48 protein-coding genes (1 of these 48 running past the window's edge) are annotated in these 57,671 nt (G+C 72.4%); 28 read left to right on the top strand and 20 right to left on the bottom strand.

Annotated elements, in window-relative coordinates:
• Positions 1-42: the end of an ATP-binding protein gene (locus EV562_RS33090; protein WP_133890561.1), read on the top strand. 516 nt of this gene lie to the left of the window's left edge; 42 of the gene's 558 nt are visible here — the last part of the coding sequence; its start codon lies off the left edge, out of view; its stop codon occupies positions 40-42.
• A gap of 233 nt (positions 43-275) precedes the next feature.
• Here EV562_RS33090 and EV562_RS33085 read toward each other — a convergent pair whose 3' ends face one another.
• Positions 276-1,772: an MFS transporter gene (locus EV562_RS33085; RefSeq protein WP_133890560.1), complete on the bottom strand. Its 1,497-nt coding sequence runs from the start codon at positions 1,770-1,772 to the stop codon at positions 276-278.
• Between the two features lie 576 nt (positions 1,773-2,348).
• Here EV562_RS33085 and EV562_RS33080 point away from each other — a divergent pair.
• Complete coding sequence (locus EV562_RS33080) at positions 2,349-3,026, top strand: response regulator transcription factor (protein ID WP_019329973.1); 678 nt, start codon at positions 2,349-2,351, stop codon at positions 3,024-3,026.
• A 35-nt stretch (positions 3,027-3,061) separates the two neighbouring features.
• The gene (draK, locus tag EV562_RS33075) at positions 3,062-4,336 is read left to right on the top strand and encodes a two-component system sensor histidine kinase DraK (protein WP_133890559.1); all 1,275 of its coding nucleotides are present in this window, start codon (positions 3,062-3,064) and stop codon (positions 4,334-4,336) included.
• Positions 4,337-4,365: 29 nt separating this feature from the next.
• Here the strand turns inward: draK and EV562_RS33070 are convergent, their stop codons facing one another.
• Positions 4,366-4,941, bottom strand: coding sequence for a GtrA family protein (locus EV562_RS33070; protein ID WP_133890558.1), 576 nt, complete (start codon positions 4,939-4,941; stop codon positions 4,366-4,368).
• A gap of 187 nt (positions 4,942-5,128) precedes the next feature.
• Here EV562_RS33070 and EV562_RS33065 point away from each other — a divergent pair, with 187 nt between their 5' ends.
• Genes EV562_RS33065 through EV562_RS33055 form a run of 3 tightly spaced genes read left to right on the top strand, consistent with a single transcriptional unit; the run spans position 5,129 to position 7,991 of the window.
• Entirely contained in the window at positions 5,129-6,268 is a 1,140-nt protein-coding gene (locus EV562_RS33065) for a 5-(carboxyamino)imidazole ribonucleotide synthase (protein WP_133890557.1), read from the top strand.
• On the top strand, positions 6,265-6,807 hold the full coding sequence (purE, locus tag EV562_RS33060) for a 5-(carboxyamino)imidazole ribonucleotide mutase (RefSeq protein ID WP_133890556.1): 543 nt from the start codon (positions 6,265-6,267) through the stop codon (positions 6,805-6,807). Before EV562_RS33065 ends, purE begins: the two co-directional genes overlap by 4 nt.
• A gap of 5 nt (positions 6,808-6,812) precedes the next feature.
• Positions 6,813-7,991 carry a dipeptidase gene (locus EV562_RS33055; RefSeq protein WP_133890555.1) on the top strand — a complete coding sequence of 393 codons (1,179 nt, stop codon included), beginning with the start codon at positions 6,813-6,815 and terminating at the stop codon, positions 7,989-7,991.
• Here EV562_RS33055 and EV562_RS33050 read toward each other — a convergent pair.
• Positions 7,940-9,082, bottom strand: coding sequence for an alkene reductase (locus EV562_RS33050; protein ID WP_133890554.1), 1,143 nt, complete (start codon positions 9,080-9,082; stop codon positions 7,940-7,942). The two genes, EV562_RS33055 and EV562_RS33050, sit on opposite strands and share 52 nt — an antisense overlap.
• Before the next feature lie 53 nt (positions 9,083-9,135).
• Between EV562_RS33050 and EV562_RS33045 the strand changes: the two genes are divergently transcribed.
• Complete coding sequence (locus EV562_RS33045) at positions 9,136-9,492, top strand: MerR family transcriptional regulator (RefSeq protein ID WP_133890553.1); 357 nt, start codon at positions 9,136-9,138, stop codon at positions 9,490-9,492.
• Between the two features lie 93 nt (positions 9,493-9,585).
• Entirely contained in the window at positions 9,586-10,716 is a 1,131-nt protein-coding gene (locus EV562_RS33040; protein ID WP_133890552.1) for a dipeptidase, read from the top strand.
• A gap of 27 nt (positions 10,717-10,743) precedes the next feature.
• Here EV562_RS33040 and EV562_RS33035 read toward each other — a convergent pair whose 3' ends face one another.
• A complete protein-coding gene (locus EV562_RS33035) occupies positions 10,744-11,133 on the bottom strand; it encodes a VOC family protein (RefSeq protein ID WP_133890551.1) in 390 nt (129 codons plus the stop codon).
• Positions 11,134-11,197: 64 nt separating this feature from the next.
• Positions 11,198-11,557, bottom strand: coding sequence for a VOC family protein (locus EV562_RS33030; RefSeq protein WP_133890550.1), 360 nt, complete (start codon positions 11,555-11,557; stop codon positions 11,198-11,200).
• A gap of 112 nt (positions 11,558-11,669) precedes the next feature.
• On the opposite strand from EV562_RS33030, the gene EV562_RS33025 reads away from it, so the two are divergent.
• A complete protein-coding gene (locus tag EV562_RS33025) occupies positions 11,670-12,176 on the top strand; it encodes a CGNR zinc finger domain-containing protein (RefSeq protein ID WP_133890549.1) in 507 nt (168 codons plus the stop codon).
• 145 nt (positions 12,177-12,321) lie between these two features.
• Here EV562_RS33025 and EV562_RS33020 read toward each other — a convergent pair whose 3' ends face one another.
• Positions 12,322-13,665, bottom strand: a complete 1,344-nt coding sequence (locus EV562_RS33020; protein WP_133890548.1) for a UDP-glucose/GDP-mannose dehydrogenase family protein — start codon at positions 13,663-13,665, stop codon at positions 12,322-12,324.
• Between the two features lie 180 nt (positions 13,666-13,845).
• Here EV562_RS33020 and EV562_RS33015 point away from each other — a divergent pair, with 180 nt between their 5' ends.
• Both EV562_RS33015 and EV562_RS33010 read left to right on the top strand, forming a co-directional pair.
• Complete coding sequence (locus EV562_RS33015; RefSeq protein ID WP_133890547.1) at positions 13,846-15,003, top strand: acyl-CoA dehydrogenase; 1,158 nt, start codon at positions 13,846-13,848, stop codon at positions 15,001-15,003.
• Between the two features lie 137 nt (positions 15,004-15,140).
• Positions 15,141-16,181, top strand: a complete 1,041-nt coding sequence (locus EV562_RS33010) for a vWA domain-containing protein (protein ID WP_133890546.1) — start codon at positions 15,141-15,143, stop codon at positions 16,179-16,181.
• A 51-nt stretch (positions 16,182-16,232) separates the two neighbouring features.
• Here EV562_RS33010 and EV562_RS33005 read toward each other — a convergent pair whose 3' ends face one another.
• Positions 16,233-16,799 (bottom strand): acyl-CoA thioesterase, encoded by a 567-nt coding sequence (locus EV562_RS33005; RefSeq protein WP_133890545.1) that lies wholly within the window; start codon positions 16,797-16,799, stop codon positions 16,233-16,235.
• 119 nt (positions 16,800-16,918) lie between these two features.
• Between EV562_RS33005 and EV562_RS33000 the strand changes: the two genes are divergently transcribed.
• Positions 16,919-18,193 (top strand): LCP family protein, encoded by a 1,275-nt coding sequence (locus EV562_RS33000; protein WP_208298476.1) that lies wholly within the window; start codon positions 16,919-16,921, stop codon positions 18,191-18,193.
• Between the two features lie 18 nt (positions 18,194-18,211).
• Here the strand turns inward: EV562_RS33000 and EV562_RS32995 are convergent, their stop codons facing one another.
• A complete protein-coding gene (locus EV562_RS32995; protein ID WP_133890544.1) occupies positions 18,212-19,588 on the bottom strand; it encodes an LCP family protein in 1,377 nt (458 codons plus the stop codon).
• A gap of 273 nt (positions 19,589-19,861) precedes the next feature.
• Between EV562_RS32995 and EV562_RS32990 the strand changes: the two genes are divergently transcribed.
• Positions 19,862-20,917: a glycosyltransferase family 2 protein gene (locus EV562_RS32990; protein WP_133890543.1), complete on the top strand. Its 1,056-nt coding sequence runs from the start codon at positions 19,862-19,864 to the stop codon at positions 20,915-20,917.
• Between the two features lie 9 nt (positions 20,918-20,926).
• Here the strand turns inward: EV562_RS32990 and EV562_RS32985 are convergent, their stop codons facing one another.
• The 6 genes from EV562_RS32985 to EV562_RS32960 all read right to left on the bottom strand — a co-directional run bounded on the left by EV562_RS32985 (position 20,927) and on the right by EV562_RS32960 (position 30,747).
• Positions 20,927-22,600: an LCP family protein gene (locus EV562_RS32985; protein ID WP_133890542.1), complete on the bottom strand. Its 1,674-nt coding sequence runs from the start codon at positions 22,598-22,600 to the stop codon at positions 20,927-20,929.
• A gap of 77 nt (positions 22,601-22,677) precedes the next feature.
• Positions 22,678-24,372, bottom strand: coding sequence for an LCP family protein (locus tag EV562_RS32980; protein ID WP_208298474.1), 1,695 nt, complete (start codon positions 24,370-24,372; stop codon positions 22,678-22,680).
• 207 nt (positions 24,373-24,579) lie between these two features.
• Entirely contained in the window at positions 24,580-26,313 is a 1,734-nt protein-coding gene (locus EV562_RS32975; RefSeq protein WP_243860304.1) for an LCP family protein, read from the bottom strand.
• A 170-nt stretch (positions 26,314-26,483) separates the two neighbouring features.
• Positions 26,484-28,184: an LCP family protein gene (locus EV562_RS32970; RefSeq protein WP_133890541.1), complete on the bottom strand. Its 1,701-nt coding sequence runs from the start codon at positions 28,182-28,184 to the stop codon at positions 26,484-26,486.
• Between the two features lie 273 nt (positions 28,185-28,457).
• Complete coding sequence (locus EV562_RS32965) at positions 28,458-29,648, bottom strand: LCP family protein (RefSeq protein ID WP_133890540.1); 1,191 nt, start codon at positions 29,646-29,648, stop codon at positions 28,458-28,460.
• A gap of 334 nt (positions 29,649-29,982) precedes the next feature.
• On the bottom strand, positions 29,983-30,747 hold the full coding sequence (locus tag EV562_RS32960) for a TIGR03089 family protein (protein ID WP_133890539.1): 765 nt from the start codon (positions 30,745-30,747) through the stop codon (positions 29,983-29,985).
• 139 nt (positions 30,748-30,886) lie between these two features.
• Between EV562_RS32960 and EV562_RS32955 the strand changes: the two genes are divergently transcribed.
• The gene (locus EV562_RS32955) at positions 30,887-32,170 is read left to right on the top strand and encodes a peptidoglycan recognition protein (RefSeq protein ID WP_133890538.1); all 1,284 of its coding nucleotides are present in this window, start codon (positions 30,887-30,889) and stop codon (positions 32,168-32,170) included.
• A gap of 137 nt (positions 32,171-32,307) precedes the next feature.
• On the top strand, positions 32,308-33,393 hold the full coding sequence (locus EV562_RS32950; RefSeq protein ID WP_133890537.1) for an NDP-sugar synthase: 1,086 nt from the start codon (positions 32,308-32,310) through the stop codon (positions 33,391-33,393).
• 264 nt (positions 33,394-33,657) lie between these two features.
• On the opposite strand, the gene EV562_RS32945 is transcribed toward EV562_RS32950, so the two are convergent.
• The 4 genes from EV562_RS32945 to EV562_RS32930 all read right to left on the bottom strand — a co-directional run bounded on the left by EV562_RS32945 (position 33,658) and on the right by EV562_RS32930 (position 37,593).
• Entirely contained in the window at positions 33,658-34,662 is a 1,005-nt protein-coding gene (locus EV562_RS32945; RefSeq protein WP_133890536.1) for a DNA-3-methyladenine glycosylase 2 family protein, read from the bottom strand.
• An 80-nt stretch (positions 34,663-34,742) separates the two neighbouring features.
• Complete coding sequence (locus EV562_RS32940) at positions 34,743-36,074, bottom strand: coenzyme F420-0:L-glutamate ligase (RefSeq protein ID WP_133890535.1); 1,332 nt, start codon at positions 36,072-36,074, stop codon at positions 34,743-34,745.
• Positions 36,071-37,030, bottom strand: coding sequence for a 2-phospho-L-lactate transferase (gene cofD, locus EV562_RS32935; protein ID WP_133890534.1), 960 nt, complete (start codon positions 37,028-37,030; stop codon positions 36,071-36,073). The genes EV562_RS32940 and cofD overlap by 4 nt, the downstream gene beginning before the upstream one ends.
• 44 nt (positions 37,031-37,074) lie before the next feature.
• Positions 37,075-37,593 (bottom strand): cysteine dioxygenase family protein, encoded by a 519-nt coding sequence (locus tag EV562_RS32930; protein WP_133890533.1) that lies wholly within the window; start codon positions 37,591-37,593, stop codon positions 37,075-37,077.
• Positions 37,594-38,278: 685 nt separating this feature from the next.
• Between EV562_RS32930 and EV562_RS32920 the strand changes: the two genes are divergently transcribed.
• From EV562_RS32920 to EV562_RS32910, 3 genes are all read left to right on the top strand, one after another.
• Positions 38,279-38,542 (top strand): WhiB family transcriptional regulator, encoded by a 264-nt coding sequence (locus EV562_RS32920; RefSeq protein WP_003975777.1) that lies wholly within the window; start codon positions 38,279-38,281, stop codon positions 38,540-38,542.
• 284 nt (positions 38,543-38,826) lie between these two features.
• The gene (locus EV562_RS32915) at positions 38,827-42,630 is read left to right on the top strand and encodes a glycosyltransferase family 2 protein (protein ID WP_133890532.1); all 3,804 of its coding nucleotides are present in this window, start codon (positions 38,827-38,829) and stop codon (positions 42,628-42,630) included.
• Positions 42,627-44,147: a DUF5719 family protein gene (locus tag EV562_RS32910; protein ID WP_133890531.1), complete on the top strand. Its 1,521-nt coding sequence runs from the start codon at positions 42,627-42,629 to the stop codon at positions 44,145-44,147. Before EV562_RS32915 ends, EV562_RS32910 begins: the two co-directional genes overlap by 4 nt.
• Positions 44,148-44,175: 28 nt before the next feature.
• Here the strand turns inward: EV562_RS32910 and EV562_RS32905 are convergent, their stop codons facing one another.
• Positions 44,176-44,628: a metallopeptidase family protein gene (locus EV562_RS32905; protein ID WP_166662121.1), complete on the bottom strand. Its 453-nt coding sequence runs from the start codon at positions 44,626-44,628 to the stop codon at positions 44,176-44,178.
• Between the two features lie 294 nt (positions 44,629-44,922).
• On the opposite strand from EV562_RS32905, the gene EV562_RS32900 reads away from it, so the two are divergent.
• The 9 genes from EV562_RS32900 (at position 44,923) to EV562_RS32860 (ending at position 55,140) form a co-directional block, all read left to right on the top strand.
• On the top strand, positions 44,923-45,345 hold the full coding sequence (locus EV562_RS32900) for a DUF3499 domain-containing protein (protein ID WP_133890530.1): 423 nt from the start codon (positions 44,923-44,925) through the stop codon (positions 45,343-45,345).
• A 148-nt stretch (positions 45,346-45,493) separates the two neighbouring features.
• A complete protein-coding gene (locus EV562_RS32895) occupies positions 45,494-47,110 on the top strand; it encodes an L-lactate permease (protein ID WP_133890627.1) in 1,617 nt (538 codons plus the stop codon).
• 81 nt (positions 47,111-47,191) lie between these two features.
• Positions 47,192-48,556 carry a phosphomannomutase/phosphoglucomutase gene (locus EV562_RS32890; RefSeq protein WP_133890529.1) on the top strand — a complete coding sequence of 455 codons (1,365 nt, stop codon included), beginning with the start codon at positions 47,192-47,194 and terminating at the stop codon, positions 48,554-48,556.
• A 334-nt stretch (positions 48,557-48,890) separates the two neighbouring features.
• The gene (locus EV562_RS32885; RefSeq protein ID WP_133890528.1) at positions 48,891-49,061 is read left to right on the top strand and encodes a Trm112 family protein; all 171 of its coding nucleotides are present in this window, start codon (positions 48,891-48,893) and stop codon (positions 49,059-49,061) included.
• Between the two features lie 82 nt (positions 49,062-49,143).
• Positions 49,144-50,271 (top strand): SIS domain-containing protein, encoded by a 1,128-nt coding sequence (locus EV562_RS32880; RefSeq protein ID WP_133890527.1) that lies wholly within the window; start codon positions 49,144-49,146, stop codon positions 50,269-50,271.
• A gap of 94 nt (positions 50,272-50,365) precedes the next feature.
• Positions 50,366-51,517: a mannose-6-phosphate isomerase, class I gene (manA, locus tag EV562_RS32875; protein ID WP_133890526.1), complete on the top strand. Its 1,152-nt coding sequence runs from the start codon at positions 50,366-50,368 to the stop codon at positions 51,515-51,517.
• Positions 51,518-51,697: 180 nt separating this feature from the next.
• Positions 51,698-52,678 carry a cation diffusion facilitator family transporter gene (locus EV562_RS32870; RefSeq protein WP_133890525.1) on the top strand — a complete coding sequence of 327 codons (981 nt, stop codon included), beginning with the start codon at positions 51,698-51,700 and terminating at the stop codon, positions 52,676-52,678.
• Between the two features lie 279 nt (positions 52,679-52,957).
• Positions 52,958-54,415 (top strand): adenosylhomocysteinase, encoded by a 1,458-nt coding sequence (gene ahcY / locus EV562_RS32865; protein ID WP_133890524.1) that lies wholly within the window; start codon positions 52,958-52,960, stop codon positions 54,413-54,415.
• 110 nt (positions 54,416-54,525) lie between these two features.
• The gene (locus tag EV562_RS32860; RefSeq protein ID WP_133890523.1) at positions 54,526-55,140 is read left to right on the top strand and encodes a hypothetical protein; all 615 of its coding nucleotides are present in this window, start codon (positions 54,526-54,528) and stop codon (positions 55,138-55,140) included.
• A gap of 52 nt (positions 55,141-55,192) precedes the next feature.
• On the opposite strand, the gene EV562_RS32855 is transcribed toward EV562_RS32860, so the two are convergent.
• Entirely contained in the window at positions 55,193-56,146 is a 954-nt protein-coding gene (locus tag EV562_RS32855) for an RDD family protein (protein WP_133890522.1), read from the bottom strand.
• A gap of 126 nt (positions 56,147-56,272) precedes the next feature.
• On the opposite strand from EV562_RS32855, the gene EV562_RS32850 reads away from it, so the two are divergent.
• Entirely contained in the window at positions 56,273-57,280 is a 1,008-nt protein-coding gene (locus tag EV562_RS32850; RefSeq protein WP_133890521.1) for a stage II sporulation protein M, read from the top strand.
• Positions 57,281-57,671 lie beyond the last annotated feature (391 nt).

The raw sequence follows: 57,671 nt of genomic DNA, 5'->3' as shown, positions 1-57,671 counted from the left end.
GCGGGCAAGCGGGTCTGGGCGGAGCTGGGCGCGCCGGCGTAACCGGCGGCCTTCCGCCTGTTCCCGCCCGCCCGCCCGTCCCGGTAGGCCAGGAGATCCCCACCCGTTCCCGTGACCGTCTCCGTGGCCGGTGTTCCCGCGGCCGTCTCGGTGGTCGCGCTCGCGCAGGCGGCGCTCGCCGCGCCGGCCGCCGAGGTTCGCTCCACACGTGCGGAGGGGCGCCCCGTCCGCCCGGGACGAGGTGCCCCTCCGTCAGAGGAAGCCGCGCAGCGGACTCAGCGGACGTCGCCCATGAGTTCCTTGACGCGCTTGCGGTACATCCAGATCGCGATGCCCGCGACCACCGCGAGGGTCGCCTCCGCGGCGACGATGCCCGTCTTGTTGAGGTCGACGCCGGCGATGGAGAGCAGGCCGGTCGTGGCGTCACCGGCGGTGACGGCCAGGAACCAAACGCCCATCATCTGGGACGCGTACTTCACCGGCGCCATCTTCGTGGTGACCGAGAGACCGACCGGGGAGAGCATCAGCTCACCGCAGGTCTGGACGAAGTAGATCGCCACCAGCCACATGGCCGCGGCCTTGTGGCCACCCTCCGCGATGCCCAGCGGGGCCAGGAAGAGGAAGAAGGAGGCACCGACCAGGACCAGACCGCCGCAGAACTTGACGACCGTGCTCGGCTCCTTGCCGCGGCGGGCGAGGGCCAGCCACAGCGTGGCGAAGACCGGGGCGAGGGCCATGATGATGACCGGGTTCACCGACTGGTACCAGGAGACCGGGAAGCTCCAGCCGAAGACGCTGTTGTCGGCCGAGGAGTCGGCGAACAGCGACAGGGTCGAGCCGCCCTGGTCGTAGATCATCCAGAACACGGCCGCGGCGACGAAGAACCAGATGTACGCCGACATCTTCGACTGCTCCGCGCGGTCCAGGGACTTGTCGCGCTTGATGTTGGTCAGCACCAGTACCGGAATGATCACGCCGAGCAGGGTCAGCGGGACCAGGACCCAGTTCAGGGTGTAGTGGCCGGAGAAGCCGACGATGGCGTAGAAGACGACGGCCAGCGCGGCCCAGAAGGCGGCCTTGCGCAGCATCGAGGTCTTCTCCTCGACGGACAGCGGCTTCGGGACCACGCTGGAGTGCGGGTTCAGGTGGCGGCTGCCGATCAGGAACTGGAGGACGCCCAGACCCATGCCGACCGCGGCGAGCGCGAAGCCAAGGTGCCAGTTGACGCTCTCACCGATGGTGCCGATGGTCAGCGGCGCCGCGAAGGCACCGAGGTTGATGCCCATGTAGAAGACGGTGAAGCCACCGTCGCGGCGCGGGTCGTCGGGACCGTCGTAGAGCTGGCCGACCATCGTGGAGATGTTGGCCTTCAGCAGACCCGAGCCGATGGCGACCAGGCCGAGACCCGCGTAGAAGGTGCCGGAGGACGGCAGCGCCAGCGTGAGGTGACCGAGCATGATCACGCCGCCGGCGATGGCGACGGTCTTGCGGGGACCCCAGACGCGGTCGCCGAACCAGCCGCCCGGCATCGTGAGCAGGTACACCAGCGAGAGGTACACCGAGTAGATCGCGGTCGCCGTGCCGGCGCTGAGGCCGAGGCCACCCGGAGCGACGAGGTACAGCGGGAGCAGAGCCCTCATGCCGTAGTAGGAGAACCTCTCCCACATCTCGGTCATGAAGAGTGTGGCCAGTCCGCGGGGGTGGCCGAAGAAGGTCTTCTCGGAGCCGGGGGTGCCCGGGGTGACCGAGTCCTTCGTCAGGCTGGACGCCATGGTCGATCCTTGCTGGTCGGGACGCGCTCATCGAGGCGATGCGCGCCCGGTGGGGGGCGGCCGGCACCGGCGGCCTTCCCCGCCCGTCCCACGCCTGGGGGAGTCCGCTCCGGATTGCGAAGCGCTGGGCGGCGGCCACCGGGATCCACGCCTCTGCGCGCGTCACTGCACGCGGTGAGGCCCGGCCACAGGTCATTCCTTTCATGGCCGGCCGTGGGGGCCGGCCCGCACACGAAAGAGACCTTCAGCGTCGAAACGGCCGCCAAAGGTCCTCTGGGTGCTACAGGCGCTGATTCACCATACGGCAGGACACCGCCCGGTATGGAAGGACTTGAGACACGGATCACAGGCCATGGTGGAACCGCGAACGATCATTCGAAGGTCCATCACAGGATGGCACCCCACAGCCGCAGGCCGGGACGCGGGGTCGCGGGGGCGGGTCGGACGGCGGGCCGGGAGGCGGATGTCCGGCTTGCCCGACAGTGCTCCACAGGCGCCTCACAGGCGGTCCGCGGGCGGGCGGTGCGCGGTGCGATCTTGCCCCGGGCGTTGCTCCGAGCGGTCTACCATCACCTCATGACCCGTGTACTGCTCGCCGAGGACGACGCGTCCATCTCGGAGCCGCTGGCCCGCGCACTGCGCAGGGAAGGGTACGAGGTCGAGGTGCGTGAGGACGGACCCACCGCACTGGACGCGGGACTGCAGGGCGGCATAGACCTGGTCGTGCTGGACCTCGGCCTGCCGGACATGGACGGTCTCGAGGTCGCCCGCCGGCTGCGGTCCGAGGGGCACGCGGTGCCGATCCTGATCCTGACCGCGCGCGCCGACGAGGTGGACACCGTCGTGGGCCTGGACGCGGGCGCCGACGACTACGTCACCAAGCCCTTCCGCCTCGCCGAGCTGCTCGCCCGGGTCCGGGCCCTGCTGCGGCGCGGCGCCGTGGAGCCCCCGCAGCCGCCCGCCACCCACGGCGTGCGCATCGACGTCGAGTCGCACCGCGCCTGGATGGGCGAGGAGGAGCTCCAGCTCACCGCGAAGGAGTTCGACCTGCTGCGGGTGCTGGTGCGCGACGCCGGCCGGGTCGTCACCCGCGACCAGCTGATGCGCGAGGTCTGGGACACCACCTGGTGGTCGTCGACCAAGACCCTCGACATGCACATCTCCTGGCTGCGCAAGAAGCTGGGTGACGACGCGGCCAACCCCCGCTACATCGCCACCGTGCGCGGCGTGGGCTTCCGTTTCGAGAAGAACTGAGCGGGCCCCGAGGGGGGCCTCGCGGGTAAGAGGACATGCGCCGTCGACTGATCCAGTCCACCCTCGCCGTGGTGCTCGTCGTGATCGCCGTGTTCGGCGTCTCCCTCGTCATCGTCGAGACCCGGACCATCAGCAGCACCGCACAGGAACGGGTCGACCTGGAGGCGGTGCGGCTGGCCAGCATCGTGGACAGCCGGCTCATCGGCACCGGCTCGGTGGACGAGGCGTTCCTGCGGGAGCAGATCCGCGACGCCCGGTACGCGGTGATCCGCATCCCCGGCGAGCCGGTCGTCGAGGTCGGCAGCGAGCCCTCCGGCGACGTCCTCCAGGGCAGGGCCACCGGCGAGGAGGGCGAGACGGTCCTCGTCGAGGAGCCCAGGTCCTCGGTGACCCGGGAGATCGGCCGGACCCTGCTGATCATCGGCCTGGTGGCGCTGCTCGCGGTGGTCGCCGCCGTACTGCTGGCGATCCGGCAGGCCAACCGGCTGGCCTCGCCGCTCACCGACCTCGCCGAGACCGCCGAACGCCTCGGCTCCGGGGACCCGCGCCCGAGGCACAAGCGGTACGGCGTCCCCGAGCTGGACCGGGTCGCGGACGTCCTGGACTCCTCGGCCGAGCGCATCGCCCGGATGCTCACCGCCGAGCGCCGCCTGGCCGCCGACGCCTCCCACCAGCTGCGCACGCCGCTGACCGCGCTGTCGATGCGGCTGGAGGAGATCACCCTCACCGACGAACCGGAGACGGTGAAGGAGGAGGCGACGATCGCGCTGTCGCAGGTGGAGCGGCTGACGGACGTCGTCGACCGGCTGCTGACCAACTCCCGCGACCCGCGCAGCGGCTCCGCCGTCACCTTCGAGCTGGACGACGTCATCCAGCAGCAGATCGCGGAGTGGCGGCCGGCCTACCGCGGTGAGGGCCGGGCCATCGTCAGCTCGGGCAAGCGCCATCTGACGGCCGTGGGCACCCCGGGCGCCGTGGCACAGGTGCTGGCCGCGCTGATCGAGAACTCCCTGATGCACGGCGGCGGCACGGTGGCCCTGCGGACCCGGGTGACCGGCAACCAGGCCGTGGTCGAGGTCACCGACGAGGGACCGGGCGTCCCCGGCGACCTGGGGGCGCGGATCTTCGAGCGGGCGATCAGCGGACGCAACTCCACCGGCATCGGCCTCGCCGTCGCCCGTGACCTGGCCGAGGCCGACGGCGGCCGCCTGGAGCTCCTCCAGGGGCGCCCGCCGGTCTTCGGGCTGTTCCTGTCCCGTACGGCGCCGTCGAAGAAGGCCGCCGGGGACCAGGACCAGACGGTGCGCTGAGGGCGACGCGGAGGGTGGGACGGAGCCGGTCAGCGGTGGACGGCGGGAGCCTCGTCCGCGCGGGGGACCGCGGTCGGGCGCCCGGGCTCCAGGAGAGCCTGAGCCGGCGTCGCGGCCGGTTCACGGGCGGGCAGCGCGCGGAAGACCCAGCTGCGGTACGACCAGAAGCGGAACAGGGTGCCGATCCCGATGCCGAGGAACTTGAAGATGTTGCTCTGCAGCGGGCTGTCCCAGCCGAAACCGTACGTCGCCGTGTAGAGCACGCCGTTCTCGATCACCAGCCCGACGGCGCTGAACAGCAGGAACAGCGACATCTCGCGGGTCCGGCCGCTCTTGTCGCGGTCGCGGTAGGTGAAGTACCGGAAGCCCACGTAGTTGAAGGCGATGGCGACGACCGTGGCGATGATGCTGGCCCGCACGACCTGGAGGTCGCTCACCTGCCGCACGAAGTTGAAGACGAGGAGGTTGACCAGCACTCCCGCGCCGCCCACGGCGCCGAATTTCGCGACCTCGCGCACGAGCCGGTGGACCCGCCCCCGCACCCCGGCACGGGGCGCCCGGGGCGCCGAGGGAGCCGTCTGAGCACCCGAGGAACCATGTTCCATGGTCGTGCAGGCCCCCGTCCGTCGGTTGGCGTCAATCCGTTCATGCTAACCACCCGGACGCGCGATCTTCCTGCGGACGGACCCCCCGGAGCCCGAAAGGACAGCGGGAGGGCCCGGAAAGAGGGGGGAGCGGGGCCGGAAACGGCCGGTAAACAGGTGGGCTCCGCGCGGCCGATACGCTAGGGGTGTGACGTTCCCCGTAGTCGGTATGGTCGGCGGCGGCCAGCTCGCTCGTATGACACACGAGGCGGGCATCCCGCTCGGCATCAGGTTCAAGCTCCTCAGTGACACTCCCCAGGACTCCGCTGCGCAGGTCGTGAACGAAGTCGTCGTCGGCGACTATCGCGATCTGGACACGTTGCGCGAGTTCGCGCGCGGCTGTGACGTGATCACCTTCGATCACGAACACGTGCCGACCGAGCACCTCGAGGCCCTGGAGGCGGACGGCATCCCCGTGCGTCCCGGACCGGAGGCGCTCGTGCACGCCCAGGACAAGGGCGTGATGCGCGCGAAGCTCGTCGCGATCGGCGTGCCCTGCCCGCGGCACCGGATCGTGAGCGATCCGGCCGACGTGGCCGCCTTCGCCGCGGAGGGCGACGGATTCCCCGTCGTCCTCAAGACGGTGCGTGGCGGGTACGACGGCAAGGGCGTGTGGGTCGTGGACTCCGCGGAGGAGGCCGCCGAGCCCTTCCGCGCGGGTGTGCCCGTGCTGGCGGAGGAGAAGGTCGACTTCGTCCGCGAGCTGGCCGCCAACGTGGTCCGTTCCCCGCACGGCCAGGCGGTGGCCTACCCCGTCGTCGAGTCCCAGCAGGTCAAGGGCGTCTGCGACACGGTGATCGCCCCCGCCCCCGACCTCGACGAGGCGCTGGCCCTGCGCGCCGAGGAGATGGCGCTCGGCATCGCCAAGGAGCTGGGCGTCGTCGGCCACCTCGCCGTCGAGCTGTTCCAGACCCGCGACGGACGCGTCCTCGTCAACGAACTGGCGATGCGCCCGCACAACTCCGGCCACTGGACCATGGACGGCGCGATCACCTCGCAGTTCGCCAACCACGTCCGCGCGGTCCTCGACCTCCCCCTCGGCGACCCGCGCCCGCGCGCGAAGTGGACCGTGATGGTCAACGTCCTGGGCGGCGACTTCCCGGACATGTACTCCGCGTACCTGCACTGCATGGCCCGCGACCCCCAGCTGAAGATCCACATGTACGGCAAGGACGTGAAGCCCGGCCGCAAGGTCGGCCACGTCAACACCTACGGCGACGACCTGGACGACGTGCTGGAGCGCGCCCGTCACGCTGCCGGCTACCTGAGAGGGACGATCACCGAATGAGCCAGGCCAGCCCGGTCAGCCCGGTCGTAGGCATCGTCATGGGGTCGGACTCCGACTGGCCCGTCATGGAGGCCGCCGCCAAGGCACTCGACGAGTTCGAGATCCCCTACGAGGTCGACGTCGTCTCCGCGCACCGCATGCCGCACGAGATGATCGCGTACGGCGAGCAGGCCGCCGGCCGCGGGCTGAAGGCGATCGTCGCCGGGGCCGGGGGCGCCGCCCACCTGCCCGGCATGCTCGCCTCCGTCACCCCGCTGCCGGTCATCGGCGTCCCGGTGCCGCTGAAGTACCTGGACGGCATGGACAGCCTCCTGTCCATCGTGCAGATGCCGGCCGGCGTCCCCGTCGCCACCGTCTCCGTCGGCGGCGCCCGCAACGCCGGACTGCTGGCCGCCCGCATCCTCGCCGCGCACGACGAGGACCTGCTCGGCCGGATGCGCGAGTTCCAGCAGGAGCTGAACGACCAGGCGACCGAGAAGGGCAAGCGGCTGCGCAACAAGGTCGCGGGCTCGGCGGCCGGCTTCGGCTTCGGGAAGTGAGCCCGATGACGTCCCTGGACCGGGCCCGCGAGCTGCTGCGCGAGTTCCCCGTCGTCGACGGCCACAACGACCTGCCCTGGGCGCTGCGCGAGCAGGTCCGCTACGACCTCGACGCCCGTGACATCGCCGCCGACCAGTCGGCCCACCTGCACACCGACCTGGCCCGGCTGCGGTCCGGCGGCGTCGGCGCCCAGTACTGGTCGGTGTACGTCCGCTCCGACCTGCCGGGCGCGGTGACGGCGACGCTGGAGCAGATCGACTGCGTCCGGCGGCTGATCGACCGCCACCCCGGCGAGCTGCGGGCCGCGCTGACCGCCGCCGACATGGAGGCCGCCCGCGCCGAGGGCCGTATCGCCTCCCTCATGGGCGCCGAGGGCGGCCACTCCATCGACAACTCGCTGGCCACCCTCCGCGCGCTGTACGCGCTCGGCGTGCGCTACATGACGCTCACCCACAACGACAACGTCGCGTGGGCGGACTCGGCGACCGACGAGCCCGCCGTCGGCGGACTGTCGGCCTTCGGCCGCGAGGTCGTGCGGGAGATGAACCGCGAGGGCATGCTCGTCGACCTCTCGCACGTCGCCGCGACGACGATGCGCGCCGCGCTGGACACCTCCACCGCGCCGGTGATCTTCTCGCACTCCTCCTCCCGCGCGGTGTGCGACCACCCGCGCAACATCCCGGACGACGTCCTGGAGCGGCTGCCCGCCAACGGCGGCGTGGCGATGGTGACGTTCGTGCCCAAGTTCGTGCTCCAGGCCGCCGTGGACTGGACGGCCGAGGCCGACGAGAACATGCGCGCGCACGGCTTCCACCACCTCGACTCCGGCCCCGAGGCGATGAAGGTGCACGCCGCCTTCGAGGAGCGCGTCCCGCGTCCCGTCGCCACCGTGTCCACGGTCGCCGACCACCTCGACCACATGCGCGAGGTCGCCGGCGTCGACCACATCGGCATCGGCGGCGACTACGACGGCACGCCCTTCACCCCGGACGGTCTCAGCGACGTCTCCGGGTACCCCAACCTGATCGCCGAGCTGCTCGACCGCGGCTGGTCCCAGGCCGACCTGGCCAAGCTGACCTGGAAGAACGCGGTCCGCGTCCTCGACGCCGCCGAGGAGGTGGCCCGGAGCCTTCAGGCCACCCGGGGGCCGTCCAACGCCTCGCTGGAGGAGCTCGACGGCTGAGCCGCGGAGTCTTCCAGGGCGGGGTAGTCGGTGTATCCGGTCGCCCCGCCCACGTACATCAGGTACCGGCCGCGCACCGGATTCAGCGGTGCCCCGAGCCGCAGCCGCGCCACCAGATCGGGGTTGGCGAGGAAGGGCCGGCCGAGCGCGATCAGGTCGGCCCCGGCGGCCAGCAGCCGTTCGGCGGCGCGGTGCACGGCGTCCGTCGAGGGGGACTCGTCCAGCACCGGGTTGGCGATCAGCACGCCGGGCCACCCGGCGCGGAGCCTGCCGAAGAGCGGAGCGTCCGGGTCTGCGTGCACCAGGTGCAGGTAGGCGAGCCCCAGCCCGCCGAGGCGCTCCACCAGGGCCGGGTACAGCTGGTCGGTCTCGCCCTCCGCGATGCCGTTGACGGTGTTGCCCGGGGAGACGCGCAGCCCGACCCGCTCGGCGCCGATCTCCGCGGCGACGGCCTCCACCACCTCGGCCGTGAACCGGATCCGCGCGGTGACGGAGCCGCCGTAGCCGTCGGTGCGCAGGTTGGTGTTGGCGGACAGGAACTGGTGCAGCAGGTGTCCGTTGGCGGAGTGCACCTCCACCCCCTCGAAGCCGGCGTCGAGCGCGTTGCGGGCGGCCCGGGCGAAGTCGGCGACGGTGGTGCGGACGTCCTCGGTGCTCATCTCCCTGGGCACGACGGCCGGCCGGTGCCCGCCGGGGGTGAAGATCGTCTCGGGCAGCGGCACCGGTGAGGGCGCGACGGGCGTCAGCCCGCTGGTCGCCGGATGCCCCACCCGGCCGCCGTGCTGGAGCTGGAGGAACATCCGCCCGCCGGCCTCCCGCACGGCCTCGGTGACCCGCCGCCAGCCCGCCACGTGCCGGGCACGGTGCACGGCGGCGATGTTCGGGTACGTCTGCCCGACCGCGTTCGGCGTCGCGGCCTCGGCGATGATCAGCCCGGCGGTGGCGCGCTGGGCGTAGTAGGTGGCCATGAGCGGCGTCGGGGTGCCGTCGGCCTCGGCACGGTTGCGGGTGAGCGGAGCCATCACGAGACGGTTGGGAAGCGTGAGCGGACCGAGCGGGGCGGACGCGAAGAGCGCTGTGGTGTTCGACATGTCCGTACGCTAGAACCTGACACTGATGTCAGATTCAAGCCCGGAGGTGCTCCATGCGGATCGGTGAACTGGCCCGGCGTACGGGCGTCAGCGAACGCTCGCTGCGCTACTACGAGACGCAGGGACTGCTCGTGGCCGAGCGTACGTCCGGCGGGCACCGCGCGTACCCGGAGGCGGCCGTGGACCGGGTCGTTCGGATCCAGGAGCTGTACGCGGCCGGACTGCACAGCGGCAAGATCGCCGAGTTGCTGCCCTGCATGCGGGACGGGGACGGCGGCCCCTCGGCCGTCGCCACGCCGAAGCTGGTCGCGGACCTCGCCGCCGAGCGCGCCCGCATCGACCGCATGATCACCGACCTGCTCCGTTCCCGGGACACCCTCGACGAGGTGATCGACGCGGCCAGGGGCTGAGCCGGGTACCCCCGAACGCCCCACCCACCAGGAAGCCCGTGACGCTCCGTGCGACGGTGGCCGTATCTCACGACGACCGTACGGAGCACCGCCATGGCAGATCTCCAGGACGACCTGCACGCCGGTACCGAGGCCGGTGGGCTCGACGAGCTGCCCGTGCCGCTCGCCGCGGAGGCCTTTGGGCCGGAGCCCTACGCGCCCGTGTCCGATCCCGACGACGAGCCGCTCACCCGGGCCCGGGCCGTGCTGGCCGCCCACCCCGTCGCCGACGGCTGCAACGGGCTGGCCTCGGTGCTGGGACGCCTGCCCTGGTACGACCTGGAACTGGGCGAGAGCGCCGTCGACACCGACGTGCCGCGGCTGCGCGAGGGGCACGTGGGCGCGCTGCTGTGGTCCCTGCACCTGCCCGAGTCCGTCGCCGGGGACCGTGCGGTCGGCGCCACCCTGGAGCAGCTCGACCTGGTCAAGACGGTCGTGCGGGCCCACCCCGAGGGGCTGCGCCTGGCGTACGACGCCGGCCAGGCCATCGACGCCCGCAACTGCGGACGGATCGCCGTGCTGCCCGGCCCCGCGGGTGCCGCCGCTCTCGGTGACCGCCTCGGCATCCTGCGCTCCCTGCACGCCCTCGGCCTGCGCGCGCTGACGCTGTCCGGGGTGAGCTGGGCGGGCGAGGCGGGGCTGACCCGGTTCGGCGAGGAGGTGGTCCGTGAGATGAACCGCCTCGGTGTCGTCGCCGACCTCTCCGGCGCCTCCGCCGAGACCGTCCGCCGTACCTTCGCGGTGTCCAAGGCGCCGGCGCTGTGCACCCGTTCCGCCGCCCGCGCCCTGCGCCCGCACCCCGCCAACCTCCCCGACGACCTGCTGGTGGAGCTGGGGGCGGCCGGCGGCCTGTGCATGGTGCCGCTGACCGCCGAGCAGACCGGCCCCACCGTCCGGGACGTCGCCGACCACCTCGACCACGTCCGCACGGTGGCCGGCCCGCAGAGCGTCGGCCTGTCCGGCACCTTCGACACCGGCACCGCGCACCCGCTGGAGCTGGGCGACCCCTCCGGCTACCCCCGGCTCATCGCGGAACTGCTCCGCCGCGGCTGGGACGAGGCGGACGTGGCCCTGCTGACCTGGGGCAACGTCCAGCGCGTCCTGCGCGCCGCGGCCTTCACCGCGAAGGCGGCCCAGCTCCGCCGCGAGCCGTCCACGGCGACCATCACCGACCTGGACGGCTGAGCCCGCGCGCGGGCGCCGGCAGGGTGCTCAGTGCTCGATCCGGCACAGGCAGAACGGATGCCCCGCCGGATCGGCGTACACCATGAAGTCCTTCTTCTCCCGGTCCTCCAGGTCGAGCGGCCGAGCCCCCAGCGCCAGCACCCGCTCGTGCGCCGCGTCCATCTCCGCCCAGGTCGCCCCTCCGTCGAAATCGAGGTGGAACTGCTGGGCGTTGCGGTCGGAGCGGGGCCACTCGGGCGGGGTCAGGTCCGGTGCCCGCTGGAAGGACAGGCGCGGGCCATCGGGCACCTGCAGCACCACCCACTCCGGGTCCGTCTCCTCTGGCGTGCCGCCACCGACCGCCGCGTAGAAGCGGGCCAGCTCACGGGGCTCGGGGCAGTCGACGACGACGGAACGGAAACGCGCCACGGGTGCCATGCGGAGGTACCTCCCGGGAGACGGCGAACCGGCGCTCGGCGGGCGCGGGCGTGGAGACCGGCGCTCAGCAGGCGCAGAGGCAGAACGGGTGCCCGGCCGGGTCGGCGTAAACCCGGAAGGTTCGCGTGCGGGCCTCCGCGTCCAGCGGACGCGCGCCCAGCTGCAGCACCGCCTTCTCGGCCGCGTCCAGGTCCGCGACGGTGAGGTCGAGGTGGAACTGCTGCGAGTCGTCGGGCGCGGGCCACTTCGGCGGTACGAACCCCGGGGCGGCCTGGAACGCCAGCGCCCGCCCGTCCGGCAGTTGCAGGTCGACCCAGTCGCCCTCGCCCTCGACGGTGCCGCCGAGGACGCCGGCGTAGAAGCGGGCCAGTGCGCGGGGATCGGGACAGTCCAGGACGACGACGCCCAGTTCGGCGACAGCCATGACTTCCTCCTTGAAGCACGCGGTCGGTGTTACCGGCACGCTGTTACCGGCATTGTGCGGGTAACCGGTAACGGTTACTGCATGCTGCCGCATAGGCGGTAACGTCGCAAGCATGAGTGAGCGATCGCCCGCGCCCGGCGGCCTGGCGCTGGTCGAGACCCTGGTGAACACGGTCGATCTCGAGACGGGCGCCGACTCGCTGGACACGGAGGAGGGCCGGGCGCGTCTCGGCCTGACGGAGGGCGAGGTGCCCGCTGCCCGTGAGCTGCGCGAGTCCCTGCGGGCGACCCTGCTCGCCCACGCCGGTCACCGGCCGCACCGCGCGGTGACCCCGCTGGGCGAGCTGCTGGCCGCCGTCCCGCTGGTCGTCACCGTCGACCCGGCCGACGGCTCCGCCGCCCTCGCCCCCGCCCGCGGCGGTTCGCTCCCCGCGCGGGTCGCCGCGGCCGTCGCCGAGGCCCTGGTGGCCGGCACCTGGAGCCGTTTCAAGGCGTGCGAGGCTTCCGACTGCCACTGGGCGTACTACGACCGCAGCCCGGCCGGGCGCGGCCGCTGGTGCTCCATGCAGGTGTGCGGGGCCCGCGCCAAGATGCGCCGGTACCGGGCCAAGGAGTCGTAAACGACGCCCGCTTCACCGGCCGCGGGGCCGCGCCGTGCGGCAGAATGCGGACGGCGCCGGTTCGGCCGACTGAGCCTCGGCCGAACCGGCGTCCTCCGTGCCGGACGGCGTCCTCCCTGCCCTGCCCTGCCCTGCCGTGTCGTCGTCAGGCGGTGGGGCGGCCCATCGCCCGGTACGTCCAGCCGGCCTTGCGCCACAGCGTCGGGTCCAGGGCGTTGCGCCCGTCCAGGATCACCCGGGACGACGCCGCCTCGCCCAGCACCTCCGGGTCCAGCTCGCGGAACTCCCGCCACTCGGTGAGGTGCAGCACGACGTCCGCACCCCGCACCGCCTCCAGCGCCGAGTCGGCGTACCCGAGGGTCGGGAAGAGCCGCCGGGCGTTGTCCATGCCCTTGGGGTCGTACACGGTCACCTGGGCGCCCTGGAGGTGCACCTGTCCGGCGACGTTCAGCGCGGGGGAGTCCCGTACGTCGTCCGAGTCGGGCTTGAAGGTGGCGCCGAGCACCGCGATCCGCTTGCCGAGGAGGGGGCCGCCGCCCAGCGCCTGCCGGGTCAGCTCGACCATCTGGCCGCGCTGGCGCATGTTGATGGAGTCGATCTCGCGCAGGAAGGTCAGCGCCTGGTCGGCGCCCAGCTCACCGGCGCGGGCCATGAAGGCGCGGATGTCCTTGGGCAGGCAGCCGCCGCCGAAGCCGATCCCGGCCCGCAGGAACTTCCGCCCGATCCGGTCGTCGTACCCGATGGCCTCCGCCAGCTTGGCGACGTCGCCGTCGGCGGCCTCGCAGACCTCCGCCATCGCGTTGATGAAGGAGATCTTGGTGGCGAGGAAGGAGTTCGCCGACGTCTTCACCAGCTCGGCCGTCGGGAAGTCGGTGACGACGAACGGCGACCCCTCCGCGATCGGCGTGGCGTACACCTCGCGCAGCAGCTTCTCGGCCCGTTCGCTGCGCACACCGACCACGATCCGGTCAGGGCGCAGCGTGTCCTGCACGGCGAAGCCCTCGCGCAGGAACTCCGGGTTCCAGGCCAGCTCGGCCTCGTGGCCGGCCGGCGCGTGCTCGGCCAGGTAGGCGGCCAGCCGGTCGGCGGAGCCCACCGGCACGGTCGACTTGCCCACGACCAGCGCGGGTCCGGTCAGATGCGGGGCGAGCGAGGCCAGCGCGGAGTCGACGTACGACATGTCGCAGGCGTACTCGCCGTGCTTCTGCGGGGTGTTCACGCACAGGAAGTGCACGTCGCCGAAGGCCGCGGCCTCGGCGAAGTCGGTGGTGAAGCGCAGCCGTCCGCTGGAGCCCTCGATCCCCGCGACGTGCTTGCCCAGCAGCTCCTCCAGACCGGGCTCGTACATCGGGACCTGGCCGCGCTGGAGCATCTCGATCTTCTCGGGCACCACGTCCAGCCCCAGCACCTCGAAACCGAGCTCGGCCATGGCCGCCGCGTGGGTGGCGCCGAGATAGCCGGTACCGATCACGGTGATCTTCAGGGCCATGGGTGCTCCAGAGGTGTACGGCACGGTTGCGCGCCCGAGCATAACCGGGACGCGGGAAAAGCCTTTCCGTCGGCTGTCGTCAAGCTCACCTATCCACGGACGCGGGAGGCCTCTAAAATTTGGGTTACTTAACGGTAGTTAGCGTGTTCAGCATCACCGCGTTTTGGAGCGTGAGACACCTTGGCCGGATCGGCTGACTTCGACCTGTACCGCCCGTCGGAGGAGCACGACATGCTCCGCGACGCCGTCCGCTCGCTGGCCGAGGCGAAGATCGCGCCGCACGCCGCCGCGGTGGACGAGGAGGCCCGCTTCCCGCAGGAGGCCCTCGACGCGCTCACCGCGAACGACCTGCACGCCGTGCACGTCCCCGAGGAGTACGGCGGCGCGGGCGCCGACGCGCTCGCCACGGTCATCGTGATCGAGGAGGTGGCCCGCGCCTGCGCCTCCTCCTCCCTCATCCCGGCCGTGAACAAGCTCGGCTCGCTCCCGGTCATCCTGTCCGGCTCCGAGGAGCTGAAGAAGAAGTACATGACCCCGCTCGCCAAGGGCGACGGCATGTTCTCCTACTGCCTCTCCGAGCCCGACGCCGGCTCCGACGCGGCCGGCATGAAGACCAAGGCCGTCCGCGACGGCGACTTCTGGGTGCTCAACGGCGTCAAGCGCTGGATCACCAACGCCGGGGTCTCCGAGTACTACACGGTGATGGCGGTCACCGACCCCACCAAGCGCTCCAAGGGCATCTCCGCCTTCGTCGTCGAGAAGTCCGACGAGGGCGTCTCCTTCGGCGCGCCGGAGAAGAAGCTCGGCATCAAGGGCTCCCCGACCCGCGAGGTCTACCTCGACAACGTCCGCATCCCCGCCGACCGCATGATCGGCGCGGAGGGCACCGGCTTCGCCACCGCGATGAAGACGCTGGACCACACCCGCATCACCATCGCCGCCCAGGCCCTCGGCATCGCCCAGGGCGCCCTCGACTACGCCAAGGGCTACGTCCAGGAGCGCAAGCAGTTCGGCAAGCCGATCGCCGACTTCCAGGGCATCCAGTTCATGCTCGCCGACATGGCCATGAAGATCGAGGCCGCCCGCCAGCTGACCTACGCGGCCGCCGCCAAGTCCGAGCGCGGCGACGCCGACCTCACCTTCCAGGGCGCCGCCGCCAAGTGCTTCGCCTCCGACGTGGCCATGGAGGTCACCACGGACGCCGTCCAGCTGCTCGGCGGCTACGGCTACACCCGTGACTACCCGGTGGAGCGCATGATGCGCGACGCCAAGATCACCCAGATCTACGAGGGCACCAACCAGGTGCAGCGCATCGTCATGGCGCGCAACCTGCCGTAGCGGCCGGGGTTTCACGGCGAGGGCGTCCGGCGACGGGCGCCCCTCGTTCGTCGTGACCCGTTGTCAGTGGTGGGTGAGACGGTGGATCCATCGAGTCGGGAAGCCGGTGACGGCAATCGGTAAGAGGGGGAGCCGCCATGTCCGGAGGCCAGAACTACATCAACCACGTCGCTCTCGTGCTGGACGCCAGCTCGTCCATGCGCCGCCTCAGCCACAAGGTGGTCGAGGTCGCCGACCAGCAGATCGCCTACCTGGCGCGCCGGTCGCAGGAGCTGGACCAGGAGACCCGCGTCACGGTGTACGTCTTCGCCGACCAGGTGGAGTGCGTGATCTACGACAAGGACGTGCTGCGGATGCCGTCGCTGAAGCAGATGTACCGCGTCGGCGGCATGACGGCGCTGCTGGCGGCCACGCTGAAGTCGCAGCGGGAGCTGGCGCAGACCGCCCAGCTCTACGGCGACCACAGCTTCCTGACCTTCGTCCTCACGGACGGGCAGGAGAACGTGAGCCACCGCTGCCCGGACGCCCCCGTGAGGGACCCGCGCGCCCTGGTCGAGGCCGTGGCCACGATGATCGAGACCCAGGCGGACAACTGGACGCTGGCCGTCCTCGTACCGGACCAGATGGGCAAGCGCGAGGCCATGCAGTACGGCTTCCCCAAGGACAACATCGCCATCTGGGACGCCACGAGCACCCAGGGCCTGGAGGAGGCCGGACAGGTCATCCAGGAGGCCACCGAGAAGTTCATGGTGGGCCGCACCAAGGGCATCCGGGGGTCGCGGGCCGTGTTCTCCACGGGCGCGGACGCGGTCAACAAGGAGACGATCGAGGCGGCCGGCCTCACCCCGGTGGAGTCGTCGAAGTACCGGCTGATCGACGTGACCCGCGACGTGGCGATCCGGGACTGGGTCGTCGAGCGCGGGCACACCTACCGCACCGGCGGCGCGTTCTACCAGCTGAGCAAGTCGGAGAAGGTCCAGCCGAAGAAGCAGATATCGGTGCTGGAGAAGAAGACGGACCGGGTGTACACGGGGCCCGAGGCCCGCGCCCTGCTCGGCCTGCCGGACGTGGAGGTCCGCATCAGGCCCGACCACAACGACGACTTCACGATCTTCGTGCAGAGCACGAGCGTGAACCGGAAGCTCGTGGCGAACACCCGCCTCCTGCTCATGCTCTGACCCCTCGGCCGCCCCAGCCGCCCGAGCCGTCCGTGACGTCCCGGGCGGAGGTCAGTCCTCGTACCCCTCCGCCACCCGCCGCTGCCGCAGCTCCATGATCGCGCGGCGGCGGGCCAGGCGGTGGGTGCGGCGGATCTGGGCCTCCTGGTAGCGGCGCTTGTCCTTCTCCGTCTCGGGCAGGACCGGCGGGACCGTGCGGGGCTTGCCGTCCGCGTCCACGGCCGCGAAGACCAGGTACGCCGAGCCCACCTGGGTGGCCGGGGTGGACTCGTTCCAGCGCTCGGCCATCACCCGGACGCCCACCTCCATGGAACTGCGGCCGGTCCAGTTGACCTGCGCCTTCACATGGACGAGGTCGCCGACGCGGACCGGCTCGAGGAACGCCATCTCGTCCATGGACGCGGTGACGGCGGGTCCGCCGGAGTGCCGTCCGGCCACGGCACCGGCCGCGTCGTCGACGAGCTTCATGATCACACCGCCGTGCACCGTGCCCAGAAGGTTGGTGTCGCTGTGCGTCATGATGTGGCTGAGGGTGGTGCGGGAGGCCGAGGTCGGCTTGCCCGGGATCTCCGGAGGCGCCGACCGCGCGGCCGAGGCCTGTTCTGCCTGGTCTGTCATGGCCTCCACCTTATGCCGGGGCCACCCGCGCGTGGTTTTGTGTCGGATTGGCAACAGCGCTGCCCTGATTTTCCGACATACCTTGTAACGCCCACAGGGCAGCCCTGCACACTGGGCGCATGAATGATTGGCCCGAGGGATGGTCCGGTGACAACCGCGGCAGCGGATACGGACGCGGCAGCGCGAGCGCACGGCCCGAGAGCGCGCGCGTGATGCGTCAGGTCCGCCGCGGCGCGACGCCGCCCGGCCCGGGCCCGTCGGCACCGCCGTACGGCGCCGGGGTGCCCCAGCAGCCGTCGTACACCGACGGCCAGGGGTACGGCGACGACGGGTACGACAGCGGCTACAACACCGGCCAGGTCTACGGCGGCGGCGGTGGCGGTGGCCAGAGACCCGCCCGGCAGGGCCGGCCCGCGCCGAACTGGCGGCGCCGGATCAAGTGGACCGCGATCACGGTGGTGACCGTGCTGGTCGTCACCACCGTCGGCACCTACTTCTGGGCCGACTCCAAGCTCAACCGCGAGGTCGACCTGTCCAAGGTCATCGAGCGGCCCGGGGCCGGCGAGGGCACGAACTACCTGATCGTCGGGTCCGACAGCCGCGAGGGCATGACCGACGAGCAGAAGAAGGACCTCCACACCGGTTCCGCCGAGGGCAAGCGCACCGACTCGATGATGATCCTGCACACCGGGGACAACGGGTCGACGCTGATCTCCCTGCCGCGCGACTCGGACGTGGAGATCCCGAGCTTCGTCGGCTCCGAGTCCGGCAAGAAGTACCCGGGCACGGGCCGGCACACCAAGCTCAACGCCGCGTACGCCGAGGACGGCCCCGAGCTGCTGGTGCGCACCATCGAGCACAACACCGGGCTGCGCCTGGACCACTACGTGGAGATCGGCTTCGCCGGCTTCGCGAACATCGTGGACGCGGTCGGCGGCGTCGAGATGGACATCCCGCAGGACATCAAGGACAAGAAGTCGGGCGCCGACTTCAAGAAGGGCAAGCAGACGCTGGACGGCGAGCAGGCCCTCGCCTTCGTCCGCACCCGGTACGCGCTGGCGGGCTCCGACCTGGACCGCACCAAGAACCAGCAGAAGTTCCTTTCGGCACTGGCCGGCCAGGTGGCCACCCCGTCGACGGTCCTCAACCCGTTCAAGCTCTACCCGACCATGGGCGCCGGCCTGGACTCCCTGACCGTCGACAAGGACATGGGCCTGTTCGACCTGGCGAGCATGTTCTGGGCGATGAAGAACGTCAGCGGCGGCGAGGGCACCTCGATGAACATGCCGATCTCGGGCAGCGTCGGCGGCAACCTCAAGTGGGACGACGCCAAGGTGAAGAAGCTCGTCCAGGAACTGAAGAACGACGAGAAGGTCACCGTCTCCGGCAACTGAGCCGGCCCCCGGCGGGGGTCACCGGTCGCCGCAGACCACCTCGTCGCCGCGCACCACCGTGCCCGACTCCTGCGGCGGGTCGGCCGGCCGCACCCTCGCCACCCGCGTGAAGTCGGCGCCCGTGATCACCTTCAGGGTCGCCCCCTGCCCCTTCACCGGCTTCAGCGTGCTGCCGGGCACGGCGGCGGCCAGCGACTTAGCCGACTGGTCCCAGCGCGGGTCGAAGGCGACGACGGTCCGCTCCAGGGCCCGGTCGGCGGCGTTGCGCGGTGCCCTGGTGGTGCGGAACCCGGTCGCGGCCAGCGCGTCGTCCACCCGCTTGCCGAGCCCCGGGGTGCGGGTGCCGTTCTCCACCTGGACGCGGATCTGCTTCGGGTCCACCGGTACCCGTACCGGCGCCGGGCCCTTCGGCCTCGGTTTCGGCGCGGTCAGCGGCTTGTCCTCGCGCAGGGCGGCGAAGAGCCGCTCCGACTTCGCCGGGTCCCACTTCAGGGTCGATCCGACGCCCTTGACGGCGTAGCCCATCCGCCCGATCGGCACGGTGGTGAACTCGGAGGACGACGGCGAGAAGTCCCGCATCGCCCGCCCCAGGGTCAGCAGCTCGTCGGTGCCGAAGCCCTGGTCGGCGCGGACGGAGCCCAGCACCGCCCGCGTGACGTCACGGAACTTCAGCGGGTTCAGCAGGATGCCCGAGGAGGTCGCCCGCTCGATCAGGGCGGCCAGGAAGCGCTGCTGGCGCTTCATCCGGCTCAGGTCCGAGGCTCCGTCGAGGTGGCGGGAGCGCACGTACTGCAGCGCCTGCCCGCCCATCAGGGTGTGGGTGCCGGCCGGCAGGTCGAGTCCGGTGTAGCTGTCCTTGAGCGGCTGGACCGTGCAGATCTTCACGCCGCCGAGGACGTCCACGGTCTTCATGAAGCTGGTGAAGTCGACCTCCAGATAGTGGTCGATCTTCACCCGGGTCATGGCCTCCACGGTGCGGACGGTCAGCTGCGGGCCGCCCTCGGCGTAGGCGGCGTTCAGCTTGAGCGGGTGCCCGTTGTGGTGCTCGCCGGTGGTGCGGTCGGTGTGGCCGGGTGTCTCGGCGTACGAGTCCCGGGGCAGGCTGACCACGCTCGCGCGCTCCCGGTCCTCCGAGATGTGCACGATCATGATCGTGTCGGTGCAGTGGCAGGGGGCGCCGCCCAGTCTGTACTTGCGCCGCTCCTCCTTGGTGATCTCGTCCCGGCCGTCGGTGCCGACCATCAGGACGTTCATGCCGTCGCCCGCCCGCGGCCGGTTCTTCATGTCCTTGAACGCGTCGACCCGCGAGAGATCCGAGTCCAGACCGGTCAGCACCGCGTGCCCGATCCCGGCGGAGGCGAGCACCACCACCGACAGCGCGGTCACCGCCCGCATGGCCCAGCGCGGCTTCTTCCGCCGTACGGGGGGCCTCGGCGGGCGCCGGGAGGGCCGGGAGCCGCCGCGCTGCGGCGGCGGGCCGCCCCGGGGAGACGAGGCCGGGACCCGGGGGGAGCGGGGCGGCGTGGGCAAGGTGACACCTCCGCGGGGGCGGGACCTGGGGCCGGACGTGGGATTCGTGAGCACCGTAGGCCCATACGATCTGCTGCCCGGGGCTGCGACCCCCGCGGCGCGCACCCGTGTCCCCCGTTCGCGGTAACGTGAGCACCGATGAACGCCAAGTCCGACGCGCGGCTGCCCGCCGTTTCCGTGATCATGCCCGTCCTCAACGAGGAGCGGCACCTGCGCGGCGCCGTCCGCGCCATCCTCGCCCAGGAGTACGCCGGCGAGATGGAGGTCGTGATCGCCGTCGGTCCCTCCGCGGACCGTACGGAAGAGATCGCCGCCGAACTCGTCGCCGAGGATCCGCGCGTGCACACCGTGCCGAATCCCACCGGCCGCACGCCCGCCGCGCTGAACGCCGCGATCAAGGCCTCCCGCCATCCCGTCGTCGTCCGCGTCGACGGCCACGGCATGCTCTCGCCGAACTACATAGCCACGGCCGTCCGGCTCCTGGAGGAGACCGGCGCGCAGAACGTGGGCGGCATCATGCACGCCGAGGGCGAGAACGCCTGGGAGGACGCCGTCGCCGCCGCGATGACGTCGAAGATCGGTGTGGGCAACGCGGCCTTCCACACCGGCGGTCGGGCGGCGCCCGCCGAGACCGTCTACCTCGGCGTGTTCCGCCGCGAGGCGCTGGAGCGGCAGGGCGGCTACAACGAGGAGTTCATCCGCGCCCAGGACTGGGAGCTGAACTTCCGCATCCGCGAGGCCGGCGGCCTGATCTGGTTCTCGCCCGAGCTGAAGGTCTCCTACCGGCCCCGGCCGTCCGTGCGGGCGCTGGCCAAGCAGTACAAGGACTACGGCCGCTGGCGGCATGTCGTCGCCCGCTACCACTCGGGCTCCATCAACCTGCGCTACCTCGCCCCGCCGACCGCCGTGTGCGCCATCGCGGCCGGTGTCGTGGTGGGCGCGGCGCTGACCCCGTGGGGCTTCGTCGTACCCGGCGGCTACCTCGCGGCGATCGTGGCCGGCTCGCTGCCCGCGGGCAGGGGCCTCGGGCTGAAGGCGCGGGCGCAGATCCCGGTGGCGCTGGCGACCATGCACATGTCGTGGGGCTGGGGCTTCCTGACCAGCCCCAAGTCCCTGGCCAGGAGGGTCATCGCCTCGCGGCGCCCGGCGGTCCAGCCCGACGCCGACGCCACGGACGCCGCCGGTACGCGGTGACGGCGTCCGTCAGGACCAGGTGAACGCCGGGTTCACGTGCATGCAGGCGCTGTCGTCCGCGCCGTTGAGGGCCTCGGCCGACTCGGGGGTGCCGTCGTCGCTCCCGGGCGCCTCGTAGGCGGTGCCCTCGCGCCAGTCGGCGCCCACGACGAGCGTGACGCCCGAGACGTCCGTGGACCGCCGCACCGAACTCGCCGGGATGCCCAGGGCCTCGGCGACGCGCCGCGCGTCGCCCTCCAGGTCGGTGCTCGGGTAGCGGACCACCGTACGGTCCTCGCTCGGCAGCACCGAGGGGTCCGCGACGGCCTTCGTGAAGCCCTTGTCGGCCAGGAGCCCCGCGATCGCGTTCGCGCGTCCGGGGGCCGTGCCGAGGCCGTCGGTGCGGGTGCCGTTGAGGACCTGGACCGCCAGCTCGTCGTCGGGCGCGGCCGGGTCGGCCGGGGGCTCCGGCTCGGCGGGCTTCTTCTTCGCGTCCCTGCCGTCCAGGGCGATGTCCTCGCGCACCAGGCGGAACAGCTGCTCCGCGTCCTCGGTCGGCTCGACGCGGGCACCCACGTACCGGTTGGGCATCGTGGTCATGGTGATGCGCTCGGGCTTCACCTCGCGCAGCTCGGTGCTGAGGTCGTACAGCTTCTTGACGGTGTCAAGGCCCGGGTCGACGGTGAGGGCGGCGGTGGCCTCCTCGGCGAGCCTGCGCAGCCTGTTCGGGCTGCTCAGGGTCGCGTTCTCGCGCAGTACCCGGACCATCGAGTTCAGGTACATGTGCTGGGCCTTGGCCCGCGCCAGGTCGCTGCCGTCCTCGAAGCCGTACCGGGTGCGCAGCCACTGCAGGGCTTGCTCGCCCTTGACCGGGTGGGTGCCCCGCGCCAGCTTCAGACCGGAGCCGTGGCCCGTGCTGTCGCGCGAGTGGATGTTGGCGTCCACGCAGACCGGGACGCCGCCGACGGCGTCCGCCATCGACACGACGCCCGCGAAGTCCACCATCACGAAGTGGTCGATGTGGATGCCGGTCAGCTCCTGCCAGGTGGCCACCGTGCAGCCCGGACCGCCGTGCCCGAGGCTCTGGTTGGTCATCACCCGGCCCCGGCTCGCCGGGTGGACCTCACCGTCCTCGGGGTCGGTGCACTTGGGTATCTCCAGCAGCGTGTCGCGCGGCATGCTGACCACCGACATGTTGCTGCGGTCGGCCGACAGGTGCACCAGCATCTGCACGTCCGCCAGCGGTGTGGAGCCGAACGTCTCGCGGGCGCCGCCCAGTTGCTGGTTCTCCTCGCTGTCCCGGGCGTCCGAGCCGATGACGAGGATGTTCAGCGGGGTCTGCCCGGCCGCGTTCGGCGTCGGCGCGGCGACCTTGTTGTCGCCCAGGTTCAGGACGTCCTGCTTGATGTTGTCGTTGAGGTGCTCGTAGTAGAGGTAACCGGCCCCGGCCGTGCCGGCCAGGACGGCCGCGAGCACCACCGCGGTCCAGCGCAGGACCCGGCGGCGCCGGCGCGGTCCGGGACGGCCGGGCTCGCCGGCGTCCTGTCCGCCGTCCTTCCCGCCGCCGTCCGTGGCGCCGTTCGCGGTGCCGTCGTCGGTGACGTCGACACCGTTGTCGCCGTCCCCCGGGCCGGCCTCCGCACGCTCGGAGGCGTCTGCCGCGCCCTCCCGCGTGTCCTCCTCCTGCACACCGCTCCGCGTCACGTCCGCGTCCCTCCCCGCCCCCGGACCACCACGTGGGCCCGTCGCCGCCCTGTGAGACGTACGACAGGCCCCTCAGGTCAACTTGCGCACAGCTTCTGGTCGGCCGTGGACTCCGTGTCCAGGTCCGGCTTCTTGACGGAGGCGGGATCGAGCGAGACCCCGGCGCCCTTGAAGTCCTTGCCGAGGGTGAGGGTCATGGTGGGCAGGCCCTGGGAGTTGGTGACGCTCTCGCCGGGCTTCATGGCGGCGCCGGACAGGCCGAGGATCTCGGCGAGGGCGCGGGCCTGGTCGGCCTGGTCGGGGGCGTACTCCAGGGTGGTCTTCGCGAGGTCGGCGGGGGCGTTGCCCGCGTTCTCCGACTTCGAGACGCCGGCCTGGGTCTGCAGGTAGTTCAGCTCCTGCTGGGCGCTGCCTGCGGGGGCGCCGCCGTTCATCACGCGGACGCGGACCTCGCCCGGCTCGGACTTCGCGCCCTTGAGCCGGGCGGCGACGGCGGCCTTCTCCTTCTTCTGCTTCTGCTTGACCTCGGTGAAGGAGATGTCGTTCTTGATCATGTCGAAGACCTGAGGGCCCTTCGACGCGTTCACGACCACCGTCGCCTTGACCTTCTCGGCCGGGTTGTCGACCACCGGCACCGTGGTGAACGTGATGTTCTTCGGCGGCACCTTCTTCAGCTCCAGGGCCATGTCCTTGAGCGTGCCGACCTTGCCGATGGCGCTGTCCACGGTGAGGGCCTTGGTCGCGGCCTCGGCGAGCTTCACCAGCTTGGCGGGGCTGGTGAGGGTGTCACTGGAGGACATCTTCCGCATCAGTGAGCCCAGGAACTGCTGCTGCACCTTGATGCGGTCCAGGTCGCCCTCGTTGCCGAAGGCGTGCCGGGTGCGGACGAAGGCCAGGGCCTGCTCGCCCTTGACCGTGGACTCGCCCGCGGGGAGCTGGAGGTGCGACTTCGGGTCGTCCACGGCGTGCTCCACGCACACGTCGACGCCGCCGACCGCCGAGGTCAGCGTCTTGACCGCGTTGAAGTCGGCCATCATGAAGTGGTCGGGCTTGATGCCGGTCGTCTCCGCCACCGTGCGCATCGTGCAGCCCGCGTCCCGGCCGAGGTCGCCGAGGCTCTGGTTGAAGCGGACGCCGGAGGAGCCCGGGATGACCTTGGTGCTCCCGTCCTCCTGCTTGGTCTCGCAGTCCGGGATGTCGACGATCAGGTCGCGCGGGATGCTGAGCGCGGTCGCGTTGGAGCGGTCCTCGGCGACGTGCAGCAGGATGTTGGTGTCCGCGTGCCCGGCGCTGCCCTTGTCGCCGTAGCCCTCGTTGCCCTCACCGGTGCGCTTGTCCGTGCCGATGATGAGGATGTTGAAGGCCTCGTTCTTCTTGAAGCTGCTGCTTCCGGCGGTGCCGACGTCCGTCGTCGAGACGTTGCCCTCGAGGTGCTTGAGGTAGACGTAGCCGCCCACGCCGGCCACGAGGACGACGAAGGCCATACTGCCGCCGGTCCACAGCAGGACCTTCTTGCCCCGGGACTTCTTCTTCTCCGGCCGGCGTCCGCGCCGCCCGGGCGCCGGTGCCTCGGGCTCCGGACGACGCCGCCGCTGGGGCGGCACCTCGCGGCCCGGAGCGGACGTGCGGCGCCCCTCCGTGCGCGGGCCCGGCACGGACGGCCGCGGTGCGGATGGGGACAGGCGCAGCTCGTACTCACCGGTACGTGGATTCAGCACCCACTGGTCTGCGGGATCGACGTCGTCTGCCCGCCCACGTCCTTGCGCGTCCACGGTCTCCCAATCCTCCGTCGGGGGCCACGCGGCACCTTCCACTGAAGGCGCACGATAAAAGAGTCAACAAGTGCACGACGCCAGGGCGGACCTCACGGCACGGGGCACCGGAGCGCTCACACTATCCGTCCGGTTCGGCGTCGAACGACACTGGTGTCAGGATCGTCACCCCTACAACAGGGCAATCCTCCCTATTTTCGTGAACTCCTACCATCGGTAGGGCTTGTAGACGTCCATGCACGTTCCGGTGTCCGATCCGTTGATCGCGTCGCTGGACTCCGGCAGGTCTCCCGCCTCGGGCGTCTTCTGCTTCGGGTAGGACGTGCCCTGGCGCCAGTCAGCTCCCACGACGAGCGTGATCCCGGACACGTCCGCGGACTTGCGCACCGCCTCCGCGGGGATCCCCAGTGCCTCGGCGACGCGGCGTGCGTCGCCCGCCAGCTCGTCGCTCGGGTAACGGACGACGGTGCGCTCCTCGGAGAGCGCCGCGGAGGTGTCCTTCGTGGCCTTGCCGAAGCCCTTGCGCACCAGCGCTCCGGCGACGTCACCGGCCCGGCCCGTCACCGGGCCGAGGGTGGCCGAGCGGGTGGCGTTCTGGACGAGGACACCGATCTCGGAGTCGGCGGCGGGCTCGTCGGACGGCGCGGCGGCGTCGCCCCGGCCGGCGGCGTCCTCGCCGTCGCCCTTGCCGGAGTCCTTCTTGCCGGAGTCCTTCCCGTCCTTCGCGCCCTTGTCGTCGAAGGACACGTCGTCGCGGAGCATGGCCCACATCTTGTCGGCGTCGTCGGCCGGCAGCAGGTGGTTCGCGTCCTCGGGGTCCTCGACCGTGGGGATCGTCGTCATGGTGATGCGGTCCGTGGGGACCGTCTTGAGCTGCATGCCCAGGTCGTACAGCTTCTTGACGGTGCCGACCTCCTCGGACACCGTCAGCGACTTCGTGGCGGCCTCCGCCAGTCCCATCAGCCGGCCGGCGTCGGTGAAGACGTTCTGGCTCTTCAGCGTGCGGATCATCGAGTTCATGTACATGTGCTGGGCCCGGGCCCGCAGCGGGTCACTGCCCCAGGCGTGCCGGGTGCGCAGCCACTGCAGCGCCTCCTCGCCCTTGACCTTGTGCGGGCCTGCCGTCATCTTCAGGCCCGAGCCGCCGGGCACACCGGGCAGCGGGCGGTCCCACACGTTCTGGTTCACGCAGACCTCGACCCCGCCGACCGCGTCCGCCATCGACACGACGCCCGCGAAGTCGATCGTCATCCAGTGGTCGATGTAGACCCCGGTGAGGTTCTCCCAGGTGGCCAGGGTGCAGCCGGCGCCGCCGCGGGCCAGCGTCGTGTTGATGATGGCGTTGGTCGCCGGGAACTCCTCGCCGGAGTCGGGGTCCTTGCACGCGGGGATGTCGACGCGGGTGTCCCGGGGGATGCTCACCACGGCGGCGCTCTTGCGGTCCGCGGTCAGGTGGATCAGCATCTGCACGTCCGCCAGCGGCGGGTTGTCGCGGTGGTTCTTGCCGCCGCCCAGCGCCACGTTGGCATCGGAGGCGCGGCTGTCGGAACCGAGCAGGAGGATGTTCAGGGGCGTCTGCCCGGCCGCGTTCGGCTCGGTCCTGTGCGCCTTGGAGTCGCCGCTGCTGCGCTCGCCCTTGTCGATGTTGCCGTTCAGGTGCTGGTAGTAGAGGTATCCGGCGCCGGCCGTGCCGAGTACCAGTACGGCGAGGGTCGTCGCGGACCACTTCAGCACCCGGTGCCGCCGTCCGGCGCGCCGCCGCCCGGAGCGCCCGCCGTTGCCGCCCGACCGGCCCCCCGAATCCCCGCGGCCGCCCGCGCCCCGCCGCCCGGACGCTCCGGTGCCGCCGTCCTCCGCGCCGCCGCGTCCGGCCCGCCTGCCGCGGGCGTGGCGGACCGTGTCGGGTCGCGCTTCCTCCCCGCGCACACCGCTCTGCGTCATGTCCCTCTCCCACCCTCGGGCCGCGAACGTGCTCCCGTACGCGCCCTGCTCGCACAGTTGGACGTGTGAAGCCCCTCGTTGGCTGTACGGCGGCCGGTGGATTGTTCACCGGGTGACCCCGGCCGACCGACGGACTGTCGTACTGTCAGATGCGCGTGGGGCCCCTCAGGTCACTTCGCGCACTCGACCTTGTCCGCCGTGGACTTCTGAAGGTCCTCCGGCGCCTTCCCGGACGTGGCGTCGAGCTTGACCCCGGCGCCCTTGAAGTCCTTGCCGAGGGTGAGGGTCATGGTGGGCAGGCCCTGGGAGTTGGTGACGCTCTCGCCGGGCTTCATGGCGGCGCCGGACAGGCCGAGGATCTCGGCGAGGGCGCGGGCCTGGTCGGCCTGGTCGGGGGCGTACTCCAGGGTGGTCTTCGCGAGGTCGGCGGGGGCGTTGCCCGCGTTCTCCGACTTGGTGACGCCCTCCTCGTTCTGGAGGTAGGTCAGCTCCCGCCCCGCGCTGCCGGAGGAGGCGCCGCCGTTCAGGAGGCGGACGCGGATCTCGCCGGGCTCGGACTTCTCGCCCTCCAGGCGGGCGGCGACCGCGGCGTCCTCCTTCTTCTGCTTCTCCTTCTCCTTCTTCTTGACCTCGGTGAAGGAGACGTCGTTCTTGACCATGTCGAAGACCTGCTGGGCGGACCCCTCCTTGAGGACGACGGTCACCGGCTTGGGCTCGGCCGGGTTGTCGACCACCGGCACCGTGGCGAAGGTCAGGTTCTTGGTGTCGAGCTTGCCCAGCTCCAGGCCGAGGTCCTTGAGCTTGCCGATGCTGTCCAGCTTGGAGTCGACGGTGAGCGCCTCGGTGCCCGCCTCGGCGAGCTTCACCATCTTCGTGGGGCTGGTGAGCGTGTCGTTGGACTTCAGCTGGCGCATCAGCGAGCTGAGGAACTGCTGCTGGAGCTCGATACGGCTCAGGTCGCCGCCGAAACCGACGGAGTGGCGGGTGCGGACGAAGGCGAGCGCCTCCTCACCCTCGATGGTGTGCTCGCCCGCCGGCAGGTTCAGGTGCGAGTCGGGGTCGTTGATGTCCTTCGCGAGACAGACCTTGACGCCGCCGACCGCGGAGGACAGGGTCTTGACCGCGTTGAAGTCGGCCACCATGAAGTTGTCCGGCTTCACCCCGGTCAGCTCGGTGACGGTGCGCATGGTGCAGCTGGGCGTACGGTCGCTCTGGCCGAGGCTGGTGTTGAAGCGGGCACCGGTGGAGCCCGGGATGACCTTGGTGGTCCCGTCCTCCTGCGTGGTCGGGCAGTCCGGGACGTCGACGATCAGGTCGCGGGGGATGCTGAGGGCGGTCGCGTTGGAGCGGTCCTTGGCGACGTGCAGCAGGATCGTGGTGTCGGCGTGCCCCGCGCTGCCCTTGTCGCCGTAGCCGTCGTTGCCGGAGCCGGTGCGCTTGTCGGTGCCGATCAGCAGGATGTTGATCGCCTGGTCCTTGCTGAACCCACCGGTGCTCGCGCCGTCGTCGGGGAGGGAGTCGATGTTGTCGTTGAGGTGCTGGAGATACAGATAACCGGCCGTGCCGACGGCGAGGATGACGAACGCCATCGTGCCGCCGGTCCACAGCAGTATCTTCTTGCCCTTCGACTTCTTCTTCGCCGACCGCCGGCGGTCGCGCCGTTCCGGCGGCGGCTCCTCGGGTGCCGCGCGGCGCCTGCGCGGAGCGGGAACCTCACGACCGGGCGGAGGTGTGCCCCGGCGGGGGCCGGGTACCGGTGACTGCGGTGCGGAAGAGGGCAGTCGCAGTTCGTAGTCGCCGGTGTCCGGGTTGAGTACCCACTGGTCTGCGGGGTCGATGTCCTCCGCCTGCCCACGGCCTTGCGCGTCCACGGTCGTCCGAATCCTCCGTCGGGGCCACGCGGCGCCCTCCCCTCCGGGCACCAGGTCTCGCTCACGTCAGTTCAGTGCGTGGCCAGGGGCAGAACTCCAACTCCGCGGCCGGGCACACCGGATCGCTCACATTAACCGCCCCGTCGAGCGCGGGTCGACGGCAGTGACGCACGCCACGGCGCTTACAACCGGGCAATCCGCCGCATTCCTCGGACAACTGTCCGTACGCGGGTGTCCGCCTTGCCCCCGGGTTGCCCCTCCTTGGAACGCGCTTTACTCGCAGATGTCCTCGTCGGCGGTGTTCCCGCTGAACGTCGGCGCGGGGGAGGCGGCGTCGCCCGCTTCGCCGGAGCGCCCGGTGCCGTCGGCCGAGTCGCCGCGCCGCGCCGCGATCGTCACCGGTTCGTCCGTCCGCAGGCGGGTGAAGAGCTTCTCGGCGTCGGGCTGTACGAGCTGGTCCCGGTTCGCGTCGCCCGCGTACGACTCCCGGGGCACGGTCAGGAACTGCACGCGCTCGGTGGGGACCCCGCGCAGCCCGCGCACGAGGTCGTACAGACCGCGCAGACTCGCCAGGTCCGGGTCCGTGGTGAGCGACGAGGTCGCCGCGTCCAGAACGGGATACAGCTTCACCGGATTCAGCAGTACGCCGTTGCTCTGCACCTTGCTCACGAGCGCCCCGAGGAAGCGCTGCTGCCGGTCCATCCGGTCGGTGTCGCTGCCGTCGCCGAGCGACTTGCGGGCACGGACGTACCCGAGCGCCTGCTCCCCGTCGAGCGTCACCCGGCCCGCGGGCAGTCGCAGCTTGGCGTCCTTGTCGTCGACCGGCTTGCGCAGGCAGACCTCTACGCCGTCGAGCGCGTCGACCATCTCCTTGAAGCCCTCGAAGTCGACGACCACGTGGTGGTCGACCCGGACACCGGTCAGCTTCTCCACCGTACGGATCGAGCACGCCGAACCGCCCACCGCGAAGGCGTAGTTGAACTGCGTGAACGTCGGTGCGGTGAGCGACCCGTCGGGGCGGTGGCAGCCGGGGACCCGCACCATGAGGTCGCGGGGGAGGGAGACGGCGGTGACGCTGTCCCGGCCCGCGGCCAGGTGCAGCAGGATCGTGGTGTCCGACCGCTCGGTCCCGGAGTCCCGCCCGTAGCGCGCGTTGCCGTCGCCGGCGCGCGAGTCCGAGCCGATCAGCAGGATGTTCTGCGCGCCGCGCACCTGCGAGGCGGGCCGCTCCTTCTCGTACCGGGCGAGTTCGGCGGCCGCCGCCTCGTCCGCCGTGATGTTGCCGCTGAGCTTGGCGTACACCGCCCACCCGACGCCCGCGGCACCCCCGGCAAGCACGACGGTCACGATCCCGGCGATGCCCAGCCGCCGCCTGCGCCGCCGCCGCTTCAGCTCGTCGCCGCTCGCGGACGCCCCGTGCCCCCGGCCCCCACCGGAGGCCGCCGTACCCGCGTCATCGCCCACGCCTGCCTCCGTCCACACCAGCGCGCTGGTACGACCATGCCCCGGGCGACCACGGAAGACAGAACGCACGTAGGCCGAACGGGTCAGACCACCGAGCGCCGGGACCTCCCCGCCGGCCTGGGGGTCCGGCGGAGCTGCGGGCGCGCGTGCCGCTGCCAAGCTGCGGGCATGCGTGCCGCCCGGGGCGGCACGGGTGGGCGCAGGCGGCGCCCGGTCAGCGCCGGTCCGCGCACCCCGCCCGCGCCCGCACCGACGCCGGGCACCGGTTCAGCTCCGGTTCACCGACTCACCGGCGCCCACGCACCCCCCGGCCGACCAACACCCCCGAGACACCTCACCGCGCCGTAGCCGAAACCCGCTCCGCCTCGATCCGCTGGTCCACCACACCCGCCCCCGCCCGCTCCAGGTGCCGGCACAGCACCACCGACCCCCCGCCGGCCAGCGGCCCGTACAGCCCGGCGCTCAGCCCCTCCCACGTGTCGTACGGCAACCCCGACAGAATCCGCGCCCCCGGCCCCGTGAGCCCCAGCCCCGACGCCTCCGCCCGAGCCCGCTCCACGACCTCCGCGCCGCTGAACTCCCGCCCGGCCACGATCAGCGCCGGTGCCTCCGGGTCCACCGGCGCGTACGGCACGAACCGGTCCCCCTGCCCCGGCACCTCCACCGCGTAGTCGGCGAAGCCCTCCGGCGGCGCCGGCGCGAACCGTCCCCCGAGCGGCCGCAGCGCCAGCGCGATCCGCGGACCCGAGCACGCCCGCGCCGCCTCCAGCGACTCCGGCTCCGGCCCGCTCACGACCACGTCCGCCGCCCCGGGGTCGCCCGCCACGTCGGCGACGACACCCACCGACGCGCACGCCAGCAGCCACACCGCCGTCTGCCAGTGGGCGGGCAGCAGCAGCGCCACCCGGTCCCCGGGTTCGACGGACAGTTCGTCCTGGAGCAGGTTGGCGGTCTTGGCCACCCAATTGGCGAAGGTGGCCACGGACAGTTCGACGCGTTCGCCGGTGGCGTCGTCGTAAAAGGTCACCAGGGGGCGTCCCGGGTCCGCGGCGAGCGCGGAACTCAGCAGGTCGGCAGGGGTGCGGTCGGTCGCGTTCACCCGCGCAAGCGTACGCGGGCCGGAGGACGCGCACCGAGCGGACGGCGTACCCCGGCACCACCGGATCGGACGGACACAACCTACGGCCCGTCAGATCCCAAATGGACATAATTGTCTGACGATGTACAAAATCAGGGGCATGCGTGGATTCCTAGCTTCCTCGACCGGTGTCACGTGCGCGGCGGCCCTGGCCCTCCCGCTCACCTCGCCCGCGGCAGCCACCACCTCGGCCCCACCCGCGACGAGTCCGACGGCACGCGCCACGGCGTACGCCCCCGGCGGCACCCAGTCCCTCCCGCTCGCCCCCCGCGCCCGCGACCGGGCGCCCGGCACGCCCGAACAGGGCCTGCGCCGCGGCGACGTACGGCACTTCTCACTCGTCGGCGTCGTCTGGGACGACCCCGCCACCCCGCTCCACGGCCGCGTCGAGGTCCGTACCCGCGCCACCGCGACCGGCGCCTGGTCCGGCTGGCGGGAGCTGCAGACCCACAACGCCGACCACGCCGCCGACCCCGGCACCCCCGAGAGCACCTCGGTCCGCGTCCGCGGCGCCACCGCACCGCTGTGGGTGGGCGAGTCCGACGGCGTGGAGGTCCGGGTCCGGGCGGCGGCCGCCCACGAGGCCGCCCGTGCGCTGCCGGCCACCCGTGCACTCCCGGCCGCCCGCACCGCGCCGGCCGCCGCACGGCTCCCCACCGGACTGCGCCTCGAACTCGTCGACCCCGGCGAGGACGTCCCGCCGCCGGCGAACCACGCGGCGGACGAGCCCGAACCCGCGGTACTCCCCGCGCTCCCCGCGCGGCAGAGGACCGGGCCGCACGTCGGTCCCCGCCCGCGCATCACCACCCGCCGCGGCTGGGGCGCGGACGAGAGGCTGCGCGAGAAGGGTTTCGTGTACACCAAGAAGGTCAAGACGGCCTTCGTGCACCACTCGGACACCGGCAACAACTACCGCTGCTCGCAGGCGCCCTCGGTGATCCGCGGCATCTACCGCTACCACGTCACCAGCACGGGCTGGCGCGACCTCGGCTACAACTTCCTCGTCGACAAGTGCGGAAGGATCTACGAGGGCCGGGCCGGAGGCGTGTCCGAGCCGGTACTGGGCGCACACACCCTGGGGTTCAACTCCAACAGCATGGGCATCGCCGTCCTCGGCACGTACAGCTCGAAGAAGCCGTCGTCGGCCGCCCTGAGGGCGATCGCCCGGCTCACCGCGTGGAAGGTCGGGCTCTACGGCATGAACCCGCGCGGGAAGACATACCTGAAGTCCGGAGGTGGCAACCTCTACCGGAAGGGCAAGAAGGTACGGCTGAACGTCATCTCCGGCCACCGCGACGGCTTCGCCACGAACTGCCCCGGCAAGAAGCTCTACGACAAGCTCGGCACGGCCCGCGCGAAGGCGGCGAAGTACCAGGGCCGCTGAGCGCGGCACACCGCGCGGCCGTCGAAGGCGTCACGGAACGGCCACCGGGCGGCTGGGGAACGGCCGACGAACGGACTGCATACACTGGCCCGCCGAAAGACAGTTCGGCCGGTCCCGGCAGGAAGCAGAGACGACAGGTGACGGAAGCGATCCTTCTGGTCGGCGGCAAGGGCACGCGGCTGCGCCCGCTGACGGTGCACACGCCCAAGCCCATGGTCCGGGCGGCCGGAGTGCCGTTCCTCACGCACCAGCTGGCCCGCGCCAAGGCGGCCGGCGTCGAGCACATCGTGCTCGCGACCAGCTACCTGGCCGAGGTTTTCGAGCCGTACTTCGGCGACGGCTCGGCGCTGGGCCTGCACCTCGAGTACGTCACGGAGGAGGAGCCGCTGGGCACGGGCGGCGCGATCCGCAACGTGGCGTCCCGGCTGCACTCGGGCCCCGACGAGCCGGTGCTGATCTTCAACGGCGACATCCTGACGGGCCTGGACATCGGCGCCCTGGTGCGCACCCACGAGACGACGGGCGCGGACGTCTCCCTGCACCTGACCAAGGTCACGGACCCGAGGGCCTACGGCCTGGTCCCCACCGACGACGCCGGCAGGGTGCTGGCCTTCCTGGAGAAGCCGCAGACGCCCGAGGAGATCGTCACCGACCAGATCAACGCGGGCGCGTACGTCTTCCGCCGCTCGGTCATCGACACGATTCCGGCCGGCCGCCCCGTCTCGGTCGAGCGCGAGACCTTCCCCGAGCTCCTCGCCACCGGTGCGCACCTCCAGGGCATGGTCGACTCCACGTACTGGCTGGACCTGGGCACCCCGGCGGCCTTCGTACGCGGCTCGGCGGACCTGGTCCTGGGCCGCGCCCCGTCCCCGGCCATACCGGGCCGCTGCGGCGACCGCCTCGTCCTGCCGACGGCACGGGTCGCGGCCGACGCCAAGCTGGCCGGCGGCACGGTGGTCGGCGAGGGCGCCTTCGTGGCGGAGGGGGCGCGTGTGTTCGGCAGCACGATCCTGCCGGGGGCGGTCATCGAGCCGGGCGCCGTCATCACCGACTCCCTCATCGGCACCCGCGCCCGCGTCGGCACCCGCTCGGTCCTGACCGACACGGTCATCGGCGACGGCGCGGTCGTCGGCGCCGACAACGAACTCCGCTCCGGCGCCCGGATCTGGTGCGACGCCCACATCCCCCCGGCAGCCCTACGCTTCTCGTCGGACGCCTCGTAACAGCGGACCAGCCGCGAACACGGCACGCTCCGCACCTCCGAGACAGCCGCCCCTCCCGTAGCTGCGGGCACCCCCCGCAGCTGCGGGCAGTCGTGCCTCCCCCAGTGCCTGAACGGCCTGGGAGGTGCCCCCAGGACGGCACGGGTGGGCGCAGCGGCACCCCGTAGGCGCCGGGCTGCGCCCCCCCGCCCCGCACCCACGCCGGACACGAGACGAACCCCCGACACGAGACGAACCCCCGACACGAGGCGAACCCCGGACCACCTACAACCGCTCGATCCCCCGCGGAGCCATCCGCGGCGCCCGCCGCCCCGGCACCCGCCCACTCAACAGCACCAACCGAGCCGCCCGATGCCGCTGCCCGGCGTACGGCTCCAGCAACCGCAGCATCTCCGCGTCGTCCGCGTACCGGTCGCCGCCGAGCGCGAACCCCACGATCCCCGGCAGATGCAGATCCCCCACCGTCACCGCGTCCGCCGCCCCGTGACTGCGCTGCACGGTCTCCGCCGACGTCCACGGCCCGATCCCGGACACCAGCTCCAGCCGCTCCTGCGCGGCCGCCGGCTCCATCCCCGCCGCCTCCTCCAGCCGCGCCGCGACCCGCACGGCCCGCAGAATCGTCGACGCCCGCTTGTCGTCCACCCCGGCCAGGTGCCACTCCCAGGACGGGATCAGCGCCCACGTCCGCGCCGTCGGCATCACACACATCCGCCCGGGCGCGGGGCCCGGGGCCGGCTCCCCGAACCTCCGCACGAGCAGCCGCCACGCCTGGTACGCCTCCAGCGTCGTGACCTTCTGCTCCAGGACCGAGGGGATCAGCGACTCCAGCACCAACCCGGTCCGCCCCAGCCGCAGCCCCGGACGCCGATGCGCCGTGACCGCCAGCAGCCGGTGTCGCGGCACGAACGCGGACGGGTCGTCCTCGGCGCCCAGCATCCGCGGGAGCTGTTCCAGCAGCCACTCGGCCCCCGGCCCCCAGGCCTCGCCCCGCACCTCACCACCGCGGGCGGTGACCCGCAGCGTGCCCGGCCCGGCGGGCGTGCGGCTGGCCCGCCACACCGCCCCGTCCGGCGTCGTCCGGAACGTCGGATCGCCCGGCCCGCGCCGCAGCGGCCCCAGCGCCAGTCCCAGGTCCAGCGGCCCGTCCGGCACCCACACCCGTACCGCGCCCGGCGCGGCGGCCTGCCGGGGTATGCCGGCGGCGGGCACGACGGTCTCACCGCCGCGCACCGTGGCGCGCGTGGGGCGGGGAGCGAAGCGTCCTGCCACGAGAGAGGTCCTTGAGGTCCTTGAGGTGCCTTGAGAAGGAGGGGTGGGCCTCTACGAGGGTAGAGGCTCGGAGCACCGCCTCACCGCACCTCGATGAACGCCCCGGCGTCCCGCTCGGCCCGCGCCCCGGGCTCCTCGGCCGGATGCCCGACCGCCACCGCGCCCATCGGGTCCCAGTCGCCCGGCAGCCCCAGCACCTCCCGCACGACCTCCCGGCAGAACATGGTCGAGGACACCCACGCGGAGCCCAGCCGCTCCCCGGCGAGCGCGACCAGCAGGTTCTGCACGCCCGCGCCGGTGGCGACCACGAACATCTCCCGCTCGGCCCCGTCGCGGCGCGCGTCCCCGTAGGTGTGCGAACCGTCCATGACGAGACAGGGGACGACGAGGTAGGGCGCGTTGCGCAGGACGTCGCCGCGACGCACGCGCTTGGCGATGGACTCCTCGCTCTTGCCGTCCCGCCGCAGGTCCGCGGTCCAGGCGTCCCGCATCGCGTCGAGGAGCCGGGTGCGGGACTCCTCGGACTCCAGCAGCACGAAGCGCCACGGCGTGGTGTGGTGCGGCGCCGGTGCGGTCACGGCCGCGGCCACCGCCCGGCGCACGGCACCGGGGTCGACCGGCTCGTCGGTGAAGGCCCGTACCGTACGCCGCTGGGTGACCGCCTGCCGTACCGCTTCCGAGGTGCCGAGGCGGAACATGTCGTCGCGCGCGCCGCGCACCATGGCCCGCGCGCCCTCGCCGTCGTCGTCGGCGACCAGGTCCGTGAGCCCGCGCACGACGGCGACGGGCAGTCCCGCGGCCTTGCCCTTGACCAGGTCCCCCGCGGCGGCCAGCTCGTCGGCGGTGGCGACGACGGTGGCGCCGAGCGGATTGCCGTGCGCGTCCGTGCCGCCGCGCAGGTCGTCGAGGACGCGGACGCCCGCGGCGCCGATCGCCACGTCCGTGAGCCCGGCCCGCCAGGGGCGCCCGAAGGTGTCGGTGACGATGACGCCGACGTCCACGCCCAGCGTGTCGCGGAGCCCCTCGCGGATACCGCGCGCGGAGGCGTCGGGGTCCTCGGGGAGCAGCAGCACGGTCCCGGCCGGAGTGTTGGAGGCGTCGACGCCGGCCGCCGCCATGACCAGGCCCTGGCGGTTCTCGACGATGCGCAGCGGGCCGCGCCGGGCCACCACCCGGACGGTCTCCGCGTCGATCGCGGCCTCCCGGTCGGCGGCCTCCACGACGCGCCCCTCGGCCTTGGACACGATCTTGGACGTGACGAGCAGCACGTCCCCGTCGGCCAGCGCGGGCTCGGTGGCCGCGATCAGCTTGGCCAGGTCGTCGCCGGGCCGCACCTCGGGCAGGCCGGGCAGCGCCCACACCCGGTAGCCGTCCCGCCGGCCCGGCGCCCCGCCGCGCGTCTCGTCGCTCACGCCTGACGCACCTCCTCCGCCAGCGTCAGCGCCTCCCGGGCCATCTGCGTCGTCGCGTCGAGGTCGGTCATCATCAGCGGTACGGCGCGGCAGAGGATGCCGGCCGCCTTCACGCGGGTGACGGCGTCCGCGTCGACCGTGTCGACCAGCCAGCCGTCGAGCAGTCCCGAACCGTAGTGCTCGGCGACAGCGGCGGCCGTGGACTCCACGCCGACCGCGGCGAGCACCTTGTCGGCCATCCCGCGCACGGGCGCGTCGCCGACGATGGGGGAGAGGCCCACCACCGGCACCCCGGCGTCGGCGATCGCCTCCCGGATGCCGGGCACGGCGAGGATCGTGCCGACGGAGACGACCGGGTTGGAGGGCGGGAAGAGGATCACGTCCGCCTCCGCGATGGCCTCCAGCACACCGGGCGCCGGCTTGGACTGCTCGGCCCCGACCGGCACGACCGCCTCGGCGCGGACGGAGGCGCGCAGGCGCACCCAGTACTCCTGGAAGTGGACCGCCTTGCGCTCCCCGTCGAGCTCCACGGCGACGTGCGTCTCCACACGGTCGTCGGTCATCGGGATCAGCCGCACCCCGGGTTTCCAGCGGTCGCACAGCGCCTCGGTCACCGCGCTGAGCGGGAAGCCCGCGGTGATCATCTGGGTCCGCACGATGTGCGTGGCGAAGTCGCGGTCGCCGAGGCCGAACCACTCGGGTCCGACGCCGTACGCCGCGAGCTCCTCCTTGAGGTGGAAGGTCTCCTCGGCCCGCCCCCAGCCCTGCTCCTCGTTGATACCGCCGCCGAGGGTGTACATCACCGTGTCGAGGTCCGGGCAGACCTTCAGCCCGAAGAGGTGGATGTCGTCCCCGGTGTTGCCGATGACCGTGACGTCCGCGTCCGGCGCGGCCTGCTTGAGACCACGCAGGAACCGGGCACCGCCGATGCCGCCTGCCAGAACCACAATGCGCATGGCCCCAGTCTGGCAGGCGGGTCCGACAGCGCGTCAGCCAGTCGTCACCGTGCCGGTGCGGCGTCGGCGCCGTGGTCCCGGAACGCGGCGGCCGAGCACTGCGGGGCGTGCATCGGCATCTGTGTCAGACCCGGGTAGTAGACGTGCAGGCTGACCGCCGGCTCCAGCGCGTCGTTGACCACCTCGTGCACGTGGCTCGGCGCGAACACGCGCTGCGTACCGGCCTCCATCGCGCGCGTGCCGCGCGCCGTGTGCTCGGTGAGGGTGCCTTCCAGGACCGTCCAGACGCCCGAGGAGGGTCCGTGGTCGTGGCGTCCGCTGCCCTGCCCGGGCAGCCAGGACAGCAGCCACACCTCGTACCCGGGGCCGGTGCGCAGCCGGTGGTACCAGCGGGTCGTCGCGTCGTACCGGACGAGGTGCTCCCACGCGGAGCGGTCGGCGGCGAGTTCGCGGACCAGGCCCGCGAACTCGGCGACCGTGGCCGGGTGCTCGCGGGGGGACTGCAGCAGGTGGGGGACTTCGAGGATGTCGCCGGCGATCTGGAGGTCGCTGTCGCTGTTCATGGGTGCGGGGTTCCTCGGCGGAAGAGTGCGGCGGAGCGGAGCGATGAACGGAGAACGCCCTGGTGGGGCGGGAACGCAGCAGTCGAGTCGCGTGGACTCGGGGACAGCCGGAGCGCGGTCGGCTCAACAGCTGGAACAGCGGCAACAGCTACAGCGAGCGCGGGCAGCACCGTGGGACCCGGCGGTGCGGGTCGAGGTGAGCGCCAAGTTCGCGAGCATGCCCTCAAGGACAGCGGTTCACACCAGCACTGTCAACTCGATGCCCGTTTTGTGGGACATGTTTCACCTCATCCGGTTGATCGTGCTGCCGAAAGGTTTGCTCAGGCGGCTTCCGGGACACATGGCGCACAAGCCGGGCGCACAACCCCCGTTGCGATCCCGTGACCCGAATGTGATCAGGTTCGCTTCGGCACGTGTATCGGAACGGGATCGATCGCCGGGGCGTCCTTCCTGATGCAGGTGTGGAACGGGACGGGTCCTCTGGCGGGCCTCATCGGTATGTCAAGTTTTATGGTGATTTGAACACTTACTGCATGGCCTTGGTTCCGCAGAGTGAATAAGGGGCCCAATAGCAGATCTCGGCTTGACTCGCCCGGAGCAGCACACTTGTAATTTCACTCGTGTCGTTCAGCCGGAATCGATAACGGCTGGATCACGGGGACGCGAAGACAGACGAGGGGCGCACATGACCGAGCTGGTGCAGCAACTGCTGGTCGACGACGCGGACGAGGAACTCGGCTGGCAGGAGCGCGCACTGTGCGCCCAGACCGACCCCGAGTCCTTCTTCCCCGAGAAGGGCGGTTCCACCCGCGAGGCCAAGAAGGTCTGCCTCGCCTGTGAGGTCCGCTCCGAATGCCTCGAGTACGCCCTTGCCAACGACGAGCGGTTCGGCATCTGGGGCGGCCTGTCCGAGAGAGAGCGCCGCCGCCTGAAGAAGGCCGCGGTCTGAGGACGCGCTCCGGGGACGCGCTCCGAGGACGCGGAAGCGGGCGGCAGTCGAGAGGCGGCGGTTCGTGGGCCGCGGGCGCGGCGGCCGCAGGTTGACCGACTGTGGCCCGACTTGGGGCAGAAACGGTCCGAACAGCGGCAACGGCCCGTCGCCGGTGGGTTGTCCACAGGTGGGGGGCCGCCCCTGTGTCCAGCCGATAGTGTGGGCGCTCGTCCGAGACGCCCCGCCGCCCCCCACAGGCACGGGCGTCCACCGCAGTCCACCGAACCGGGGCCCGTACCTCGATGTCCGTGCAGAGTCACACGGCAGCCCAGCAAGACCTCGCTGCCACACCTGAGTTCCCGCGTCACGTCGTGACCGCGGTCCTCGTCGCCCACGACGGAGCCCGCTGGCTGCCCGACGCGCTCGCCGGGCTGCTCGGCCAGGAGCGCCCCGTCCAGTACGCCGTGGCCGCAGACACCGGCAGCGCCGACGACTCCTCCCGGCTCGTCGCCGACGCCCTCGGTGACGACCGCGTGCTCCATCTCGCCCGGCGCACGGGCTTCGGCCAGGCCGTCGAGGAGGCGGCCCGTATCGCTCCCCTCCTCACCCCCGAGGACCTGCCGTACCTGCGCCGGCCCAGCGGCTGGGACCCCGTCACGCGCACCTGGCGCGACGACGCCTACGACATGCCGGAGCTCCCCCACGGAGAGCCGGTCCAGTGGCTGTGGCTGCTGCACGACGACTGCGCCCCCGAACCCGACGCCCTCGCCCAGCTGCTGCGCGTCGTGGACACCGAGTACGAACTCGGCCGCGAGGACGTCGCCGTCGTCGGCCCCAAGCTCCGCGGCTGGTACGACCGCCGCCAGCTGCTGGAGGTCGGCGTCTCCATCGCCAACTCCGGCCGCCGCTGGACCGGCCTGGACCGTCGCGAGCAGGACCAGGGCCAGCACGACCACGTCCGCACCGTGCTGTCGGTGTCCACCGCCGGCATGCTCATCCGGCGCGACGTCTTCGAGCGGCTCGGCGGCTTCGACCGCCGGCTGCCCCTGATGCGTGACGACGTCGACCTGTGCTGGCGCGCGCACGCCGAGGGGCTGCGCGTCCTCGTCGCCCCCGAGGCGGTCGTCCGCCACGCCGAGGCCGCCTCGCGCGAGCGCCGCGCCGTCGACTGCGCGGGGCGCACCACCGCCTCCCCGCACAAGGTGGACAAGGCGGGCGCCGTCCACACCCTCCTCGTCAACGTCCGCACCGCCGCCCTGCCCTGGGTGTTCCTGCGCATCGTCCTCGGCACCCTGCTGCGGACCGTCGCCTACCTCGTCGGCAAGGTCCCCGGACAGGCCCTCGACGAGATCCGCGGGCTGCTGAGCGTCCTGCTGCGACCCGAGCGCATCATCGCCGGCCGTCGCGAACGCGGGCGCCCGCAGATCGAGAAGGACGAGCTGCGGCCCCTGTTCCCGCCGCCCGGAGCGACCGTCCGCGCCACCGTCGAGCAGGTCGCGGGCGATCTCTTCGGCGGTTCCGACGCCGAGGCCGCCGCGGGCGCCGGACGGCACGGCGGGGCCATCGAGTCCGGACCCGGCGGCGACGACGCCGACTTCCTGGAGATCGAGCAGTTCGCCCGCCTCAAGCGCATCGCCCGCAAGCCCGGCCCGGTGCTCTTCCTGGTACTGCTGCTCGTCTCCCTGGCCGCCTGCCGCGCGCTCTTCGGCGGCGGCGCCCTGGCGGGCGGCGCGCTGCTGCCCGCACCGGCCGGCGCGGGCGAGCTGTGGTCGCGGTACACGGACGCCTGGCACACCGTGGGCACCGGCGGCGCCGCCTCGGCGCCGCCCTACCTCGCGATCGTCGCCACGCTCGCGACCGTGCTGCTCGGGTCCACCGGCCTCGCCCTGACCCTGCTGCTGGTCTGCTCGGTACCCCTCGCGGGCGCCACCGCGTACTTCGCCTCCCGCCCGCTGGTCCCGTCCCGGCTGCTGCGCGCCTGGGCCGCCGTGGCCTACGCCTTCCTGCCGGCCGTCACCGGCGCCCTCGCCGGCGGCCGCATCGGCACCGCCGTCCTCGCCGTGCTGCTGCCGCTGGTCGCGCGCGCGGGCGTCGCGGCGGCGGGCCTGACCAACTCCTCCGGCGCCCGCGGCAGCTGGCGCGCCACCTGGGCGTACGCCCTGCTGCTGACCGTCACCACCGCTTTCACGCCGGTGGTGTGGCCCGTCGCGCTCGTCCTCGGTGCCGGGGTCCTGGTCCTGCGCCGCGCCGAGATCACGGCGTACGGGCTGCGCTTCCTCGCCCAGCTCGGCACGCCGCTGCTGCTGCTCGCCCCCTGGTCCCTGTCGCTGCTGCCCTTCGGCTTCTTCGACGAGGCCGGGCTGGAGTACGGCGCCTCGGCCGCCTCCGCGCTCGACCTGCTCGGCGCCGGCCCCGGTGGGCCCGGGACGGTCGGCGGGCTGTTCCTCATCGGCATCGTGCTGGCCGCGCTGGCCGCCCTGCTGCGCTCCGAGCGCCAGTTGGCCGTCCGGGCGGCCTGGGCCGTCGCGCTGGTCGCCCTGGTCTTCGCGGTCCTGTCCAACCGCTCCGCCTGGGCCGGCCCCGCCACCCTCGTCTACGGCATCGCCCTGCTGTCCGCCGCCACGCTCGGCGCCGACGGAGCGCGCTTCCGGGTGGCCGAGCAGAGCTTCGGCTGGCGCCAGCCCGTCGCCGCCCTGATCGCCCTGGCCTCGGCCCTCGGTCCGCTGATCGCCGCCATGGGCTGGATGTTCGGCGGCGCCGACGGCCCCGTGGAGCGGCGCGACCCGGTGCAGGTGCCCGCGTTCGTCGCCGAGGAGAGCCACACCCGCGACCAGGCCCGCACCCTCGTCCTCGACAGCGACTCCGCCGCGCACGTGGGCTACATGCTGGTCCGCGGCTCCGGCGCCCGCCTGGGCGACGGTGAACTGGCCACCGGCGACGGCGGGAACGGCACGCTGGACAAGGTCGTCGCCAACCTCGTGGCCGGGTCGGGCGCCGACCAGGCCGACCAGCTCGGCGGATTCGCCGTGCGCTACGTGCTCGTGCACAAGGGCGCGCCGCGCGAGGTCACCCGCGTCCTGGACGCCACACCCGGTCTGAGCAGGCTCAGCCAGCAGGACGGCAGCGGACTGTGGCGGGTGGACCAGGAGGTCGCGCGCGCGACCATCGTGTCCGGCGAGAAGTCCGCTGCCGGGAAGTCCGGCGCGGGCGAGCCCCGGCCCGTGGCGGCCGGGCCCGTCGAGATCCACACGGACATCGAGGCGGGCGCCGACGGCCGCGTCCTGCGTCTGGCCGACACCGCCGCCGAGGGCTGGACGGCCACCCTGGACGGCAAGCCGCTCACCCGCACCACGGTCGACGGCTGGGCCCAGGGTTTCGAACTCCCCGCCTCCGGCGGCCGGCTGGACGTCACCTACGACGCCCCGTTCACGCACACGGCCTGGCTGTGGGTGCAGGGGCTCCTCGGCGTCGTCCTCGTCGTCCTCGCCCTGCCCGGCAGGCGCCGTGACGTCGACGACGACCTGCCCGACGAGCCGGTCGTCCCCGCTCAGCCCGTCGAGGGCGAAGGCCGCCGGGCACGGCGACTGCGCGCCCAGGCCGAGGCGGAGGCCGAGGCCCCGGCGGCGCCGGGAGCGGAGCCGCAGCCGCATCCCGGCACGGCGGGCGAGCCCGCCGAGCAGCCCGAGCCGCCCGCCGAGGCGCCCGCCCCGGTTCCGCAGCAGCCGGCGTACGGCGCATGGGACTCGGCGCAGTACGCCGCCGAGTACGGCTCCTACGACGGCACCTACGGCGCCGAGCAGTACCAGGGCGGCCAAGGCGCCCAGCCGTACGACCCGGGGGCGTACGCCGGGCAGCCCTACCCGGCGGACCCGTACCGGCAGGACGCCTACCAGGGCGGTCACGACGGCCAGGGCGCGCCGTACGGGACGGGCCAGTACGACCCGTACGCCTACGGCGATCCGACGCAGGCTCAGGAGACGGGGTACGACCCGGCGTACGGCCAGGCGTACGGCCAGGGCGGCTACGAGACGCCGTACGAACCGCCCCAGGACCAGCAGCAGCCTCACGGCACGGGCAGTGAGCGCCCCGACGGGAGCCAGCAGTGAAGCGCACGACCCTGTCCCTGATCGCCTGCGCGACCGCGCTCGCCGCCGTCACCGGTTTCGCGGCGGTGTCCGCCCCGGACGGCTCCGGCACGGACACCGCCGCGCCGGCCGCCCGCCTGCCTGTGGAGCGCACCAGCCTGCTGTGCCCGGCGCCCAGCACCTCCGACCTCGCCGAGACGTCGTACACGTCCTTCACGCCCGTCACCAAGGGCGCCGACGAGAAGGGCAGCGCCGCGCTCGCGGCCGCGGAGCCGGCCGACGGCCCCGGGGACGGCAAGGGCGACGACAAGTCCGGGAAAAAGGGCGAGAAGGACGGCAAGGCGGAGGAGCCGGTCGTCCGGCCGAAGGCGCCCGGCACGCCCGTGACCGGGGAGACCTCCGGCGCCGACACCCCCGCCCTGATCGGCACCGCCGAGGGCGGCAACGCGCCGGGCTGGACGGTCCAGCAGACCACCGAGGTCGCCGCCGGGACCGGCCGGGGACTGCAGGGCGTCAACTGCGCGGCCCCGGACACGGAGTTCTGGTTCCCGGGCGCCAGCACCGCGGCCGGCCGTACCGACTACGTGCACCTGACGAACCCGGACGACTCGGCGGCCGTCGTCGACATCGAGCTGTACGGCAAGGACGGAGCCCTGAAGTCCACGGTGGGGGAGGGCGTGACGGTGCCGCCGCACTCCGGTGAATCCCTCCTGCTGTCCACGCTCAGCGACGTGAAGCAGACCGACCTGACCGTGCACGTCGGCGTGCGCAGTGGGCGGGTCGGCGCCGCGGTGCAGGCACTGGACGACAAGACCGGCGGTGACTGGCTGACCGCGGCCGCCGACCCGGCGAGCGACCTCGTGCTGCCGGGCATCCCGAAGGACGCCACCGCCGTACGCCTGGTGCTGTTCACGCCCGGCGGCACCGACGCCGACCTGAAGGTGCGTCTCGCCTCGCCGTCCGGGCTGATCACACCCGCCGGTCACGAGACGGTGCACGTCAAGGCCGGTATGACGACCGGCGTCGACCTCGGCGAGGTGACGCGCGGCGAGGCGGGGTCGCTGGTGCTGACACCGACGGACCGGTCCGTGCCGGTCGTCGCCGCGGTCCGTGTCGTACGGGGCAAGGGCGACGAGCAGGAGTCGGCGTTCATCCCGGCCGCCGATCCGGTCGGCGCGCGCGCGACGGCCGCGGACAACCGCGCCAAGCACACCACTCTGGCCCTGTCCGCGCCCGGCGGGACGGCCAAGGTCAGGGTCACGGCGTCCGCGGGCACCGAGGGCGGCTCGACGGCGACCGAGACGTACACGGTCAAGGCCGGTACGACGCAGAACGTGGCCGCGCCGGTCCCCGCCGGACTCAAGGGCTCCTACGCGCTGACCGTCGAGACCGTGTCGGGCGGCTCGGTCCACGCGTCGCGCATGCTGACCGGTTCCGACGACGACGTGGCGTCCTTCACCGTGCAGACCCTCCCCGACGACCGGGGCACGGTCTCGGTGCCGAACGCGGAGCAGGACCTGTCGGTCCTGCAGCAGTAGCGGCCGGGGGCCTGCGGGCCCCCGCCGCTCATTCCTCCCCGTAGCGCGGATCCACCGTCTCCGGGGTCAGCCCCAGCAGCTCCGCCACCTGCTCGACGACGACCTCGTGCACCAGCAGCGCGCGCTCGTCGCGCCCCTTGGTGCGGATCTCGACGGGCCGCCGGTACACGACCACCCGGCCCCGGCGCCCGTCCCGCGAGGGCACCGTGCCCCCGAGGGGGACGGTCTCGTCGTTCCACGCCTCGCCGGCCGAGGCCGGCCGGGGCACGTCGAGGACGAGGAAGTCGATGTCGGCCAGTTGCGGCCAGCGCCGCTCCAGGCGCTCCACGGAGTCCTGCACCAGGTCCGCGAACACCTCGCCACGGCTGGCGGCGAGTGGCACCTGCGGGGGCGCGACCGGGCCGCGCATGCCCCGACCGTGGCGATCACGACGGCGGGGCCCTGGGCGGCCGGCATCACGGGGCGTCACGGGGTTGTCCATCACTGGTGAAGGGTAGTCCCCGCCGGGGCGCGGCGCCGGACCGCGCGCGCCTCGGCGGCGGTGTGGCGGAGACTTGCTCCGCTTGTCGCCGGATGACCATTCCAGCCAAGGTTGGGCTCGATTTCGGTTCCCTCCGTGACCGCGGAACCCAAGGCAAATGTCGTTCTTTGTATCGGGTCGTGACCGTACGGTGGGCCGCGCGGTCTCGTCGGGACGGGCGTCCACGCAGGTCGAAAGGGGGTGTTCCGGAAGGGGCGCAGGTCGTTTCACGCCACGACACGGAGGTGTGACCCGGTGGCCAGTCGTCGCGGCCCGCTCAAGAGTGCGGTACCGTCCAACATCGTGAGCCCTGTACGTCGCTGTTCGCGCACCGCCTGCGGCCGTCCCGCCGTCGCGACGCTGACGTACGTCTACGCCGACTCGACCGCGGTCCTCGGCCCGCTCGCCACCTACGCCGAACCCCACTGCTACGACCTGTGCGCCGAGCACTCCGAGCGCCTCACCGCCCCGCGCGGCTGGGAGGTCGTCCGCCTGCTCGACGGATCGGCCCCCGCCCGCCCCAGCGGCGACGACCTGGAGGCGCTCGCCAACGCGGTGCGCGAGGCGGCCCGGCCCCAGGAGCGGACGGCCGAGGCCGGCGGCGGCGCGCGGACGGCCGACCCGATGGAGGTCGCGCGCCGCGGCCACCTGCGGGTGCTGCGCTCGCCTGACAACTGAGCCCCGCCCGACGGGATCTCACCCCCACTCGCCGTGTGCTCGGCCACATCCGTTGCCGCACACCCATTGACGCCCCCTTGTCGCGGACACGACCATTCCGGAAGCCGCGAGAAATCGCTTTCACATGGCGGAATCCGGGGAGGCGTCCGTGTACGTGCAGGAGCTGGAACCCGTCGCCGGTTCACTCGGCCTGTCCGCCCTGGTGGCGGCCCTGCCGCTGGTGATCGTCCTGGTCCTGCTGGGCGGCGTCCGCATGAAGGCCCATCTGGCGGGCCTCATCGGTCTCCTGGCCGCCGTACTGGTCGCCTGGCTCGCCTACGGCATGCCGCTGGACCAGACGGCCTCCAGCGCCGTGCAAGGAGCGGTTTTCGGCCTCTTCCCCATCCTGTGGATCGTCGTGAACGCCCTGTGGGTCTACCGGATGACCGTCCGCACCCGGCACTTCGACATCCTGCGCCGCTCCTTCGGCCGGCTCTCCGACGACCCCCGGATCCAGGCCCTCGTCGTCGCCTTCTGCTTCGGTGCCCTCCTGGAGGCCCTCGCCGGGTTCGGCGCGCCGGTCGCGATCTGCTCGGTCATGCTCGTCGCCCTCGGATTCGACCCGGTGCGCGCCGCGGTCGTCTCGCTGGTCGCCAACACCGCGCCGGTCGCCTTCGGCGCGATGGGCACCCCGGTGGTGACCCTGGCCCAGGTCACCGGGCTGCCCCTGGACGACGTCGCCTCCGTGGTGGGGCGCCAGACGCCGCTGCTGGCCCTCGTCGTCCCGCTGCTCCTGGTCGCCCTCGTCGACGGGCGGCGCGGGCTGCGCGAGACCTGGATCCCCGCCCTGTCCTGCGGAGTGGCCTTCGCCGTCGCCCAGTTCGCCGCCTCCAACTACGTCTCCGCCCAGCTCGCCGACATCGCCGCCGCGCTGATCGGGGCCGGCGCCCTGGTCGCCGTACCGCACTCCCGCAGGCCCGCCGCCGAGCCCGTACGGGCCTCCGTGCTGACCGGCGTACGCAGCGAGGAACTGGACGCCGAGGACTCCGCGCGGGAGGTGGTGCGGGCCTACGCGCCGTACGCGCTGATCGTCGCCGTGTTCTCCGTGGCGCAGATCCCAGCGGTGAAGGACTGGCTGGCGCGGGCCACGCAGTCCTACGACTGGCCGTTCCTCGACGTCGCCGACGCCGAGGGCACCCGGGTCGGCGGCAACGTCTTCTCCTGGCCGATCGTCTCCACCGGCGGCACCCTCGTGCTGCTCGCCGGGCTGGCCACCGCCGTCGTCCTCGGCGTGCACGCGCGCGTGGCGGTCAGGGAGTGGCTCGCGACCGTGCACGAACTGCGGTTCGCGATCCTCACCGTCACCTCGGTCCTCGCCCTCGCCTACGTCATGAACCTCTCCGGGCAGGCCGCCACCATCGGCCACTTCGTGGCGGCCGCGGGCGCCGGGCTCGCCTTCCTGTCGCCGGTGCTCGGCTGGTTCGGCGTCGCCGTCTCCGGCTCCGACACCTCGGCCAACGCGCTCTTCGGCGCCCTCCAGGTGACCGCCGCGCGGGAGTCCGGACTCTCGCCCGAACTGCTGGCCGCCGCCAACAGTTCCGGCGGCGTCCTCGGCAAGATGATCTCGCCGCAGAACCTCACCATCGCCTGCGCCGCCGTCGGACTAGCGGGCCGCGAGGGCGACCTGCTGCGCAAGGTGCTGCCCTGGAGCCTGGGCCTGCTGCTGGTCATGTGCCTGATCGTGGTCGGGCAGTCCACGGTGGTCCTGGGCTGGATGCTGCCCTGACCTCCGGGAACCACCCGGGCGGCCCGGCGGTCCTCACGGGGTAGTTTGTGGGACCCGACAGGACTTTCAGGAAGGTTGGCCGTGGCTGCTGATCTGGCGCAGATCGTGAAGGCGTACGACGTGCGCGGTGTCGTCCCGGACCAGTGGGACGAGTCGCTGGCCGAGCTGTTCGGCGCGGCCTTCGTCGAGCTGACCGGCGCGAGCGCCCTCGTCGTCGGCCACGACATGCGGCCCTCGTCCCCGAGCCTGTCCGGCGCCTTCGCGCGCGGGGCGGCGGCCCGGGGCGCCGACGTGACCGGGATCGGCCTGTGCTCCACCGACCAGCTCTACTACGCGTCCGGCGCGCTGGACCTGCCCGGCGCCATGTTCACCGCCTCGCACAACCCCGCCCAGTACAACGGCATCAAGCTGTGCCGCGCGGGCGCCGCCCCCGTCGGCCAGGACACCGGCCTCGCCGACATCCGCGCCCTGGTGGAGCGCTGGAGCGACTCCGGCGCCCCGGAAGCCGCGGCCCGCCCCGGCACCGTCACCCGGCACGACGTCCTCGCCGACTACGCCGCCCACCTGCGCTCCCTCGTCGACCTGCGCACCATCCGGCCCCTCAAGGTCGTCGTCGACGCGGGCAACGGCATGGGCGGCCACACCGTCCCGACGGTCTTCGCCGGCCTGCCCCTCGACCTCGTGCCGATGTACTTCGAGCTCGACGGCACCTTCCCCAACCACGAGGCCAACCCGCTCGACCCGGCCAACCTCGTCGACCTGCAGAAGCGCGTCCGCGAGGAGGGCGCCGACCTCGGACTCGCCTTCGACGGCGACGCCGACCGCTGCTTCGTCGTCGACCAGAACGGCGACCCGGTCTCCCCGTCCGCCGTCACCGCCCTCGTCGCCGCCCGCGAACTGGCCCGCAACGGCGGCCGGGGCACGGTCATCCACAACCTCATCACCTCCCGGTCCGTCCCGGAGGTCGTGCGCGAGAACGGCGGCACCCCGGCACGCACGCGCGTGGGCCACTCCTTCATCAAGGCCGAGATGGCCAGGACCGGCGCCATCTTCGGCGGCGAGCACTCCGCGCACTACTACTTCCGCGACTTCTGGAACGCCGACACCGGCATGCTGGCCGCCCTCCACGTCCTCGCCGCCCTCGGCGAGCAGGCCGGCCCGCTGTCCGACCTGGTCGCCGCCTACGACCGCTACGCGGGCTCCGGCGAGATCAACTCCACCGTCGCCGACCAGCAGGCCCGCCTCGCCGCGATCCGGGCCGCGTACGAGGACCGCGACGAGGTCACCGTGGACGAGCTGGACGGCCTCACCGTCCAGGCTCCCGACTGGTGGTTCAACGTCCGCCCCTCCAACACCGAGCCCCTGCTCCGCCTGAACGCGGAGGCCCGTGACGAGGCGACGATGGCCAAGGTGCGGGACGAGGCTCTGGCGATCATCCGCGCCTAGGGGGTGTCGTTCGGATCAGACCGGCCTCCGGGCGACGAGGAACCCTCACCCGGAGCCGGCCTGATCCGAACGAACACCCCCACAGTCGCCGCCGCGGACGGCCGTGCCCCGCCGCCGCGGGCAGCCGGGCCGTGCCGTCCGCCCGGCCGCAGCCGCGGGCAGAGGTACCGCCGGGGCGGCCCGCGCGTGTGCAGCGGCACCCCGGACGGCGCCGGACCCCGCCCCCCCCGCCGGCGACGCCGGAATCGACGGAGGCCCCCCACGCGAGTCCCGTCCCGGCGGTACCCTGACCAGCACATCCACACAAGCCCCACCGCCCCCGAAGGGAACCCCCATGCCGCTCGAAGCCGGCCTCCTGGAGATCCTCGCCTGCCCCGCCTGCCACGCCCCTCTCGAGGAGCGGGACACGGAGCTGATCTGCACCGGTCAGGACTGCGGCCTGGCGTATCCGGTGCGCGACGGCATCCCCGTCCTCCTCGTCGACGAGGCCCGCCGCCCCGACTGACGGCCGCCCGGGCGACCGGCAACCCGGCGACGACGACCCCGCGCAATCGAACGAACGCCCCGGCGATCGGAGACCTGCCGCCATGCTCGACGAATCGCTCCTCGACGCCCCGGAGCGCCTCACCGAGGCCGACCGCCGCGGCCTGCTCCGCGGCGCCGCCGAGGCCGGTGCCCGCGTACGCACCGCCGCCCGGCACGCCGCCGAGGCCGGCGTCGGCAACCTCAAGCCGGACGGCCGCCCCCGCGCCGTACTGATCGCAGGCCCCGGCGCCGCGGCCACCCACGCCGCCGACCTCCTCGGCACCCTGGCCGGCGCCGGCAGCCCCGTCACCCGCCTCGCCCCCACCGGCGTCGCCCCCGCCGCGGGCGCCCTGCGCTGGGAGCTGCCCGGCTGGGCCGGCTCCGTGGACCTGTTGCTGATCGCCACCCCCGACGGGGCCGAGCCGGGCCTGTCCCTGCTCGCCGAACAGGCCTACCGCCGGGGCTGCACGATCGTCGCCGTCGCCCCCGCCGGTTCCCCGCTCAACGACGCGGTGGGCGCCTCCCGCGGCCTGTTCATCCCGATGGCGACCGCCCCGTACGACCACGACGAGCCGCTCGCCGGTGCCGCCCCCGGCGTCCTGTGGGCGCTGCTCACCCCGCTCCTCGCGCTGCTCGACCGCACCGGGCTGCTCGAGGCGCCGCCCGAGGCCGTCGACAAGGTCGCCGACCGGCTCGACCGCATCGCCGAGCGCTGCGGTCCGGCGATCGTCACCTACAGCAACCCCGCCAAGACCCTGGCGGCGGAGCTGGCCGACTCCCTCCCCGTCGTCTGGACCGAGGGCACCTCCGCCGGCCCCGCGGGCCGCCGCTTCGCCGCCGCCCTCGCCGAGCTGTCCGGCACGCCGGCGGTCGTCGCCGAGCTCCCCGAGGCGCTCGCCGCGCACAGCGCCCTGCTCGCCGGCCGGCTCGCCGCGGGCGCCGACCCCGACGACTTCTTCCGTGACCGCGTCGAGGAACCGGCCGCCCTGCACGCACGCGTGGTGCTCCTGCGCGACCGGCCCACCGGCGGCCTCACCGCCGCACCCAACGCCCGTGACCTGGCCCTCGGCCACGACACGCCGATCAGCGAGCTGGAGCCGGAAGAGGGCGGCGAACTGGAGACCCTCGCCGAACTGATCGCCATCACGGATTTCGCCGCCGTCTACCTGGCACTCGCCTCGGGAGCCTGAACCCCACGCACCATCTCCGACGGACGGCCCCCACGGCCGACCTCCCCGTACGCCCACCCGCGTACCACCGCGCACGCACCGGCAGAGAGAGCCCATGGACCGCCTCGACAACACCGTCCGCCCCTACGCCTGGGGTTCCACCACCGCGATCCCGACCCTGCTCGGGACCGAGCCGACCGGTGAACCGCAGGCGGAGATGTGGATGGGCGCCCACCCCGGCGCGCCCTCCCGCACCGGCCGGGGCACCCTGGCCGACGTCGTCGACGCCGACCCCGAGAAGGAACTCGGCGCCGCCTCCGTGGCCAGGTTCGGCCCGCGCCTGCCCTTCCTCCTGAAGCTCCTCGCCGCCGGCGCCCCGCTCTCCCTCCAGGTCCACCCCGACCTCGCCCAGGCCAGGGCCGGTTACGAGGACGAGGAGCGCCGCGGCGTCCCCGTGGACGCCCCGCACCGCAACTACAAGGACGCCAACCACAAGCCCGAACTGGTCTGCGCCCTCACCGACTTCGACGGCCTGTGCGGCTTCCGCGCCCCGGCCGAGACAGCCGACCTGCTCGACGGTCTCGGCGTCGCCTCCCTCAAGCCGTACGTCGACCTGCTGCGCGCCCACCCCGAGGACGCCGCCCTGCGCGAGGTGCTCACCGCGATCCTCACCGCCGACCCCGAGGAGATGTCCCACACGGTCACCGAGACGGCGGCCGCCTGCGACCGCCTCGGCGGCGCCTACCGGCCGTACGCCGACATCGCCCACCACTACCCGGGCGACCCCGGCGTCCTCGCCGCGATGCTCCTCAACCACGTACGGCTGCAGCCCGGCGAGGCCCTGTACCTCGGCGCCGGCATCCCGCACGCCTACCTCAACGGCCTCGGCGTCGAGATCATGGCCAACTCCGACAACGTCCTGCGCTGCGGCCTCACCCCCAAGCACGTCGACGTCCCCGAACTCCTGCGCGTCGTCCGCTTCGAGGCGGGCGACCCCGGCGTCCTGCGCCCGGAGGCGTCACCCGACGGCGAAGAGGTCTACGACACCCCGATCGACGAGTTCCGCCTGTCCCGCTACGTCCTGCCCGAGGGGTCCGCACCCCGCGACCTCACCCTGGCCACGCCGCAGATCCTGCTCTGCACCGCGGGCACCGTACGGACCGGCGAGCACGAACTGGCCCCCGGCCGCTCCGTCTTCGTCCCGGCGCACGAAAAGGCCGAAGTGTCCGGAACAGGCACGCTCTTCCGAGCCACCGTACGCGTCTGACACCTGCCCTCACTCGGGTCTGCCGGGCCCCCGACGGGGCATCCGGCACGTCGGGGTCCGGGCGGGCTGCAACAATGGCGCACCGCAAAGGAGGGGCAAAGCCGGTACCGGCCGTGCCCACCGGTGCACAGACGCAGACCCGACAGACGAAGCAGACGCAGGCGAAGGGACACGCGACACATGAGCGCGTCAGGCGGTACCAGGGCGATCGTGGCGGCACTGCTCGCCAACCTCTCGATCGCGGTGGCGAAATTCGTGGCGTTCCTCTTCAGCGGATCGTCGTCGATGCTCGCCGAGTCGGTGCACTCGGTCGCCGACTCCGGCAACCAGGGCCTGCTGCTCCTGGGCGGCAAGCGGGCCCAGCGCCAGGCGACGCCGCAACACCCCTTCGGCTTCGGCCGCGAGCGCTTCATCTACGCCTTCCTCGTCTCCATCGTGCTCTTCTCGCTCGGCGGCATGTTCGCCCTCTACGAGGGTTACGAGAAGATCAAGCACCCGCACGAACTGGAGCACTGGTACTGGCCGGTGGGCGTCCTGGTCTTCGCGATCATCGCCGAGGGCTTCTCCTTCCGGACCGCCATCAGGGAGTCCAACCCCCAGCGCGGCAAGGACTCCTGGAAGGACTTCATCCGGCACGCCAAGGCCCCGGAACTGCCGGTCGTCCTCCTGGAGGACTTCGGCGCCCTCGTCGGTCTGGTCCTCGCCCTCGGCGGAGTCGGCCTCGCCCTGCTCACCGGTGACGGCGTCTGGGACGGCATCGGCACCCTGTGCATCGGCATCCTGCTCATCCTGATCGCGCTGGTCCTCGCCGCCGAGACCAAGTCGCTGCTCCTCGGCGAGTCCGCCGGCCCCGAGGTGGTCCGGCGGATCGAGAGCGCGGCCGTCGCCGGCGACACCGTCACCGGCATCATCCACATGCGCACCCTCCATCTCGGCCCCGAGGAACTGCTCGTCGCCGCCAAGATCGCGGTCCGTCACGACGGCACCGCCACGGAGATCGCCTCCGCGATCGACGCCGCCGAGTCCCGCATCCGCGAGGCGGTCCCGATCGCCCGCGTCATCTACCTGGAGCCGGACATCTACAGCGAGTCCGAGGCCGCCAAGGGCCCCGACCCCGAGGCGACCCCCGGCGGCCCCAGCACACCCCCCGCCGCCCACTGACCCACGCCCCGCGCCCGCTGTCACCCTTCGTGAACGTCCCAAAGTGTTCGGAGGCGGACTGGGGACGGCGGGCGCGCGCGGTGTAGCTTGGATCGGAGCCAGACGTCGCTGCTGATGGCGGTCGGGCGGCCCCGGACGGGCCGGCCGAGGGAGAGAGGGCCTCCGACGGACTGCGCTGCGCGTACGCGGGCATGCCTGTGTCCTCTTCGGGCACCCCTGTGTCCGCCGCCGCGCAGGTCAGCCGTACCCACCTCGACCCAACCCGAGGAGCAGCCCGTAATGACGACTGTCGACAGCCGACAGGACTTCAAGGTCGCCGATCTCTCCCTGGCCGCGTTCGGCCGCAAGGAGATCACTCTCGCCGAGCACGAGATGCCGGGCCTGATGGCGATCCGCAAGGAGTACGCCGACGCCCAGCCCCTCGCCGGCGCCCGTGTCACCGGCTCCCTGCACATGACCGTGCAGACCGCCGTGCTCATCGAGACCCTGGTCGCCCTCGGCGCCGAGGTCCGCTGGGCCTCTTGCAACATCTTCTCCACCCAGGACCACGCGGCCGCCGCCATCGCCGTCGGCCCGAACGGCACGCCCGACGACCCGCAGGGCGTCCCGGTCTTCGCCTGGAAGGGCGAGACCCTCGAGGAGTACTGGTGGTGCACGGAGCAGGCGCTGACCTGGCCGAACACCCCCACCGGCGGCCCGAACATGATCCTGGACGACGGCGGTGACGCCACCCTCCTCGTCCACAAGGGCGTCGAGTACGAGAAGGACGGCAAGGTCCCCTCGGTCGACACCGCCGAGTCCGACGAGCACCGCGTCATCCTCGAACTCCTCACCCGCACGGTCAGCGAGAGCCCGCAGAAATGGACCCAGCTGGCGTCCGAGATCCGCGGCGTGACCGAGGAGACCACGACCGGCGTCCACCGCCTGTACGAGATGCACCGCGACGGCACCCTCCTGTTCCCGGCGATCAACGTCAACGACGCGGTCACCAAGTCGAAGTTCGACAACAAGTACGGCTGCCGCCACTCCCTGATCGACGGCATCAACCGCGCCACCGACGTCCTCATCGGCGGCAAGACCGCCGTCGTCTGCGGCTACGGCGACGTGGGCAAGGGCTGCGCGGAGTCCCTGCGCGGCCAGGGCGCGCGCGTGATCATCACCGAGATCGACCCGATCTGCGCCCTGCAGGCGGCGATGGACGGCTACCAGGTCACGACGCTGGACGAGGTCGTCGACAAGGCCGACATCTTCGTCACCACGACCGGCAACAAGGACATCATCATGGCCTCGGACATGGCCAAGATGAAGCACCAGGCCATCGTCGGCAACATCGGCCACTTCGACAACGAGATCGACATGGCCGGCCTCGCCAAGACCCCCGGCATCGTCAAGGACGAGGTCAAGCCGCAGGTCCACACCTGGACCTACCCCGACGGCAAGGTGCTCATCGTCCTCTCCGAGGGCCGCCTGCTGAACCTGGGCAACGCCACCGGACACCCCTCCTTCGTGATGTCCAACTCCTTCGCGGACCAGACCCTGGCCCAGATCGAGCTGTTCACCAAGCCCGACGAGTACCCGACCGACGTCTACGTGCTGCCCAAGCACCTGGACGAGAAGGTCGCGCGGCTCCACCTCGCCTCCCTCGGCGTCAAGCTGACCACGCTCCGCCCGGAGCAGGCCGACTACATCGGCGTCAAGGTCGAGGGCCCCTACAAGGCGGACCACTACCGCTACTGAGTCACCGGTTCCTCCGAGGCAGGCCCCCGCACCCCCGTGTCGGGGGCCTGCCCCATCGGCGCCGCGTCCGCGTCAGCGGCCGGACCGGCCCGTCACCATCCAGGACACCCATGCCCCGCGGCCGATATTCGCTCCATGATCCGCACGACCACACCCCCCTCGCAGAAGAACACTTCCAATGCGCCCCCGGTCCCTCCGGCTGGCGCTACGTCTCCCGGCTGACCGCCCCCACCGGAGACCACCTCGGCTCCGTCGACCTCGCCCTCGACGAACTCGGCCGGCCCATCCGTCTGGAGCTCCACGCCGCCGACTGGCAGGTGCGCGGCGCCGCCATCGACGGAGTCACCTGGGTCCGAACCGACCCCACCGGACTCCACGCCACCGAAGGCAATGCGCGCGCCCACGCCTTCACCGGCACGTCCCCGGCCTTCCTCGTCGCCGTGACCCGTCTCCTGCGTCTCACCCCCTCCCCGTCAGCCATCCGCGTACGACTGGTCGCCCTCACCGACCCGGTCCTCGCCCCCCGCACCGTGGACCAGTCCTGGGTCTTGCTGAACAGAGAAGCACACGCCACTGACAACGGACCCCTGACCGTGGACGAATACCAGGTCACAGCCCTGGACACGGGCGAACAGCACTCCGTGCACATCACCGGCGACGTCGTCCTCGCGGCCCCCGGCATCGAGCTGGAAGACCTGGAGACACCACCGTCCGTGTTCCGGTGAGCCGCGTGGTCGGCCGTGCCTGCGCGGCCGTGCCTGCGCGGGCGGGCCGCGCCTACGCGGGCGGTACGAACCCGGTGCCGGGCCGGCGGTCCCGCGGCTCGTCCCCCGACACGCCGGGGCGGCCCCCCGCCGACGACCCGGTCGGAGGGCCGGCCGGCGCAGGGGGCGGCGGCGGGACGGCCGACGCAGGAGCCACCGGAAGCACCGGCCCCACGGGCGGCACGGCCGCCGCCGGGGAAGCGCCCTCGCCCGCCGACGCGTCGCCGGTCGCCCGCCGGGCCTCCCTGACCTGTCGTTCCTGCAGCACCGCCGCCAGATAAGCGGGCGGCGGAATCTCCCGCGGCACCGGAGTACCGGTACGGGCGGCCACGTCGGCGGCGAGTCGCTCGGCCATCGCCCAGCCGACCCGTGGGTCCAGCTGTCCCATCCGGGTCAGGTACTGACGGACGGCGAGCCACAGGTCGTCGGGCACCGCGGACAGGTCGAGCCCCGCGAAGCGCCCCGCCAGCCACGGCGGAGGCGGCGGCATGAAGCCCGCAGACGAGGACGGCACCCTCTCCCGCACGACGAGCGTGCCCGCGAACACGTCACCGAGCCGGCGCCCCCGCGCGGACACCAGGGAGGCGACACAGGCGATCACACCCAACGTCATGAGGATCTCGATCACGCCGATCAGCCCCCGCACCAACGAGTGCCGGAACCGGATCGGACCACCGTCGTCCCGCACCACCCGCAGCCCGCACGCCGCCTTCCCCAGCGAGCGGCCATGGCTGAGCGTCTCCACGGCGATCGGCCCGCCCACGAGGACCAGGACGAAGGTCGCGATCGACAGCGCGGTCTGCGCCGCCACGTCCAGGGAGGAAGTGGACACCACCAGCGCGATGGTCACCGCCACGTAGACGGCCACCGCCACCGCCAGGTCGAGCAGAACGGCCAGCGCCCTGCTGGGCAGCCTCGCGGCACGCAGCTCCAGCGTCACCGCCTCGCCCGTCACCAGCTCACTCACGCCCGACGCCCTTCCCCTGACTGCCCCCGTCCCCGCCAGTCTGCCAAGCTGAGGACGCACCGCGCCGTAGTACGACAAGCTGATCCACGACGAGCCGCCGACGATAGCCGAGGAGCAGGCACACCGATGGACCTCGACGTCTTCGTCTCCGCCCATCGCGCGGAGTGGGACCGCCTCGACGCCCTCCTCCGGCGCCGGCGCCGGCTGACCGGCGTCGAGATCGACGAACTCGTCGCTCTCTATCAGCGCACGGCCACCCATCTGTCCCTGATCCGGTCCAGCGCCCCCGACCCCCAGCTCACCGGACGGCTCAGCCAACTCGTGGCACGCGCGCGCAGCACCGTGACAGGCACCCGACGCGCCTCCTGGCGCGACGTCACGCGCTTCCTGACCCAGCAGTTCCCGGCAGCCGTCTACCGCGCCCGCCACTGGTGGGTTCCCACCGCCCTCCTGTCGACCGCCGTCGCTGCCCTCCTGGGCTGGTGGATCGGCACCCACCCGGAGGTGCAGTCCACCATCGCGGCACCGAGCGAACTGCGCGAGCTCACCCGCCCCGGCGGCCAGTACGAGACGTACTACTCGAGCAATCCGGCCGCCTCGTTCGCGGCCCAGGTCTGGACGAACAACGCCTGGGCCGCCGCACTCTGCCTCATCCTGGGTGTCTTCCTGGGGCTGCCCGTCATCTGGATCCTCTTCCAGAACATGCTCAACCTCGGCGTCGGATTCGGACTCATGTCCTCGGCCGGCCGCCTCGACACCTTCCTCGGCCTGGTCCTGCCCCACGGCCTGCTCGAACTGACCGCGGTGTTCGTGGCCGCGGGTACCGGCCTGCGCCTGGGCTGGACCCTCGTCGACCCGGGCCCCCGCACCCGCCGCACCGCGCTCGCCGAAGAGGGCCGGGCTGCCATCGGCATGGCGGTCGGACTGGCTCTCGTCCTCTTCGTGTCCGGCGCCATCGAAGGCTTCGTCACCCCGTCCGGCCTGCCCACCTGGGCGCGCATCACCATCGGCGTCGTCGCCGAGTCGGCCTTCCTCGTCTACGTCTACGTCCTGGGCGGCCGCGCGGTTCGGGCCGGCGCCACGGGTGACGTCGAGGCTGCCGAACGCAGCGCCACCGTGCCGACGGCCGCCTGATGTGCATCCACCCCTGACGAGCTGCTACTGTCCTCTTCGTTCCCGCAAGAGCCGTTGACACGGAGCGAGCGGGGAGGTAGATTCGAACAGTTGCCTGCAGACGGGTTCACCCCAGAGGGCGACGGTGAAGGTCTATCTGCTTCCCGAACTCAACGAATTCGACGAAGCACTCTCCCGATGAATCGGAAATGAACGGCCGGTAAGACGGCCTCGGAACTTCTGATAAAGTCGGAACCGCCGGAAAGGGAAACGCGAAAGCGAGAACCTGGAAAGCACCGAGGAAATCGGATCGGAAAGATCTGATAGAGTCGGAAACGCAAGACCGAAGGGAAGCGCCCGGAGGAAAGCCCGAGAGGGTGAGTACAAAGGAAGCGTCCGTTCCTTGAGAACT

Origin of the sequence: Streptomyces sp. BK208 (genome assembly GCF_004364245.1) — a bacterium.
Lineage (GTDB): Bacteria > Actinomycetota > Actinomycetes > Streptomycetales > Streptomycetaceae > Streptomyces.
The sequence above is the reverse complement of the archived record's forward strand: the minus strand, read 5'-3'. Positions and strand labels throughout refer to the sequence as shown.

Excerpts from the sequence above, each read along its gene's own strand:
- EV562_RS32905 (WP_166662121.1), bottom strand. The coding sequence starts at position 44,628 with ATGGACAACCCCGTGACGCCCCGTGATGCCGGCCGCCCAGGGCCCCGC.
- EV562_RS33000 (WP_208298476.1), top strand. The coding sequence starts at position 16,919 with ATGAATGATTGGCCCGAGGGATGGTCCGGTGACAACCGCGGCAGCGGA.
- EV562_RS32850 (WP_133890521.1), top strand. The coding sequence starts at position 56,273 with ATGGACCTCGACGTCTTCGTCTCCGCCCATCGCGCGGAGTGGGACCGC.
- EV562_RS32885 (WP_133890528.1), top strand. The coding sequence starts at position 48,891 with ATGCCGCTCGAAGCCGGCCTCCTGGAGATCCTCGCCTGCCCCGCCTGC.
- EV562_RS33030 (WP_133890550.1), bottom strand. The coding sequence starts at position 11,557 with ATGGCTGTCGCCGAACTGGGCGTCGTCGTCCTGGACTGTCCCGATCCC.
- EV562_RS33050 (WP_133890554.1), bottom strand. The coding sequence starts at position 9,082 with ATGTCGAACACCACAGCGCTCTTCGCGTCCGCCCCGCTCGGTCCGCTC.
- ahcY (WP_133890524.1), top strand. The coding sequence starts at position 52,958 with ATGACGACTGTCGACAGCCGACAGGACTTCAAGGTCGCCGATCTCTCC.
- EV562_RS32915 (WP_133890532.1), top strand. The coding sequence starts at position 38,827 with ATGTCCGTGCAGAGTCACACGGCAGCCCAGCAAGACCTCGCTGCCACA.
- EV562_RS32995 (WP_133890544.1), bottom strand. The coding sequence starts at position 19,588 with ATGCGGGCGGTGACCGCGCTGTCGGTGGTGGTGCTCGCCTCCGCCGGG.
- EV562_RS33005 (WP_133890545.1), bottom strand. The coding sequence starts at position 16,799 with ATGACAGACCAGGCAGAACAGGCCTCGGCCGCGCGGTCGGCGCCTCCG.
- EV562_RS32920 (WP_003975777.1), top strand. The coding sequence starts at position 38,279 with ATGACCGAGCTGGTGCAGCAACTGCTGGTCGACGACGCGGACGAGGAA.
- EV562_RS32860 (WP_133890523.1), top strand. The coding sequence starts at position 54,526 with ATGCCCCGCGGCCGATATTCGCTCCATGATCCGCACGACCACACCCCC.
- EV562_RS33025 (WP_133890549.1), top strand. The coding sequence starts at position 11,670 with ATGAGTGAGCGATCGCCCGCGCCCGGCGGCCTGGCGCTGGTCGAGACC.
- EV562_RS33085 (WP_133890560.1), bottom strand. The coding sequence starts at position 1,772 with ATGGCGTCCAGCCTGACGAAGGACTCGGTCACCCCGGGCACCCCCGGC.
- EV562_RS33010 (WP_133890546.1), top strand. The coding sequence starts at position 15,141 with ATGTCCGGAGGCCAGAACTACATCAACCACGTCGCTCTCGTGCTGGAC.
- EV562_RS33040 (WP_133890552.1), top strand. The coding sequence starts at position 9,586 with ATGGCAGATCTCCAGGACGACCTGCACGCCGGTACCGAGGCCGGTGGG.
- EV562_RS33035 (WP_133890551.1), bottom strand. The coding sequence starts at position 11,133 with ATGGCACCCGTGGCGCGTTTCCGTTCCGTCGTCGTCGACTGCCCCGAG.
- EV562_RS32880 (WP_133890527.1), top strand. The coding sequence starts at position 49,144 with ATGCTCGACGAATCGCTCCTCGACGCCCCGGAGCGCCTCACCGAGGCC.
- draK (WP_133890559.1), top strand. The coding sequence starts at position 3,062 with ATGCGCCGTCGACTGATCCAGTCCACCCTCGCCGTGGTGCTCGTCGTG.
- EV562_RS33055 (WP_133890555.1), top strand. The coding sequence starts at position 6,813 with ATGACGTCCCTGGACCGGGCCCGCGAGCTGCTGCGCGAGTTCCCCGTC.
- EV562_RS33045 (WP_133890553.1), top strand. The coding sequence starts at position 9,136 with ATGCGGATCGGTGAACTGGCCCGGCGTACGGGCGTCAGCGAACGCTCG.
- manA (WP_133890526.1), top strand. The coding sequence starts at position 50,366 with ATGGACCGCCTCGACAACACCGTCCGCCCCTACGCCTGGGGTTCCACC.
- EV562_RS33080 (WP_019329973.1), top strand. The coding sequence starts at position 2,349 with ATGACCCGTGTACTGCTCGCCGAGGACGACGCGTCCATCTCGGAGCCG.
- cofD (WP_133890534.1), bottom strand. The coding sequence starts at position 37,030 with ATGCGCATTGTGGTTCTGGCAGGCGGCATCGGCGGTGCCCGGTTCCTG.
- purE (WP_133890556.1), top strand. The coding sequence starts at position 6,265 with ATGAGCCAGGCCAGCCCGGTCAGCCCGGTCGTAGGCATCGTCATGGGG.
- EV562_RS32870 (WP_133890525.1), top strand. The coding sequence starts at position 51,698 with ATGAGCGCGTCAGGCGGTACCAGGGCGATCGTGGCGGCACTGCTCGCC.
- EV562_RS32955 (WP_133890538.1), top strand. The coding sequence starts at position 30,887 with ATGCGTGGATTCCTAGCTTCCTCGACCGGTGTCACGTGCGCGGCGGCC.
- EV562_RS32930 (WP_133890533.1), bottom strand. The coding sequence starts at position 37,593 with ATGAACAGCGACAGCGACCTCCAGATCGCCGGCGACATCCTCGAAGTC.
- EV562_RS32975 (WP_243860304.1), bottom strand. The coding sequence starts at position 26,313 with ATGACGCAGAGCGGTGTGCGCGGGGAGGAAGCGCGACCCGACACGGTC.
- EV562_RS32990 (WP_133890543.1), top strand. The coding sequence starts at position 19,862 with ATGAACGCCAAGTCCGACGCGCGGCTGCCCGCCGTTTCCGTGATCATG.
- EV562_RS33070 (WP_133890558.1), bottom strand. The coding sequence starts at position 4,941 with ATGGAACATGGTTCCTCGGGTGCTCAGACGGCTCCCTCGGCGCCCCGG.
- EV562_RS33020 (WP_133890548.1), bottom strand. The coding sequence starts at position 13,665 with ATGGCCCTGAAGATCACCGTGATCGGTACCGGCTATCTCGGCGCCACC.